Source organism: Pseudoxanthomonas sp. (assembly GCF_036845285.1).
Lineage (GTDB): Bacteria > Pseudomonadota > Gammaproteobacteria > Xanthomonadales > Xanthomonadaceae > Pseudoxanthomonas_A.
Genome location: NZ_DAIUEE010000014.1, coordinates 57,672 through 115,342, shown reverse-complemented (window position 1 = coordinate 115,342; position 57,671 = coordinate 57,672). Strand labels below are relative to the sequence as shown.

Genomic DNA, 57,671 nt, shown 5'->3' with positions numbered 1-57,671 from the left:
CGTTCGCCAGCGGCTCCGCCAAGCTGTCCGCGCGGGGGGCATCCAGCGCAAGCGCGCTGGCGGCCTACCTGCAGGCGAATCCCAAGGCTCGCGCCCGCATCGAGGGCTTCGGTGACGGCCAGACGCCGGGGCAGCGCCGTGCCGATGCGTTGCGGGATGCGCTGACGGCGGCAGGCATCGCGAAATCACGCCTGCAGGGCGCCGCCAAGGGTGCGGGCACCAAGGCGCGTGCGCTTGAAGTCGTCATCACGCATTGATTTCCCCATGTAAATCAGTCCTTTGGACGAAGCAAGGCGGCTTTCGGGCAAGTTGTCTGAATACTGCCTTTTCCGTGTAATTCTTTGTAAATCAATTGCTTGACTCAGGCCTTGCCGGGCTGGAAGTCGAGGAGTAGGGTCGTATATCCAAGCGGCTCCCGTCGCTTGGCTCACCGGAGAATCGACCCGATGACGCCAGTACCCATCCCGCAGGAAACCGCCGCCGGCAAGCAGGCCGCAGCGGGCATTCCGGTGGGAAGTGCCCGCGCCACCGACCCGATGCTCCGCTCCCAAGCCAACGCCCCGAGCCTGTGAAGGCCGGGGCGTTCGTATTTCCGCTGAAGGAGGTAACGATCATGTTCGAAGGTCAACCGCAGTCCGACATCGATGCGCTCATCAAGGCTGATCCGGAGTTCAAGCAGCTGTACCAGCGCCACCGCGAGCTGGACAAGAAGGTCACCGACGCCGAACTCGGCGTACTGCCGATCGACGACACCCTGCTCGGCCAGATGAAGCGCGAGAAGCTGCACGCCAAGGAGCGCCTGCTCCGGATCTACGACGCCAAGCCCCACTGACGCCTCCCCCCGAGTTTTCTCGTCGCGGGCGGCGACGGCCTCCTCGTCGGCCGTCGCCGTCCGCGTCACCCAAGTGCGATAATCCCGGCCCGTACCGCACCGGATGCACGGCCGCATGGCGATCCACTCTTCCGTACTCGACCTGATCGGCAACACGCCGATCGTCCAGGCCAGACGCCTCGACACCGGGCTCTGCACCCTCTATCTGAAGCTGGAAAGCGCCAATCCGGGCGGGTCCATCAAGGACCGCATCGGCATGTCGATGATCGAGGCGGCCGAGAAGCGCGGTGACCTGTCGCCGGGTGCGACCCTGGTGGAGGGCACGGCTGGCAACACAGGCATTGGCCTGGCCCTGGTGGCCCAGCAGAAGGGCTACAAGCTGATGCTGGTCGTCCCGGACAAGATGAGCCGGGAAAAGATCTTCAACCTGAAGGCCATGGGCGCGGAGGTCATCCTGACCCGCTCCGACGTGGCCAAAGGCCACCCTGAGTACTACCAGGACTTGGCCGAGCGCATCGCCCGCGAGACGCCTGGCGCCTACTTCATCAACCAGTTCGGCAACCCGGACAACCCGGCGGCGCACGAGTTCGGCACCGGCCCGGAAATCCTGCGCCAGATGGACGGGCAACTGGATGCCATCGTGTTCGGTTGCGGCAGCTCCGGCACCATGACCGGCCTGTCCCGCTGCTTCACCGAGCATTCGCCGCAGACCGAGATGGTGCTGGCCGATCCGGTCGGCTCCATCCTGACCCAGTACATCAACGAAGGCGTCCTCAGCACCAAGTCCGGCAGCTGGCTGGTGGAAGGGATCGGCGAGGACTTCCTGCCGCAGATTTCGGATTTCAGCCGGGTCAAGAAGGCGTATGCGATCAGCGATGGCGAGAGCTTCCATACCGCGCGCGACCTGCTGGCGAAGGAAGGCATCCTGGGGGGGTCGTCCACGGGCACCCTGCTGGCCGCTGCCCTGAAGTACTGCCGCGAACAGACCACGCCCAAGAAGGTGCTGGTGTTCGTGTGCGACACGGGCAACAAGTACCTGTCCAAGATGTACAACGATTACTGGATGCTGGACAACGGCTTCCTCAACCGTCCCCAATACGGCGATCTGCGCGACCTGATCCTGCGTCCCTACAGCCAGCGCGACACCGTGGTGGTCAGCCCGACGGACCTGCTCACCACCGCCTACCAGCGGATGAAGCTGTACGACGTCTCGCAGCTGCCGGTGATGGAAGGCGACCGCCTGGCCGGCATCGTGGACGAGAGTGACGTGCTGCTGCATGTCTATGGCGACGAGGCCCGTTTCCGCGACCCGGTCTCCACCGCCATGGTCAGCAAGCTGGACCGGCTGGACGTCCGCTCGCCGATCGAGGCATTGCTGCCGGTGTTCGACCGCGGACAGGTAGCCATCATCACGGATGGTGATGCCTTCCTCGGCCTGATCACCCGCATCGACCTGCTCAACTACCTGCGGCGCCGCGCACAGTAGGAATTCAGCGCCGTGCCCCGGCACGGGCCGAGCGGCGTGGCATGGACAGTACGTTAAGACCCGGCTGGTAGAATGCGCGGCTGCTTCAAGGACCTAGAACATGGCGCAACATCCTTCCCTCGCCAGCGGAGAAGCCGGCGATCTCGCACTGGGCACGCTGGCCATCCACGGCGGACAGTCGCCCGACCCGAGCACCGGCGCCGTCATGCCGCCGATCTACGCGACGTCCACCTATGCGCAGAGCAGCCCGGGCGTCCATCAGGGCTTCGAGTACTCGCGTACCCACAATCCCACCCGGTTCGCCTACGAACGCTGCGTGGCCGCGTTGGAGGGAGGCTCCCGCGGCTTCGCTTTCGCCTCCGGCATGGCGGCGACCTCGACGGTACTGGAACTGCTGGACAGCGGTAGCCACGTCATCGCGATGGATGACCTCTACGGCGGCAGTTACCGGCTGTTCGAGCGCGTGCGCAAGCGGACCGCCGCACTGGACTTCAGCTTCGTCGATCTGACCGACCTGGCGGCCTTCGAGTCCGCCATCCGGCCGGAAACGCGAATGGTGTGGGTGGAAACGCCCACCAACCCCATGCTGAAGATCGTCGACATCGCCGCCATCTGCGAAATCGCGCACAAGCACGGCCTGCGCGTGGTGGTCGACAACACCTTCGCCTCCCCGATCCTGCAGCGCCCGCTGCAACTGGGCGCGGATATCGTCATGCATTCCGCCACCAAGTACCTCAACGGCCACTCCGACATGGTCGGCGGCATGGTGGTGGTCGGCGACGACGCGGAACTCACCGAACAGATGGCGTTCCTGCAGAACTCCATCGGCGCCGTACAGGGGCCGTTCGACAGTTTCCTCGCCTTGCGCGGCCTGAAGACCCTGCACCTGCGGATGAAGGCACACTGCGAAAACGCACTGGCCTTGGCGCAGTGGCTGGAGACGCATCCCGCGATCGAGAAGGTCATCTATCCAGGATTGGCATCGCACCCGCAACATGCATTGGCGACGTGCCAGATGCAGGGTTATGGCGGCATCATTTCGATCGTGCTGAAAGGCGGCTTCGAGGCTGCAAGAAAGTTCTGCGAGAACACCAGGTTGTTCACACTCGCGGAATCGCTGGGCGGTGTTGAAAGCCTGGTGAATCACCCCGCAGTGATGACGCATGCATCCGTGCCGGTGGAGCGGCGGGAGAAGCTTGGGATCAGTGATGGGTTGGTGCGGTTGAGTGTGGGTGTGGAGGCGATCGAAGACCTGCTTGGGGACATGCGCAGGGGACTTGCGCTTGAATAATATGCGGATGATCGCGGGCCCTTGTCCGCGTGCAGGCAACCGTACGAGAGGCGATTGATGAAAGAGTTTTCAATCAGTCCCGCATCGATGCCTGCCACGCTTATCAAGCATCGTTCGCTGATTTGGGCCCTCGTAAAACGGGAGGTACTCGGGCGCTACCGGGGTTCCATGCTCGGCATTCTTTGGTCTTTCTTCAACCCGCTGATGATGCTGGTCATTTACACCTTCGTATTCAGCGTTGTCTTCAAGGCGCGCTGGAGTGGGGGTTCAGACTCCAAGGTTGAGTTCGCGATGATCCTGTTCTCGGGACTCTTGGTGTTCAACATACTGTCCGAGTGCCTCAATCGGGCACCGACGTTGGTGTTGATGAACGTCAATTACGTCAAGAAGGTTGTCTTTCCATTGGAGATACTGCCCGTGGTTTCATTGGGTTGCTCCCTTTTCCACGGTGCGGTCAGCCTGCTGGTATGGGTGCTCTTCTATCTCGTCTTTTTCGGTGTGCCCCCGGCCACTGCATGGCTTTTCCCAGTCGTGATACTCCCGATGCTCTTCCTGACTCTTGGGCTGAGCTGGTTGCTCGCATCCCTGGGGGTTTACCTGCGCGACGTCAGCCAAGTGATACTTCTGATGACCACGGCGCTGCTGTTCTTGTCGCCAATCTTCTATCCGGTGTCAGCGCTGCCTGCGGAGATACAGCAGGTCATGCACTTCAATCCCCTGACATCGACTATCGAGGATGTGCGGGGCGTTCTGGTCGAAGGGAGATTTTCAAACGGCAGCACCTATCTCCTTCGCATCACAGTGGCCATCGTGGTCTCGTGGGCCGGATTCGCTTGGTTCCAGAAGACCCGGAAGGGGTTTGCGGATGTCCTCTGAGGTCGCCATTTCGGTCGAGAATGTCAGCAAGTCATTCGCGATCTATGAAACTCCTCGTGATCGGCTGAAGCAGTTTCTGCTGCCGCGTCTGCGGCGACTGTTCGGTCTTGCCACGAAGAACTACTACCGAGAGTTCAAGGCGCTCTCTGGCGTCTCCTTCAAGATGATGAAAGGGGAGACCATTGGCATCATCGGCCGGAACGGCGCAGGAAAATCAACCCTCCTCCAGATTATCTGCGGGACCCTTGCAGCTTCCGAGGGTAGCGTGGATGTAAAGGGGCGTATCGCAGCGTTGCTCGAACTGGGCGCAGGTTTCAATCCTGAATTCACTGGCCGCGAGAACGTCATCCTGAACGGTGAACTGCTCGGTTTGTCACGCCGCGAAATGGAGCTGCGCCTGCCCGGAATCGAGGAGTTCGCTGGCATCGGCGAATTCATTGACCAGCCGATCAAGACCTACTCGAGCGGCATGTACGTAAGGCTGGCCTTCGCGGTCCAGGCCTGCGTGGACCCTGAGATACTGATCGTGGACGAGGCCCTTTCCGTTGGTGACATAGGCTTCCAGTACAAATGCTTCAGGAGAATGGAAGAGTTGCGCAGGAGGGGCGTGACCATTCTGATGGTTACGCATTCGACCGGCAGTATCCTCGAGTACGCTGATCGGTGCATCGTGATGGAGGGCGGCGGCGTACAGATCGACACGAACGATGTGTTGGCGGCGGTGCTTACTTACGAGAAAGGAATGCTCGCGGCCAAGCCCAAGCAGGTCTCCGACAACCATCCGGAGCACACGGAAGTGACGGCCGAGGACTTGGCCGCGGCCCAGCGCCGGAGCGTGAATGATGATATTTCCGAAAAGCGATTTGGAACCGCGCGCGCGATCATCGAAAGGATGGACATTACTCGGCGCGATGGCAGCAGTTTCGATCAAAGCCCAGTTGTCAGGTCCGGTGAGGAACTGACCTTCAGGTTCACGATCGCATCGTCCGAAGTGCTCGATGACATTGCCCTTGGTGTCTCGATAACCAAGACGCAAGGGGGAGATATCTGGGGGGACAATAACATCCGTGCTGGCTTCCCCATCATTCTCGAACGTGGCCGGCAAGTTGTCGAGTTCTCGGCGAAACTGCCTATCAGCGCTGGCGAGTACCTAATCCACTGCGGACTCGCGCGTATTGCAAATGGGGTACGCGAAGAGCTGGATCAGCGACGTCCTATTCAGTCCATTAAGTTCTGGTCTCCTCGCGAGCAGGTCGGCGTAGTGTTCGCGCCAGTATCCGCGAAGGCTGGCACGCTGTGATCGCGGCATTCTTGTCGCCATACGCGTTCCGAGGAGTGAGCGCGCCTTACTTATGGGTCTTTTACAAGCTACTGTCGTCCATTGATGAGCCTATGGCGTTCCTGCTTTCGGCCGATTACCTGGAGCCGTGCGATAGCGCCGCGATGAAAGGTAGGACCGAGCTCGGGCAGCATCGCCAGATTGAGCATGGTTATGCTCTTCCGGATGCGGCGATTCTGGAACTGCATCGTTTCTCGCTGCTTGATCCAGAGCTGATGACGCGGCTGCTGCCACGTTTCGGTGGAAATCCTTTGGCTTTCTTCAAAGCTTTCTTGAGTGAAGATGTTCCAGAGATAAGGCAAGCGCTCGAGACTGGCTTGTCTTCGCTTCCAGATGACATTGAGGTAATTCTGAGCTGGAGTAACTGTCCATCTCTAAGCGCAGTTGCCGCGGCACGCGGAATCCCGATAGTTCATCTGGAAGTGGGCCCCCTTCGCGAGCCTCAGTACCGGCCGACGGCTTATTTCGATTTTTCCGGTGTGAACGGGAACACGGAAGCCGCACGGCGCTACGAGAATGATCCGGGCGTCTGGGCGCAAGAGTTCGATGTTCCTGAGCTTCATCGCGCATTCTCATCGACGGAGTGCGAGGAGCGCAGTCCCGGAAATCGCTTGGGCGTGGTACTTCAGGTTGAGGATGATTCGAACCTGATTTCTTTCAGTAATGGCTTCGACAATGCAAGTCTGATTGCGAAGGCGTTGCTGGAGAACCCGCACGAGTTGCCGCTCATACGAAGTCATCCTGGCAGTAGATTTCAAGTCAGGCAGGGGGTGGCGGAGCACGACTCTTCGGCTACCGTCCTGGACTTCCTCGCGCAGTGCAAGAAGGTCGTTTGTGTGAACTCCAGCGTTGGCCTCGAAGCACTTATGTTGGAGCTCGAAGTCGATGTCGAGGGGGATGCGTCCTACGGATTCGTCGTCCGTGAAAAGGATCCCCGACAGCGTGGGCGCAAGTTGGCCTACTTTCTATTGGGCTATCTGGTCCCCTACTCGCAGGTATTCTCCGCCGATTACATCCGCTTCCGTTTGGGTAGACCAGCGGAGGCGGAGATCGCTGCCATGCACCTCCGGGGTCATGGGCTGGAGCAGGATTCGGGCAGTGCTAAGGTCGATGTGCGTCAAGCGCTTCGCCATATGGCGAAGCTGCGCATCGAGAGTACGCGGGCGGACGCCGGGGCAGAAGAGGCCGAAGGTCCCCAAGATGGATGGCTGCTTAGCTATCGGACACGAACCGATGATGGGTATGCAGATGACCTATCGGTTCGGCCCTCCAGCTTGGTGAGTGACGGCGCGGCCAGTGTTGTGAGATTCGTATTGCCATCCGGAGCTCGCCCCGAAGTCGTGCGCGTCAGTGCGCCAGCACTCGCTGGTTGCAACACTCTGCGCGCGATGCGCTGGGGCTGGGGTAGTGAGGCGCGCGGGGAGTTGTCCCCACTCTTCGATACACATCTTCGCCTGATCTCCGCGAGTTGCGCACATTTCCGTGACGGCGAAGCGATGTCACTCCTCAACGATGGCGGTGAGGTCTACTTCGAGTTCTCGGTTGACGATCTGTGGTCTTCCGCCGCCGCCCGCGCTAGCCCAGGACACGGCGTCCTGGAGTTCGTTCTCTCTTATCAGAGCGCGGATTCCGCGATCGCACATGAGCTTTTCAGAATAAGGGAGGGCATCCTTGGCCAAGGCCGCCAAGTGGGCGAGGCCTCTATGCGCGATGAGATCCATCGGGACATCGATGAGCTCTCGTCACGAATGCAGCATCGCTCGAGCCAGCTAGCGCAGATCCGGGCCGAGTTTCTCGAAAGCATCCATGGCCAGTCAGTCCGTCTGAACGATCTGTCAGCTACGGTAGAGAAGATGTGTCGTTCTTTTGAGTCCCTGGCAGAAGTCCAAGCGAGCCAGTCCGATAGGCTGGCCGACATGGCGGCTAGGATCGAGGGGAGGTTGGGGTTGTTGCTTGAGGCCCAGGACCTTCTGAAGAAGGAGTTGGGGGATCAAGCGGAAGCGTTAGGGAAGGCGAACGCAAACATAGATGAAATGAAGCGCATCTCGGAAATGACCTGGAGGCAGAAGTACTTGGCCAAGTGGACCAAGAAGGGCCAGGCATGATCATCGATCGCCTCAAGAGAAGCCGGTTCCGCAACGTGCTCCGTGGCTTGGCGTTGAGTAACCCTTGGCGCGTGCTGCCTGACGCTTTGAAGATTCGCCTCATTGCCTCCAGCCCGCTGCTGGACCCCGAGTGGGTTGGCCAAGTAGCGGGATTTCAAGGAGGGCGACGGGAACTTGCGGAGGCCTTGGTTGGTGATTCGCTGTCACTGGCGTCGCCATTGCTGGGTTTGGATTGGTACAGGTCACGCTATGGCCTGGATGCCACGGCAGGTGAGGCACTCCTTCACTACTGGCTTGTTGGAGACTACATCGGACTCAGGCCCCATCCATGGTTCGATCCAGTGGCTGCGCGCCTTTCAAGCGCGAGGCGGCGGCCAACCCTCAAAGCCGTCCTGGTGCAATACCTGTCCAACTGGAGGGAATTCAATGCTCCACATGCACTTTTCGATCAGGCGTTCTATCTGGCGCATAACGGTGACGTGAGGGAGAGTGGATTCAATCCGCTCATTCATTTCGTGCTTTACGGTGAACAGGAAGGTCGCCGACCGAACGAGTATTTTGATCCAGCGTGGTACAAATCCGCCAATCCCGATGTGGCGAGTTCCGGCGTGGCGCCATCGCTGCACTTCGGCCTTTACGGAGCTGCTGAGGGCCGTAGCCCGGGACCGGATTTCGACGCCTTCGGGTATGTCGTCGACTTGGGGCGTTCATCGCTTGGCGGGTGGGATCCTCTCTCCCATTATCTGGTCGTCGGAAGACCAGCGGGCATCCGGCATCTGAAGCGAGACTTAAGCGTGGCCCGGTTGACAAGCCAGGTAGATAGCGTTGCGAAACGACGACCGAACGCGCCGGTTGATGTCATCGTTCCCGTCTATCGCGGGCTGGAAGAGACACGAGCCTGCATAGAATCGGTGCTGGAAAACATGCCCAAGAACAGGCTTCGCCTGCATCTCTACAACGATGCATCGCCTGAGCCTGAGATCACGGAATTCTTGCGTGCGTTGGCGGCCGAGAATGACCGACTAATCTATGTAGAAAATGATGAGAACCTCGGTTTCGTAAGGACAGTCAACAAGGCGATGAGGTCCGCATTGCTTTTCCCGGATTTTGACAGTGTCATCTTGCTGAACAGCGACACGGAAGTTTCAGGTGACTGGGTTGCGAGACTTCGGGGCCATGTGGACGCGAACAGCGATGTCGCCACCGTGACAGCCATGTCAAACAACGCAACCATCTGCAGCTATCCGCAGCTGGGCGCCAATGCCGTTCCCGAGGGGGAGACGGTGGGAAGTATCGATTCGCTGGCGGCGGTCACCAATGCCGGGCTCAGTGTTGAGCTGCCGACGGGCGTTGGATTCTGCATGTTGATCACGGCTGAGGCGTTGCGCAAGATCGGCTTGTTCGATGAGGAGGCGTTCGGCAAGGGCTACGGTGAGGAAGTCGACTTCTGCCAGCGTGCGATGCGCAGTGGCATGAAGAACTTGCTTGCGCTCGATGTATACGTCAAACATGCCGGGGAAGTCAGCTTCACCACCTCAAGCAAGCCGAGCAAGCTGATTGGTGAGGAGATCATTCGCGGGCGCTATCCCGAGTATGCAGGCGATGTGACCAATTTCGTGCGCGGTGACCCCGGCCTGCATGCGCGGATCAGGCTGACGTTTGCTCGATGGCGCACCTCGGCCATTAATGTACGCATCCTGTTCACTCATGCCTTGGGTGGGGGGACCGAGCGCCATGTGCAGGACGTGGCGCGCGCGACTCCATCCGGCAACAGGACGATCGTGATCCGCCCCGTGCAAGGTTATGCCCAGAGAGTGAGGGTCGAGTGCCCTCATGCGACGGACGGATTCGCTGTAGAGGTGGATGTGAAGAACGCCCACGAGCTCTCCGGCTTGCTGCTGGCGATGGGAGCCGGACGCATCCAGATCCACCATGTACTTGGGTTCACCGAGGTGCTACGCAAGGCGATCGCGATCTCGCGCCTTCCGTTTGACTTCGTGGCCCATGATTACTTTGCTGTTTGCCCGCAGGTAACGTTGACCGATGCGTCGGGAAATTACTGTGGCGAGCCTGCACTCAAAGGTTGCGACGAGTGCATAAGCATGCGGCCCAGCCATGGTTCGAGCGACATCCGGAACTGGCGGATCCACAATGAGTGGCTGGTGCTCGGTGCGAGTGCTCTCGCAGCACCAAGTGGAGATTGCGCGTCGCGGATGCAACGCTATTTCCAGCGCGCCTTCCAGGCCGTGCCGCACGAAGACCTGAGGTCGCTTGGTACCTTTGACGTACCTGCCGGTGGGAGGACGAAGCGTCGAGTCGTGCTGCTCGGCGCCCTCGCACCCCACAAGGGTAGGAAGCTGGTACTCGAATTGGCCGAAGAGGTGCTGAGAAGATCATTGCCGCTTGAAATCCACCTCATCGGCGACCCTCAAGGCGAGGTTCCGAAAAGACTGTCGCCGGTGTTCTCGAGTTCCGGCAGGTACGATGATTCGAAGCTTGATGAGCTCGTTGTCGAGGCACAGCCTGACATCATCCTTTTTGCGTCGCAGGCGCCGGAGACCTATTCATATACCTTGACGACGGCGCTTCGCTCCGGCGTCCCGATCGTTGCAACCCATCTGGGTGCGTTCATAGAACGATTGGCGGGGAACGGCCTCCACAGGACAGTTCCTCCGACGATCTCGGCTGGATCGCTTGCTGATCTCCTGCTGTCGATCCCACGGGGGCGACGATCATGATCATGCGGATAGCCGTCATCCCCGAGCGGCTGGGAGGCGTTCTGTCGCCCTGTGGAACGATTCGACTGTCAACGTTCTTCGATGCGATTCGCGATGCGACCCATGGTCGTTGGGAGGTCCGTTACCTCGTTGCAGAGGAAGTCGAGGCATTCCAACCCCATGTCATCGTGTGGCAGCGTGTGGCGCTGCCCACTTCGGATGATGTCGCTGCGGTTGTGAAGGTCGCGAAGGCAGTCGGTGCGACCATGATCTACGATCTGGACGACAACCTGTTCGAGCTGGATGATCAGTTCGAGAGGCGCATGTACGCCGAGAAGCTCGAAGCAGTCCGAGCGTCGTTGCAGGCTGCGGACCAGGTTTGGTGCTCTACACCCAACTTGGCTGGAAATTCGGCTGCCATTTCCAGATCGCCTCCACTGTTGATGACGAATGCGTTGGATCCAGGCCTGTGGGTAACGGACTGTGGCCCGGTCTTGGCAAGTGGTCCGATGTCGAGGCTGCTCTACATGGGTACTCGTACACACGCTGCCGATCTCGACCTACTCAACGAAGCCATGGCCCTGCTTGAGCGGCGCGCGCCGGGCAGGTACAAGTTAGATGTCGTCGGTGTGTCCTCGCACTATGTTGAATTCCCATGGCTCGAGGTGCTAGCCATCCCCTCGCACGTAGGTGCGTCCTACCCGGCTTTCGTGTATTGGCTTTGCCGGCAAGGCGCTCGAAGGCTGGGGGTAGCTCCTTTGCTGCGTTCGCGATTCAATGACAGCAAGAGCAACATCAAGGTGTTGGACTACGCCGCGCTTGGCATGCCCGCCTTGGTTTCGGACGTGCCGGCGTACTCGTCGCTTCGCGCCGACATGGATTGCATGAAGTCAGACAATAGCGCCTTGGCGTGGGCGACCAGCATCGAGCGAGCCTGCGCGGACGAGGCTTTGACCTCCAGAGTCTTGTCGAGCGCGACGAGCCTGATTGGAGAGCAAGTGTTTGGCGATGCCGTAAGGTTGCGTATGGACGCCATTGATCGAGGATTGAGCAGAGTATGAGTCATCTACGAAAGGAAGCCGGACGGACGCTGCCCTTCATCCTTGGGGTGATCGTGCTGACAGGTATCGTCGCCAGGTTCTACTCTTGGCCAGGATTCGCGACGCATGACTCGCTATTCATAACCCGAGAGGCTCTCGAGGGTGAGTACACGACTTATCATCCTCTCCTGAACGCGTTGCTCGTCAGGTTTCTGGCGGTTCCGCTGGATTCCTACTGGCTCTACACCAGCTTGCAGATTGCCTGGTGCTGCATGCTGCTGTACCAGTCCTTACGTCACTCTCTCCATCGCCAAGGCGCCCGGCTTCTTGGGTGCGTCGCCGTGGTTGCTTGGGCTGCGTCACTTCATACGCTGCTCTACCTCGGCGTCGTCTGGAAAGATGTGCCTATCGCATATGGCTTGGTGTTCATGGCTGCACTCGCTTACAGGATGAGGGCCGAGCCAGGGTATCGGGCAACCTGGATGGATGGCCTCTTGTTGGGCCTTTCGCTGTTCTTCTGTCTTGGCATGCGCCACGGAATGATCTTCAACGCGGTATTGTTGCCTCTCTTGCTCGGCTGGCGCAGTGTCCTTGCGCAACGCAGGCTCTGGTTGCCGATTGCGCTCGCGATAGTTGGCTTTGCCGGGCTTCAGGCGATTGGCGCGAGCAAGTTTGTGAGCAATGACAACGCACACATGCTGCGATTGAAGGTCTCTGCCGTTTCGCAACCATTCTTGGCCATAGTTACGAACAAGAATGGCTACAATTCGGACGATCATGAGTACGATCGTCGACTCGCAGTACAGGCGTTCGGTACCGACTACGCGAAAGAGTTCTCTCCAGACTACTTTCGGAACAATCCAGCGCCCATCTCGGAGGGCGAGCTCGATCACGTCTACCGGGCCATCCTAAAACGCACCCCCAGGCTATGCGCTAACAATTTCTCGCTATGCGTCTCATCGAGAGTTCAGATGTTCCTGGGCACACTCCAGCCGTCGACTTCGTTCGGTGGCATGACGTTCTACGATCTGGGAACGTTCCAGGACTGCGGTCAAGTTTTCGGGATGATTGAGGCGCAATGCAAAGTCCTCGACCGATTTGAGACTTCCGAGAAGCCCGCCTGGGCGTTGGATGTCCAGCGGAAAGTTCAGTCGGGTTTGGTGGAGACACGAGATCCACTGGTTCGCGCCGTTTTCTGGAATCTTCTGCCAGCCCTATTCCTGCTGGCCGCCATGCTCGCGTTTGGACGGGCGTTCTCCCCCCTCTGGCTGGTGGCGGTATTCTTCATCGCACAGCTCGCGCTCCCGTTCATGACGGCGATGGCCAATGATTTCCGCTATTACTACTTCTTGTTCCCCTTCGCTGTCGTCTTTGCGCCACCAGCGCTCCACTTGGCAGCGAAGGTGCTGGCCCGCGAGTCCGAGGCGAGGATGGAGCCATGAATGAACCTGCCGTTCCGGATGCACTTGAGATCCAGTCGGGGACTTCTTGCATCGCCGTCGTCATCCCGTGCTACCGGGTCACGCGGCACATCATGGGCGTCCTTTCCAAGATTGCGCCAGAGGTGGATCTGATCTACTGCGTCGATGATGCATGCCCGGACGGTAGCGCGGACTTCATAGAGCGGCATTGCGTCGACCGGCGTCTACGCATCCTCAGGCACGCAGAAAACCAGGGCGTCGGAGGCGCGGTCCTGACAGGGTATGACCAGGCGGTGGCCGACGGCGCTTCCGTAATAGTCAAGATCGATGGCGATGGGCAAATGGATCCGCGACTACTGATGGCGTTCGTCAACCCCATCCTGCGTGGTGAGGCAGACTACACCAAGGGCAATCGCTTCTTCGACCTCAAGCGCATCCACGAGATGCCAAAGGTCCGGATCTTCGGCAATGCGATCCTCTCCCTGTTTACTAAACTCTCGACCGGGTACTGGGATCTTTTCGATCCGACCAACGGATACACGGCGATCCATGCGAATGCGGCGAGGTTCGTGCCACGGGAGAAGATCAGCAAGCGCTACTTCTTCGAGACCGACATGCTTTTTAGGCTGAGCATATTGCGCGCCGTGGTGGTGGACGTCCCGATGGATGCGAGTTATGGCGATGAAGAAAGCGGCTTGAAGATCAAGCGGATCGTTGGCGAATTTGCGGCCAAGCACGCGCGAAATCTCTTCAAGCGGATCGCGTACAACTACATATTGCGGGACTTGCCCCTCGCTTCGCTCCAGTTGTTCGTGGGGTTGGGCCTCCTGGCATTCGGCCTGATCTTCGGGTGCTGGCATTGGTGGATATCAGCGTCCACAAATGTGGGTGCTACCACCGGGACTGTGATGATTCCCACGATGTCCCTGTTGGTGGGCATACAATTGGTCTTGGCGTTCCTTTCGTACGATATCGCGAACGTGCCCAGGCGCGTCATGCACACCCTTTTGGAGCAACGTTTGGCAGCGCTCGCGGTGAGGTCTTCGAATGAATGACCCGATTCGAATAGGGTGGGGGACCGCGCTTTTGCTCGCGGCGACGCTCCTGCTGCTCAGCCTAGGGCAGATCCTATTTAAGTGGGCATCGAAGGGCGTCTCGTTCGGAGATCCCCGCAGCCTGTTGTCCCCGAGCCTGTTGTCCGGCCTGTTCGTTTACGGCTTGGCCACGATAATGTGGATTCTGGTACTCAAGAGGCTACCTTTGTCGCTCGCCTTTCCGTTCTACGGGCTGACGTTCTTGTTGGTGCCATTACTCGCACACTCCCTTATCGGCGAGAAGATCGGCTACCAGACCTTGCTTGGAGGTGGCATCATCATGCTCGGGGTTTTCGTAACGAGTTGGGGAAAGATCGCATGAGTGAGTGTCCGGCATGTGGGGCAACGCTCACCCCGGGAGTTGCGCCCTGGCATCTCAAGTGCACCGACTGCTCCTACGAAGGGAGCAGTCTGGAGCCGAGGATTCTCGATCAGAAGGCCGGCAACGACTTGGACGAGCATGCGCGCGAGGATGCGCTGCGAACGCTACGCATCGCCAATTTCGACCTCCTCGCGAAGCGCGTCGCCCTGTTGCTCCCGGCCGGTTCTCAAGGACCTCGGCGCTTGCTGGATGTCGGTTGCGCGCACGGTTGGTTCCTCCAGCGCATGAGCGGCGAGTATGATGTCGCGGGGATCGAACCGGATCCGTTGATTGCCGACGTCGCACGTGGCCGTGGCTTCGATGTGAAGAGTGGTTTCTTCCCGGACGTGGTAGGGGCGGAAACGTATGACCTCATTGCCTTCAACGACGTACTGGAGCACATCCCCGACGTCGCTGGCACCTTGGCCGCGTGCCATGCGCACCTCAATGCCGGCGGGCACGTCATCGTCAATGCGCCCGACCGCACGGGATTCCTCTATCGCCTGTCGAAGGCGATGGCTCGTGTCGGCTTAAGTAGGTCGTTCGACCGCATGTGGCAGGTTGGTTTCCCATCGCCGCACCTGCACTACTTCGATACTCCGAACATGCAGCGTTTGGCACGCAACGCAGGATTTTCCGTGGCCGACACGTTCGCCCTTCCCACCGTGAGCCATGATGGGCTTTATTCGCGTGTCAGGTATGACAAGTCGGTGTCGGCAGCGAAAGCAGGATTGCTCACTGCCGTCCTTGGCGCTCTCATACCGGCACTAGCGATACTGCCGGCTGACATCCGGGTCTGGATTCTGCGCAAGGACTGAGTCGCAGATGCGAGGCTACCGGCGCAGCATGCGCGCCGGCGGACCGTTGGATGCTCTATTGCTCGACGATCATCATGAGTGGACTCGCGCATGAAACTTGTACGCCGGCCTCATCGTGGAGAATTGACACTTTATATTCACCTGCCGGTACCTGCAGCGTAGGTAGCTCCAACTTGAAGCCTGCATTGGTTAGTGCCTCAGCTTTGTATGCGGTTGCAACGTCATCCCGTTTGATGCCTGCAGGGCCGGAGATTGAGAAAGCGTTTCCAGGCTTGGAAATAACAACGGTCACGTTGCCAGGATTCGTGAGGCTTGTGGTGGCTGCCCACCCTTCGAATGCGACCGCGCCCGCGCTGGACACCTTGAACACGCCTTCCTGTGGCGAGTTGCCATTAATTGCATCCAGCGCGCAAAGCTCAACTTTCCCAAGCGATTCGAGATCGGCCGTAAACTCTGAGAACTGAGTCGTAGGCGGCTGGGCCTGTTCAGTCGAGGTGTCTGCAGGTACCGCCGGGGTGACAGCCGCAGGTTCCTGGTACTCAGATATTTTGTCGTTACAACCGCTGAGAGCGATCGCGATAAGCGTGACGGCGGGAATTAGTTTTCGACTCATGAGTGAGGTGTCCTCGTTAAGTTGAACCACGACGGGGCTGGCGAAGCTCGTAGCGGTTGAGTTCAGAGTTGGGACTCAAGTTCAGGCAACAGGGTAAACAAATTCCCCACCAACCCAATATCCGCAATCTCGAAGATCGGCGCTTCGCCGTCCTTGTTGATCGCCACGATGGTGCCGGCGTCCTTGATGCCGGTCAGGTGCTGGATGGCGCCGGAGATGCCGACGGCGACGTACAGCTCGGGGGCGATGATCTTGCCGGTCTGGCCCACCTGCAGTTCGTTCGGTACGTAGCCGGCATCGACGGCGGCACGCGAGGCGCCCACGGCGGCGCCCAGCTTGTCAGCGAGGGCGTAGATGACCTTGAAGTTGTCGGCGGAACCGACACCACGGCCGCCTGAGACGACGCGCTTGGCGCTCTGCAGGTCGGGGCGGTCGGACTTGCCGGCGGCGAGGCTGATGTAGCGGGTGTGCGTCGGCAGGGCGACGTCCACGCTGGCGGCTTCGACGGTCGCGCTGCCGCCCTTGGCGGCTTCCGGCCAGGAGGCGGTACGCACGGTGGCGACGACCGTCTGGTCGGCGGGAACGTCAACCGTGATGATCGCGTTGCCAGCGTAGATCGGGCGCTTGAAGGTGTGTGGTCCTTCCACGGCCATCAGGTCGGAGACCTGGTTGACGCCGAGCAGGGCGGCGACGCAGGGCAGCAGATCCTTGCCGAAAGTGGTGGACGGCGCGAACACATGCGTATAGCCCGCGGCGAGCTTGGCGATCTGCGGGGCCAGCACCTGGGCGATGGCATTCGCGTTGGCGGCATTGGCGACGGTCAGCACCCTGGCGACGCCGGCGATCTGCGCGGCTTCGGCGGCGATCGCGGTCGGGTCGGCGGCCAGCACGGCCACGTCGATGGCGTCGGCCTTCACGGCGGTGGCGGCGCTGACGGTCTTGGCGGTGGAGGCGTTGAGCTTGCCGTCCAGGTGTTCGGCGATGACGAGAACCTTGGCCATTACAGCAACCCCTTCTGTTTGAGTGCGGCGACCAGTTCGGCCGCATCCTTCACCATGACGCCCTTGCTGCGCTTGGCAGGCGGGGCGTAGTGCGTGGTCTTGTGCGTGTCGGCGGCGTCGACGCCCAGGTCGGCCAGCTGCAGCGTCTCCAGCGGCTTGCTCTTGGCCTTCATGATGTCGGGCAGCTTGATGAAGCGCGGCTCGTTGAGGCGCAGGTCGGTGGTGACGACGGCCGGTAGATCGACTTCGAGCGTTTCCAGGCCCGCATCGACTTCGCGGACCACGGTGGCCTTGCCGTCGGCGATGTCGAGCTTGCCGGCGAACGTCGCCTGCGGGCGGCCCCACAGCGTGGCCAGCATCTGGCCGGTCTGATTGGCGTCATCGTCGATGGCCTGCTTGCCGAGGATCACCAGGTCCGGCGATTCCTTTTCGACCAGCTTGAGCAGGGTGCGGGCGGCGGTCAGCGGCTGGATGGGCTGGTCGGTCACCACGTGGATGGCACGGTTGGCGCCCATCGCCAGGCCGTTGCGCAGGTGGGCCTGGGCGTCGGCGGGTGCGATGGTGGCAACCACCACTTCGGTGGCGATGCCCTTGTCGCGCAGGCGCAGGGCTTCTTCCAGCGCGATTTCGTCGAAGGGATTGGGGGACAGCTTGACGCCTTCGGTGACTACGCCGGACCCGTCCGGCTTGACCTGGATGCGGACGTTGTAGTCCACCACGCGCTTGTAGGCGACGAGAATCTTCATCCTGCGGGAATTCCTGTATTCGACGGTGAGGCCCGGCCGCGGCGGCTGACCGAGGGCAGACGTGGGATTTTAGCCCTCAGGCGCGGGCCATGCGAGTCCGTACGGTTGCGTCCGCACATCGAGAAGCCAGACTGGCCGCGAAGCGCGCGGCACTGCCGGGGGCCTGCGCGAAAAAGAGCGATGGCTCCGTCAGCTCCAGTTCCAGCAGGCAAGGTTCACCCTCGGTGCCGCCCAACAGATCGATACGGGCGTACGCGAGGGGCGATTCCAGCTGCCTGAGCCGCGCGGTCGCGGCGAGCACCTGTTCCGCCAGGGCCAACTCGGACGCGCTGGCGCTGCCTGCAGCGATCTCGCCCAGCGCCATCGGTGCCTGCCGTGCCCCCTCGCCGGGAGCGAGTTGCGCGGCCTTGCGGATGGCATGGCTGAACTGTCCATCGAAATACAGCAGGGCGGTTTCGCCCCGGCGATCGACCGACGCGAGATACGGTTGCAGCATCACGCCGCGCTCCTGGTCGAGCAGCCGGGCGACATGATTGCCGGCGGCGAACTGCTGGTCGCGTCCGTAACGTTGGGTATCGCGGGCACCGGCACTGACGGTGGGTTTGACCACGAATTCGGCCGTATCGAACGTGGCGAGGAACGTGGCCAGCGCCTCCATCGGTTCTGCGTCCGGTTCGACGAAGTGCGTGGGCACCACCGGGATGCCGACGGTGTCCAGATCCGCCAGATAGTGCTTGTCCGTGTTCCAGCGGACTACATTGAGCGGGTTGAGGAGTTCCGTCACCTGGTCGACCTGCGCGCACCAGGCGAGGAACTCCGGCAACCGCTCGGTGTAGTCCCAAGGCGAACGCAGCACGGCCGCATCGAATCGCGCCCAGCTGACCGTCGGGTCGTCCCACGCCACGGCGCGGGCATGCAGGCCGACCTCGGCACAGGCATCGAGCAGCGGCGCGAGATCGTCATCGTGGCCGCAGGCGGCCACGGCCGTGACGAGGGCAAGGGTCTTCATGCCGGGAAGTGTACGCGCACGCCATGTGCGGGATTCCCATTGCCCGAAAGTACCTGTGTCGGCCGGGGAGCGCTGGGTAGAATGCAGGCTTTCCTCATCGAATGGATCGTGCCATGGCGGGTAATCCCGGCTCCGGAGGCAATCAGAAGCTTTATCCCAGTGCGGCGGCGGCGCTGGCGGGTGTCGTGGCGGACGGACAGACCCTCGCGGTGGGTGGCTTCGGGCTATGCGGCATCCCGGAGGCGCTCATTGGTGCGCTCCGCGACAGTGGCGCAAAGGCCCTGACCGCCATTTCCAACAATGCCGGGGTGGATGGCTTCGGCCTTGGTTTGCTGCTGGAAACCCGGCAGATCAAGAAGATGATTTCGTCCTACGTGGGCGAGAACAAGGAGTTCGAGCGGCAGTTCCTGTCCGGCGAGCTGGAGCTGGAGTTCAATCCCCAGGGCACGCTGGCCGAGCGCCTGCGCGCGGGCGGCGCGGGCATCCCGGCCTTCTTCACCCGTACCGGCTACGGCACGGTGGTAGCCGAGGGCAAGGAGACCCGCCAGTTCGGCGAGCACTGGTATGTGATGGAAACCGCCCTGATCGCAGACGTATCCCTGGTCAAGGCCTGGAAGGCCGACAAGGCCGGCAACCTGGTCTTCCGCAAGACGGCCCGGAATTTCAATCCGGCATGTGCCATGGCGGGCAAGGTCTGCATCGCCGAGGTCGAAGAGGTGGTGGAGATCGGTGCGATCGACCCTGACCACGTCCACCTGCCCGGCATCTACGTGGACCGCATCGTCCACAACCCGAACCCCGAAAAGCGCATCGAGCAGCGGACTGTCCGCCAAGGAGACAAGTGATGCCCTGGACCCGCGATGAAATGGCGCAGCGCGCCGCCCGCGAACTGACCGATGGCGCCTACGTCAACCTGGGCATAGGCTTGCCGACCCTGGTCGCGAATCACATCCCGGCCGGTGTGGATGTCTGGCTGCAATCGGAAAACGGCCTGCTCGGCATCGGTCCGTTCCCGACCGAGGACGAGGTCGACGCCGACCTCATCAACGCCGGCAAGCAGACCGTGACCGCCCGCGCAGGTGCCAGCTACTTCGGCAGCCATGACTCCTTCGCCATGATCCGCGGTGGCCACATCGACCTGGCCGTGCTGGGCGCCATGCAGGTGACCGACAAGGGCGACCTGGCCAACTGGATGGTCCCCGGCAAGATGGTCAAGGGCATGGGCGGGGCCATGGATCTGGTGGCCGGCGTCAAGCGCATCGTGGTGCTCATGGAGCACGTGGCCAAGGATGGAAGCCACAAGATCCTGCCCAAGTGCGACCTGCCGCTGACGGGCGTGGGCGTCGTTGACAGGATCATCACGGACCTGGCGGTGTTCGATGTCACCCCCGAAGGCCTGGTCCTGGTTGAAATGGCCGATGGCGTAACCGAAGCGGAACTGGTCGCTGGTACCGGGGTCCCCTTCCGTCCCCGCTCCTGAGTCACGTAAAGCCGTGACGCAGGTCCGGTTGCTCTGCGTGATTGTGCACGTATGACTTTCAGCTGTACGTTTTCCGGCCGATAACACGGAGAGGCGAACCTGTTGGCTATTTGCGGCCCGACGGGTGGGCTATAGTGTTAGTTCAGGGGCTTTATCCGTTTTTTTCCAGAGGCGTATGTATGAAACTCCGGGTCGGCGCTTGCGCCTTGATGTTGGTTTTGGCCGGGTGCAGTGGAGAAAGCCCCGAATCGGGCATGGCAGGGATGCGTGGTGTTGCGGCGAGCAAGCCGACCGGCGGATTGCCGACCGCGCTCCCGCTTGCGCGTGCGATCGGCGCGTCGATCGCGAATGCACCTGACCGTGGTGCGCTGCTGTCTTATCCGAACAAGGCAACGCCCACCAAGCAGGAGGGTGCATACACCTGGTTCCCGACCGCCATCAGTGAAGCGCACGCCTTCAAGGGCATCGCCACTGGTGAAATGACCGTGCCGTCGCCCGATGGCAGCCAGGTCAAACTGCGATACGAGCGCCATGTCGAGGAGATCGACGGCAACTGGACTTGGATCGGCCGCGTAATCGGCGGCGATCCGATGCAGGAAGCCATCATCACCTTCGGCGAGAAGGCGGTATTCGGTTCGATCCCCCAAGCCAACGGCAAGCCGGCGCTGAGCCTGCAGACCCGTAATGGCGCCGTGTTCGCAGTCCAGACCGACCCTTCCAAGGTGGTGTCGGCGACGAAGGGACATGTGGATGTGATGATTCCCGAGGCCGCCACGCTACGTTCGTCGATGGCCGCGGCCGTGAGCCAGTCGGCCCAAGTTAGCCAGGGCGCCACCGCAATTGCACAGGCCGCGCCGCCGACCTCTGCTAACACGATCGATGTAGCGATTGGCTACACCTCAGAGTTTGCCTCAGCGAATAACGGCGCATCTGGTGCAGCTACACGCTTGGTGTACTTGATTCAAGTTGGCAATCAGGCTTTCTCAAACAGCGATATCAACGGTTACCTGCGAATCGTTAACGCGGTGCAGGTCAACTATACCGATACCACTACTAATCAATCGGCCCTTCAAGAGCTGACGGGAAGTACTGGCAATTCCCCTGTCACCGTTCCGGCATCCCTTGCACCGCTACGCACCGCACGCGACCAATACGGCGCCGATATCGCAGTGCTGGTGCGTAAGTTCAATACGCCGGAAAATGAAGGATGCGGTATCGCTTGGTTGAACGGCGCAAACCAAACAGCTATTAGCTCAGCAGATGCGGCTTGGGGCTATGCGGTCATCAGCGATGGCTACGACACGGGCACAGATGGGAAAACGTATTATTGCGCGGACGAAACGCTGGTGCACGAAGCAGCACATCTGATGGGTTCTGCACATGATCGTGCGAATTCAACAGCGGCGAACGGTACACTTCAATATGGGCGCTACCCATATTCATTTGGCTACAAGACTGGTGCGGCGACGGGTAACTTCTACACCGTGATGGCTTATGGTGACACAGGCCAGATTGCTCATCGTATTTTCTCTACCCCGCTAAAGAGTACGTGCGGTGCGGCGGGGAACTTGGTCTGTGGTCTTGCAAACAGTGAGGACAATGCGCGTAGTCTGAACCAGACGATTCCCGTCGTGGCAACCTTCCGGGCTACGGTCGTGCCATTTGTCGGAAAGAGTCGCAACGATTTCAATAATGATGGAGTCTCAGACATCCTCTGGCGCTCTGAGTCGCGCCAGATTGAAACGTGGACTATGAATGGTGCAACTCTGTCATCCGCCAAGGGCTTTCAGCTCCCTCTGGGTTACCGGGTTATGACCTCTGGTGATTTCAACGGCGATGGCTTCAACGATCTGCTGCTCACAAGTGCTGCACGCGATTTGGTCCTGTGGATGGGTAATGGAACGACATTTACCTCGCAGTCTTTGAATCGTACTTATGGAGTTGAATGGTCAGCTGTCGGCCAAATCGACTTCGATGGTGATGGCAAATCTGATTTGCTCTGGAAGAATAACGTTACAGGCGCTATTGAGGCCTGGGTGATGAATGGGGCAACGCTCACCCGTGCCGCCGGTTTCAATTTACCCGCCGGTTACTCGGTGCTGACTACCGGTGACTTCAACGGTGACGGCTTTGGTGACTTGTTGCTGGGTGGCCCATCTCGTGAACTGGTGATGTGGTTCGGTACGGGAACTTCTTTCAATGGTCAGAGCTTAGGTAAGGTTTATGGGCTCGGGTGGACGGTCACGGGCGCAGTGGACGTCAACGCCGACGGCAAGTCGGATTTGCTCTGGCGTAACGACAGTACCGGACAGTTCGAAACCTGGGTCATGGATGGCTACGCGTTATCCGCTGCGACCGGCTACTCGTTGCCTGCTGGCTACGAAATTTTTGGCTCCGGTGACTACAACGGGGACGGTAAGCTAGATCTACTGCTGTCCAATAGTCAGCGCGAATTATTCATGTGGTTTGGCACTGGTACCTCATTCAACGGTCAGGCGCTCAATCGTATTTATGGCGCTGGATGGGTAGCTGACCTGGATGTGCGTCCCTTCTTTGCACAGAAGGTTACGACGGACTTCAATGCCAGTGGCGCTTCCGATATCTTGTGGAAAAGTGATGCTGCGGGTCAGTTCGAGACTTGGATGATGGGTGGCGCCACGTTGCAGAGGGCGAGTGGTTTCGCGTTGCCCACTGGCTATCGAATCATGACGACTGGTGATTTCAACGGTGACGGCTATGCGGACCTGCTGTTGACGAGCTCGGCACGCGACACAGTGATGTGGTTCGGTAACGGAATTGGTTTCCGTGGTCAATCACTTGCGCGTGTCTATGGTTCCGGTTGGAGCGCCACCGGCAACTTTGAAGTTAATGGGGACGGAAGATCTGATCTACTCTGGTCGAATAGCTCAAATGGTCAGTTTGAAACTTGGGTAATGAATGGTGCCGCGCTTGTTCAGGCCCGAGGTTATAGTTTGCCGGCTGGTTATACGATTCTCACGACAGGCGATTTCAACGGCGATGGTTTTAGTGATCTTTTGATCGGCAACACGTCGCGCGATCTGGTTATGTGGTTTGGCACCGGTAACGGCGGTTTCAATGGGCAAGCACTAAATAGGCGATACGGTGCAGGCTGGGTCGCCATTGGCCAAGTGGACATAAACGGCGATGGAAAATCGGATCTCATTTGGCGTGATACCGTTTCCGGGCAGTTTGAGACCTGGCAGATGAACGGTGCGGAATTGACACGTGCGACTGGATATGTGCTGCCTGCAGGCTATGGCATTCTGGGCACAGGTGACTTTAATGGCGACGGAAACGCGGATTTGTTGATTGGCAATGCGTCTCGCCAAATCGCCATGTGGTTTAGTACGGGCACGTCTTTCAACGGTCAAAGTTTAAACAGGGCATATGGTGCAGGCTGGAATGTGCTCTCAAGCTTTTGATCGCGATTGATGTTGTTAGATGTAAAAGGGTCCGCTCACGCGGACCCTTTTTTTAGCTGCGTTGTTCCCCGTTGCGCTTGGCGTACCGATATGAACTCATACGACCGGGCATAGATTGACCCATGATGTGTGCAGCGGTAGTCCACTTCCAGCCTTCCGAAGCGACGCACGGAGCGATGAGGCGTTCGATCGCATGTGCCATAGTGCCGTCGACTTGAGATTTTTCCTGTTCAAAATCTGAGCGTGTCAGACCGATTTCGAGCAGCGGCCGGATCGCTTGTAGGCGAACCCAGAACATGCTGCCAGACACGAACTCGGACTCACTGACGCCCGTAAGTGATAGGCCCAAACGACTCGCCAGCTGCAACACGGCAGGTGCATTAGCGCCCCAGTAATAGTTCATGGGTTGGACATGTCCCTCAGGCGCCACAAGCCCCATTTTCGGATCCTGAGAGAACGCATCAAGTATCTTTTGAGCACGGAATCCCGACACAAGATTGGAAACGAGCTCGCGCCTCCACTCGTCTCCATCGCTTCTGTGTGGGGACCGTTTAGTATGGAGCTTAAGAATCAATTGCTCCCTTTCTCGCACTAGCAGCGAAGTGATCTCGAGAAACGGCAGAATGTCCCGACCTCTGTTACTGATAACGTGTAAACGATGCTGAAGGTCACATTGTCTCAGTATGTCTACGGCAGCTTGAGCCTTCTCGGGCGTGGTGGAGACTTCCAGTTGCCAAGGAACCTTGCACTTGTGGAGTTGATCCAAAATCTCCTCTAAAACATCCAAGTGCCATGCATGGAGCACGACAATTGGCCTGATCGGGAGTGGCCCTTGCTTGGAAAGCGCTAGACGTGTGCTCGATAGGTGTGCATATCCAGATCGGGCTTCGGGTTCCAGTAAGGCGCCTTCTGCCCATTCGTTCCAAGCGTTGATGAAGATCGGTGTTTCGTCCTGCTGTGCCGTTGCCCACTCTACGCTGCGACGGAGCCAGCGCTCGTAACGGAAAGGTGCAGAACATGCATACGTTGTACCGCGCCCCGGACGGCGCGGCTCATTGTCCCAACCAGTATTGATCCCGGGAAACAGCCTGTAGCCCGTGGACGAGCTTAGAGACTCCTCGAAGTCCCTGTTAAGTTGGCGCCAATCGTGGATCCTACCTGCGTAGTCTGGATTGACTAGATGAATGCCATCACCAAACGGCTTAGCAGACGACATATTTGGAGGGAACTGAATTGCACTATCTAAGCCGAACGAAGCCGGGGGCTGACGCTCGAAGCTTTGGACGTACGCAAGATGAATCTCGCCCACACCATTCTCACGGCAGGAACGACGCCAGCGACCTGCAGTTGCGATGGCGTCAGGAAGTGAGCCTGGACGATAAATAAGAAGCACCGGCTTCCCATCGATCCGCAGATACCGCGGATCCCGCATGTACTCCGCGACATGCTCGATAAACGCAATGTCGTCCTCGGGCGAATGCTTCTGGTCGATCAGGATCTCATCGCCGCGGCCATCCCAGGTACGCGTCCATTTCTCGTTCGCCCAGCAGAGGCAGAACTGAAGGTCGATGGTCTTGTCGTTGAGCCAATTGCGCAGTGGTGTCTCGAGTAGGGTCTTGCCGCCGAACCAGTAGAAGTAGAAGCAGAACGCGCTGATGCCGTACTCGCGGGCGAGGCGCGCCTGTTCATGCATGACCTCGACATTGCGTAGATCGTAGAAGCCAAGGTCGCCCGGCAGTTTGGGCTGATAGTGGCCTTCGAACTGCGGCAGGGCACGGGTGACGTTGCGCCACTCGGTGAAGCCCTTGCCCCACCACTCATCGTTCTCGGGGATGGTGTGGAACTGCGGCAGGTAGAACGCAACCAGCGTGGCGGGCAGCGGATCAGGCAGCTCACCCTTTTCGTAGGGCACGTAACCGATGGCGCGTTCGTCGGAGCGCACGTAAGGACGGCGGGGTAGCTCGCCCGTCGGGGCCTGCCCTTTCGGACCCTCCGGCACCCAGTGTCCCTTCGTGTCCAGGAAACGTTCGCGCAACCGGTCGCGTGTGCCCTGCGGCATGGGCGTCAGGCGGAACGCGGTCCGCAGCGCGTAGAACAGCGTGGTGCGGAGGCGGCGGGACAGGGGATTCGGCACGGAGTTCCTACAGGTTCTGGTAGTTCGGTCCCGACCCGCCTTCCGGCGTCACCCAGTCGATGATCTGGTAGGGGTCCTTGATGTCGCAGGTCTTGCAGTGCACGCAGTTGGCGGCGTTGATCTGCAGGCGCTTGCCGGTGCCGTCGTCGACGATCTCGTAGACGCCGGCGGGGCAGAAGCGCGTGCAGGGATTGTCGTATTCGTCGGCGCAGCGGGTGACGCAGACGGAGGTGTCGTGCACGCGCAGGTGCACGGGTTGGTCTTCGTCGTGTTCGGTGGCGGCGAAGTAGACGCCCTGCAGGCGGTCGCGCGGGGCCAGCGTGCGGTCCACGTAGTCGCGCTTGGGTTCTTCGTGGTCGCCGACCTTGTCGAGCGATGACCAGTCGGGCTTCACCTTCAGCGTCCACGGGGAGAGGCCGCCGGTAGCGGTTTCCCATGCGGCGTTGGCCATGCCGAACCACAGGCCCTTCTTGAAACCCGGCTTGATGTTGCGAACGGACTTCAGCTCGGCCATCGCATCGGACGCGCGCAGCTTCGCATCGAAGCCTTCGGGCGCGAGCTGCGAGGCGATCAGGTGCTCGGCGGCCAGCATGCCGCTGCGGATCGCCTGGTGCGTGCCCTTGATCTTGGGCACGTTGAGCAGGCCGGCGGTGTCGCCGATCAACAGTGCACCTGGCATCTCGACTTTCGGCAGCGACTGCCAGCCGCCGGTGACGATGGCGCGTGCGCCGGCGGACAGGATGCTGCCGCCTTCCAGGAGTGGCTTGATCAGCGGGTGGTTCTTCCATTGCTGGAAGGCTTCCCACGGCTTGTATTCCGGGTCCTTGTAGTCCAGGCCGCTGACGTAGCCCAGCGCGATCTGGTGGTTGTCCAGGTGGTACAGGAAGCTGCCGCCATAGATGTCGTTGCTGGCCGGCCAGCCGAGTGTGTGCACGATCTTGCCGGGCGTGACGCGACCTTCCGGCACCTGCCACAGTTCCTTGATGCCGATCGAATACGCCTGCGGGTCACTGTCCTTGTCCAGGGCGAAGCGCTTCACCAGTCGCTTGGTCAGGTGGCCGCGCGCGCCCTCGGCCAGCACGGTGACCTTTGCGCGGATGTCGATGCCCTGCGTGTAGCCTGGTTTGTGGCTGCCGTCCTTCGCGATGCCCATGTCGCCGATGCGCACGCCGACGACCTTGCCATCATCGTCGTGCAGCGTCTCGGCGGCGGCGAAGCCCGGATAGATCTCCACGCCCAGCGCTTCGGCCTGCGGTGCCAGCCACGCGCACATCGCGCCGAGCGACACGATGAAGTTGCCGTGGTTGCGCATGCCCGGCGGCACCATCGGGAACTTGCGGCCGCCGTCCTTGCTGAAGTACCAGAATTCGTCGTCCGTCGCGGGCACGCAGATCGGTGGCGGAGTGTCGCGCCAGCCGGGCAGCAGCGCGTCGAGCGGCTGCGGTTCGATGACGGCGCCGGACAGGATATGCGCGCCGATGGTGCTGGCCTTCTCGATCACGCAGACCGAGATGTCGGGGTTCAGCTGCTTGAGCCGGATGGCGAAGGCGAGACCCGCCGGCCCCGCGCCGACGGTGACGACGTCGTACTCCATCACATCGCGTTCGACATCGGACATCGGATTCGGCTCCAGCATGGCGTTAGGCTCCCGGCATTTTCGGCGTTTGCGCCGGACGGGGCAAATCCGCGAGCATCGTCGCCATGACCATACCCCTGCCGCTCCCTGCGGATGGATGCAATGAAGCACTGCCGGGCGCACGCCTCGCCTACCGGCCCGCATGGCTGTCCGCAGTGGAGGCCGACGGCCTGTTCGATGTGCTGTACCGGTCGCTACCGTGGAGCGTGCACCGCATACGCCTGTTCGGACGCGCCGTCGATTCGCCGAGGTTGAGCGCGTGGATCGGCGATGCGGATGCCGTCTACCGGTATTCCGGCACCGATTTCGAGCCGCATCCGTGGATTCCTGCCTTGACCGGCCTGCGGGAACGCCTGCAGGACGAACTGGATACCCCGTTCAACAGCGTATTGGCCAACCTCTACCGGGACGGCCGCGATGCGATGGGCTGGCACAGCGATGACGAGCCGGAACTCGGGCCGCGGCCCGTGATCGCGTCCGTCAGCCTGGGCGGCGTGCGCCGGTTCCTGCTCAGGCATCGCGACGATCCCGCGCTCCGGTCGGCGATCGCGCTGCCGCACGGCAGCCTGCTGGTGATGTCGGGCGACACGCAACACCACTACCGGCATGCATTGCCGCGTACGGCGAAACCGGTGGCGCCGCGCATCAACCTGACGTTCCGCTGGATCGATCCGGCGCGCCGTCGCTGACGCGCCGCAGGGTCAGCGCGCAGCGTTCGGGTCGCCGTTGCCGGACACCAGCACCCAGCCGACGATGTCGGCGGTCGCCGCTTCCAGCGCTTGGTCGAATGCCGTCATTACCTGGGCGACGTCCACGCTGGCTGACGGCTTCTGCTGCAGGAACGTGCGCGAGGCGACGACACGCTGGTCGCGGTTGTTGACCAGCTTGGCGCTCACCTCGACCACGGCCGAGGGCTGCGCGCCGCCGGCGTAATCGGCCTCGAACCGCCGCAGATCCATCACCAGCTTGTAATCGCCGAGGATGCCGGCGTCCGCGCTGGCCACGGCGGGAATCCGTCCGGAGTCCTCCAGCGTGCGCTGCACTGCATCCTGCAGGATGTCGGTCGCCGGTTGCGCCCACGAGACGCCCCGGTAGACCTGCAATTCGCCGGGCGTCGGGCGAACGGAGATGCGAGGACTGTCGATCACGCGCGCCGCGGTGGGCTTGGCGATCACCAGCGTCCAGGCGACGGCGGGCCACTCCGCGCGTGCGGGAACGCGGACGTCGGGGGCATAGATGGTGACGGGATCGCGCTGTTCGCTGCCGAGGATGGAGCAGCCGGCCAGCGCGAGGACGACCGGGAGGGCGAAGGAAAGACGCAGCGGCTTCATTTCGGGTCGAACTCCTTGGGTGCGTCGCGGCCGAGCAGGTAGCGCGCGGGATTGCCTTCGAGACGGTCGCTGACCCGGCGCAGGTCGCGCACCAGCCCGCGCAGCTCGGTCAGGGTGGGGCCGAGCTGGCCGAGGCCGTCGTTGGCGAAACTGCTGATCGCGGCACGGTTCTCGCCGAGGATCGCGTCGGCGTTGCCGGCGGCGGAATCCAGTTTCGCCAACGTCTTGTCCAGCTTGTCGAGGATGCCGGGCAATTCGCGCACCAGGTTCTGGTCCAGGCGTTCGATGGTGCCGTTGGTGGTCGTGAGCGTCTTGTCCAGGTTCTGCGCGGCATCGCGGGCGCTGGTGATCAGCGACTCCAGTCCGTCTTCGCGGCTGGTCAGCGAATTGCTCATCGACTCCAGGTTTTCCAGCGTGGCGGTAATGCTGGCGACGTTCTTGTCGCTCAGCGCCTGGTCCAGGCGCTCGACGATGCGGTTGGCGGTATCGGTGATGTTCTGCAGCGCCGACGGCGCGGTCTGGATCACCGGGGCCTCGCGCGTGTCCACGCTGGTCAGCGTCGGTGCCTGCGGGGTGCCGCCGCTGAGCTGGATGATGGTCGGGCCGGTCAGGCTGGTGATCGCCAGCTTGGCGCGGGTGTCGGTCTTCACCGGGGTATACGACTCCACCCGGATGCGCGCGATAACCTGGCGCGGATCGTTCGGTGCCAGCGACAGTTTGGTGATCGAGCCGACCGCGATGCCGTTGTACTGCACCGGGCTGCCGACCGTCAGGCCGGTCACGGCTTCGCGGAACACCACCTGGTATTCCTGCCAGGTGCGTTCGGAGGAGTATTTCGCCGCCCACAGGCCGAACAGCAGCAAGGCCGCGGCGATGATGAGCGTGAAGGCTCCGATGAGGACGTAGTTGGCGCGTGTTTCCATGGATCAGACCGCCGTTTGCGTGTGGAGAGGCCCGTGGGCCTGCCGTCCGTCGCGCGCGGCGCGCGCGCGGGGACCGTGGAAGTATTCCTGTACCCAGGGATGGTCGAAACGCTCGACCTCCGCCAGTGGTGCCACCGTGATGATCCGCTGGTCGGCGATGACCGCGACGCGGTCGCAGATGGCGTACAGCGTGTCGAGGTCGTGCGTGATCAGGAAGACGGTCAAACCGAGGGCTTCCTGCAGCGTCTTGATCAGGCGGTCGAATGCGGCGGCGCCGATCGGATCCAGGCCCGCCGTGGGTTCGTCGAGGAAGAGCAGCGGAGGATCCAGCGCCAGCGCACGCGCCAGGCCGGCGCGCTTGCGCATGCCACCGGACAGCTGTGAAGGGAGCTTGTTGATCGCGTCGGCCGGCAGGCCGGCGAGCTTGACCTTCAGCAGCGCCAGTTCGTAGCGCCAGCGGTCGGGCAACTCGGCATGATGTTCCTTCAACGGCACCTGCACGTTCTCGCCCACCGTCAGCGACGAGAACAGCGCGCCATCCTGGAACAGCACGCCGGTGTTGCGCTCGATATGCTGCCGCGCGGCGGGGTCCTCCGAGCGCGCATCTTCGCCCAGCACGCTGATCCGCCCTTCGTTCGGCTGGCGCAGGCCCAGGATGGAACGCATCAGCACCGACTTGCCGGTACCCGAACCGCCGACCACGCCGATGATCTCGCCGCGCCGCACGTCCAGGTCCAGCCCTTCGTGCACGGTTTGTTCGCCGAAGCGGTTGACCAGGCCGCGCACCTGGATGATGGGAGTGTCCTCGTCCATGCGCCGTCACCAGTCCATGTGCATGAACCACAACGCGGCCAGCGCGTCGAGGATGATGACCAGCGAGATGGTCTGCACCACGCTGGAGGTCGTGCGCTCGCCTACGGACTGCGCCGTGCCTTCCACCTGAAGGCCTTGCAGGCAACCGATCAGGCCGATCACCAGCGCGAATATCGGCGCTTTCGACATGCCGACCAGGAAGTGCGTCACCTCGATGGTGTCGTGCATGCGCGCGATGTACATCTGCGGCGGGATGCCGAGATCGAAGGCGCCGACGGTGACGCCGCCGGCCAGGCCCGCCATCATCGAGATGAAGGTCAGCAGCGGCAACATCACCAGTAGCGCGATCAGGCGCGGGATGACCAGCAGGTCGATCGGGTCCAGGCCCAGCGTGCGGATCGCATCGATCTCCTCGCGGCTCTTCATCGCGCCGATCTGCGCGGTGAACGCCGACGCGGTACGGCCGGCCAGCACGATGGCGGTCATCAACACCGCGAACTCGCGCAGGAAAGCGATGCTGACCAGTTCCACCACGTAGATCTCGGCGCCGAAATCGCGCAGCACGGTGGAGCCGAGGAAGGCGATCACCGCGCCCACCATGTACGACAGCAGGATCACCAGCGGCACCGCGTCCAGGCCGACCGCTTCCATGTGCGCCACGGTGGCGGTGGGGCGGAAGCGCTTCGGTTCCTTCACCATGCGCGCCAGCTTCACCAGGTTCTCGCCGGTGAAGCTCAACAGCGCCACGATTTCCTGGCCGTTCTCGTGAACGCGATAACCCAGGCGCGAAAGGGCCGCGAGGAAGCCGTAGTCGCGCTTGCGCGGCGGACGGTCGTCGGCGACGTCCTCGATGGTGCTGACCAGCGCCTGGTGGTCGGTACGGAATTCGATGTCCGACAGCTCCATGCCCCGGCGCTTGGCGAAGCGCAGCAACTGCAGCACGCCTGCGGAATCGATACGGTTGATCGACGTCGCATCCAGCCGGTTGACGGCATCGGGCAACGTCTTCAACTGGTCGGCGACGCTCAGCGCGCTGGCCAACGTCCAATCGCCGGCCAGCCGCACGCGCTGCGGGTCGGAGGGGTCGGCTTCGTACTGCGGGCGGGCAAGGGTGGGGGTCATGGCGTCGCTCGGCCAAGGAGCATACAGGCTATCCCGCTGAACGTGAGGAGCACGCCTACGACGGCGCGACGGCCCAGCGGCTCCCGCAGCCACACGGCGGCCAGCAGGACCAGGAAGACCGACGCGCACTCGTTGAGGATCGCAGCCACCGAGGCGCTGGTGTACTTGTAGCCACCCAGCCACAGCACCATCGACAGTCCCTGGCCGATCACTGCCGCCAGCACCAGGCGGTGCCATGGCACGTCGCTGGCGACGAAGCGCATGCGCCTTCGCATGGCCGGCAGGGTCGCCACCAGCAGCAGGCCGGCGACGGCGCCCAGCAGGCGCAGCAGCGTCACCCACAGCAGCGGCTGGGTCTCCAGCGTGCGCTTCACCATCACGATGGCCACGGCCATGAGGGCGATCGCGAGCAAGCCGAGCAGCACGCCGCGTGCCGTGTGCTGCGGATGCGTCCGCCATTCCCCCGGCGGGCGGCTGACCAGCAGCACGCCCATCGCCACCAGGCCGAAGCCCAGCCATTGCGCGATGCCCAGGCGCTCGTCGAGGAAGACGAATCCCAGCAGCAGCACCAGCGGGCTGTAGAGGTTGCCGATGATGCCCATGCGGCCCGCGCCCAGCTCGTTGAGCGCACGGAAGTACAGCGTGTCCGCCAGTGCGATGCCGATGACGCCGCTGGCCAGCACGACGGCCACGTCGCGCGCCGGCAGTGCGGGCCAGTCGCCGGCATGCACGAGCAGTGCCACCGGCGCAAGTACGGCGAGTACCAGTCCGTTCTTCAGCAGGTTCAGGGCCAGTGGCGGCAGATGCGCACCGAGCTGGCGCGCCAGGATCACGCCGACCGCCCACGCGGCCGCGCTGCCCAGCGCCATGGCTTCGCCGATCCCCACCCAGCCCCCTGCATGTCCCTTCCGCGCAAAGTGTAAGCGGCCGCGCATGAAGCCATCGTGCGCTGCCTTGGGCGATACTGTGCCGATGGCCGACGACATGCTCATTTCAGCGACCTACGCCCAGCGCATCGCCTTCGTCTGCGAGATCGCCGGGCGCCTGCACAGCTATGGCACCACCGCGCAGCGGCTCGAAGGCACGGTGGTGGGCCTGTCCCAGCGCCTGGGCCTGGACTGCGAACCCTGGTCGAACCCGACCGGCCTGATCCTGAGCTTCAGCGACCCTTCGCGGCCGCTGGGTGCGAGCGACAGCACGCGTGTCATCCGCCTCGCGCCGGGTGAAACCGACCTGCACAAGTTGAGCGAAGCGGACCGTATCGCCGACGCGGTGTCGTCGGGCGAGATGAGCATCGCCCAGGGCCATACCGCACTGCGTGCGCTGGACCGTGCGCCCAGCGTGCGCTGGCGCGTCATGCAGGTCTTCGCGTCCGGCCTGGCCGCGGCCGCCGTCGCCGGCCTGTGGCGGCTGCCCTGGCTGGACATGGCCACGGCGGGACTGATCGGCGTGATCATCGGCGTGCTGGGCGAACTGATCGCGCGGCGACCGAAGATGAAGGAGGCCAGCGATGCGATCTCGGCGCTGGTGGCCGGTTTCGTGGCGATCCTGGTCGCGAACTTCATCGCGCCGCTGAACCTCAACACGGTGATCATCGCCTCGCTCATCGTGCTGCTGCCCGGCATGGCGCTGACCAATTCGGTGAACGAACTCACCAGCCAGCACCTGGTGTCCGGCGTGGCGCGCTTCGCCGGTGCGATGGCGACGGTGCTGAAGCTGACCGTGGGCAGCATGATCGCGGTGACGCTGGCGCAGTTGCTGGGGCTGTACCCGGATGTGCGTGCGTCGCGGCCGCAGCCGGAATGGGTGGAGTGGACCGCGATGGTGTTCGCCGCCTACGCGTTCGCCGTGCTGTTCAAGGCGCACAAGCGCGACTACTTCTGGGTGATGGCGGCGGCGATCGCCGGCTACAGCATTTCGCGGTACGCGGGGCAGGCGTGGGGCAGTCCGGTCGGGATCTTCCTGTCGGCGCTGACGCTGACCGCGGCGGGCAACGCCTTCGCGCGCTGGGCCAACCGGCCAGGCGCCCTGATCCGCGTGCCGGGCATCCTGATGCTGGTGCCCGGAAGCACCAGCCTGCGCGGCCTGCTGACGCTGGTGCAGCAGCAGGACGTGGGCGTGGGGCAATCGGCGCTGCTGGCGGTGACCAACGTGGTGATGGCGCTGGTCGCAGGCCTGCTGTTCGGCAACCTGCTGATCTCCTCGCGCAAGAATCTCTGACGCCGGCATGCATCGCAAAAGAAAACGGGAGGCCTGGCCTCCCGTTTTCGTGTCGCCGGTTGGCGATTACTTCTTCTTGATCAGGAAGTCTTCGGCTTTCTTGCCCTTGGCGACCAGTGCGGCCATCCAGCGCGGGTGCTTGCCGCGGCCCGTCCAGGTTTCCTTCGGATTGGCCGGATTGCGGTACTTCGGCGCCACCTTGCCCAGCTTCTTGCCGGCGCGTGGGCCGGGGGTCTTCGCCGCCGGCTTGGTGCTGCGCGTGCCGGGCGTGCCGAACAGCTCGTCCAGCGTGTAGCCCTCGGCCTTGGCGAACTTGGTGATCTTGCCGCGCACCGTGGCGATGGGCGTGCGCTTGGCCAGCTTGGTCTGCTGTTCCTTGGCCTTGGCAATCAGGGCGCCAAGTTCCTTGGCGGACAGGTTACGCAGGTCGATCGACATCAACTATCTCCAGTCAGGAAGGGAAAGGCCCGTCCTTGGCAGAGGCCCGATGATAATGACGACTTAATCGCGGCACAAACCGCAAGGATGCGCGGACGCACGCCTGCGTCCGCGCGGCAGCGCGCCGGATCAGCCCCGGAGGCGCGCCAGCAGTTCGTCGCGGCCGATGTTCTCGGCGTCGGTGGCGCGCCGCGCACGATACTCGAACGTGCCGGCCGACAAACCGCGCTCGGAGACCACCACGCGGTGCGGGATGCCGATGAGTTCGATGTCGGCGAACATCGCGCCGGGGCGCAGGCCGCGATCGTCGAGCACGGCTTCGATGCCGGCGGACTGCAGGTCGCCGATCAACTGCTCGGCAGCGGCATTCACGGCGGCGTCGTTCTTCGGGTTGATCATGCACACCGCGACCGCCCATGGCGCCATCGGCACGGGCCAGATGATGCCGTTGGCGTCATGGTTCTGTTCGATGGCCGCGGCGACGATGCGCGACACGCCGATGCCGTAGCAGCCCATCGCCGGCGCGGTGGCCTTGCCGGTGTCGTCCAGTACGGTGAACTTCATCGCCTCGCTGTACTTGCGGCCGAGCTGGAACACATGACCCACCTCGATGCCGCGCACCAGGCGGATCTCGCCGCCGTCGGCGGCCTTGTCGCCTTCGACCACGTTGCGGATGTCGGCCACGGTTTCCGGTTCGGGCAGGTCGCGGCCCCAGTTGACGCCAGCGAGGTGGAAGCCGGCCTCGTTGGCACCGACCACGAAATCCGCCATCGCCGCCACGTCGCGGTCGGCGATCACGCGGATCGCCTGCTTCGCGCCGACCGGGCCGAGGAAGCCCGGCTCGCTGCCGAGGTGGGCGAGGATTTCCGCTTCCGTCGCCAGCCGGTAGTCGGCCATGCCGTCGACCTTGCCCAGCTTGATCTCGTTGACCGTGTGGTCGCCGCGCACAAGCGCCAGCACGAAGTCCTGCTCGTTGGTCAGTAACGCGTCACCAGTCATTACCGCGACCGACTTCACCGTCCGCTGCAGCGGGATGCCGAGCAGCGCCGCGACGTCCTCGCAGGTCTTCTGCGTGGGTGTGGCGACCTTGTTCATCGTTTCCGATGCCGACGGACGCGGGGCGGGTTCGGCGGCCTGCGCCTTCTCGACGTTGGCGGCGTAGTCCGAGCCGGTGGAAAAGGCGATGGAGTCTTCGCCCGAGTCGGCCAGCACATGGAATTCCTGCGACGCGTCGCCGCCTATGGCACCGCTGTCGGCCTGCACGGCGCGGAAGTCCAGGCCCAGGCGGGTGAAGATGCGCGTGTAGGCCGCATGCATGTTGCGGTACTCGCGGCCCAGGTCTTCGTCCGTGATGTGGAAGGAGTAGGCGTCCTTCATCACGAACTCGCGCGCGCGCATCACGCCGAAGCGCGGCCGGATCTCGTCGCGGAACTTGGTCTGGATCTGGTAGAAGTTGACCGGTAGCTGCTTGTAGCTGGCCAACTCCTGGCGCGCGAAGTCGGTCACGGCTTCTTCGGCGGTGGGGCTGTAGCAGAACTGCTGTTCCTTGCGGTCGGCGATCTTCAGCAACTGGCCGCCGAATTTCTCCCAGCGTCCGGTCTCCTCCCACAACTCGCGCGGCTGGATGGTCGGCATGAGCATCTCGATCGCGCCGGCGCGGTCCATTTCTTCGCGGACCACCGTTTCCACCTTGCGCAGCACGCGCAGGCCCAGCGGCGACCAGGTGTACAGGCCGGCGGCCAGCTTGCGGATCATGCCGGCGCGCAGCATCAGCTGGTGGCTGACCAGTTCGGCGTCGGCCGGGGTTTCCTTGGTGGTGCGGAGGTGGAACTGCGACAGGCGCATCGGCAGGGGAGTCCGGGAGTGGCGAATCGCGTATTTTGCCAGCCTTGGCCGCAGGCTGGGCGGTGACGGGTCAATCCGCGTCGGCTGCCACGTCACCGCTCACGCGGATACCGGTCGCGGCATCGCGCTCGATGCGCTCGTAGCGGCGGCCTTTCGGCGGTGCGTCGGTGATCTGCAGTACGCCGGCATCGTCGCGCCAGCGATAGAGCGAGGGGCGTGCATCACGGGCCTGCGCGGCGGCGGCCTGTCCGGCACGTGCCTGCTTCCGGGCCGCGACCTCGGGCGATTCGCGGGCCAGCCACCAGGCGACGCCGCACCCCAGCGCGATGCCCGCCACGATGGCCAGCCATGCGCGCATCCGGGCGGATCAGGTCCCGGAGGCAGGCGTGCAGTACGCTTTCACCGCGGCGTCGGCCAGGTTGCGCTGGTTCTCGCGGCCGGCATCGTCGAGGGTGGTGTCCGGTTTGCCGTCGCCATCGGTGTCCTGCTGGATGGGGCCTTTGGTGGTCGCCAGCATCTGGAGGTTGGCGCGCGCGGTCGCGCACTGCGGGTTTTCGACCGCCTTCCCTGCGGGCTGGGCGACCTCCGCCGTGGCGGCGCCGTACTGGTTGATGCGGCGGTTCTGCACGGTCTGGTTGGGCGGCGGGCTGTCGGAATAGTGGGTGACGCCACTCTTGTCCTTCCACTGGTAGACCTGCTGGGCCTGCACGGTGGAAGCGGTCGCCAGGCAGAGCGCCAGCACGGACAGGCAGGGCAGGAGGCGCATGGGAAGCTCCGGATCGCGGGAGGCCTGATTGCAGCACCCCCGGGCCGGACAGGCAAGCCGGGTGGGGGAGCGCTGGGCTAAACTGCGACCCATGAACGAAATCAAGCCGTCCCCGCGCTCGCGGGGGATCTACCTGCTGCCAAACCTGTTCACCACGGCCGGCCTGTTCGCGGGGTTCTTCGCGATCATCGCCGCCGCCAACGGCCAGTTCGTCAACGCGGCCATCGCGGTGTTCGTCGCAGGCCTGATGGACGGCATCGACGGCCGCGTGGCCCGCCTGACCGGTACCAGCAGCGAATTCGGCGTGCAGTACGACTCGCTGGCCGACCTGGTCAGCTTCGGCCTCGCCCCGTCGCTGGTGATGTACCACTGGTCGCTGTCGGCGCTGAAGTTCGATGGCACCGTGATGGGGCGGGTCGGCTGGGTGGTCGCGTTCCTGTACGCCGCGTGCGCGGCGCTGCGGCTGGCGCGCTTCAACACCCAGGTGGGCACGGTCGACAAGCGCTGGTTCGTCGGCCTGGCCAGTCCGGCGGCGGCGGGCCTGATGATGTCCTTCGTCTGGGCGTTCGCCGACGGCGAGCTGGGATGGTCCGGTGAGGAACTGCGCTACGTGGCGTTGATGGTCACGCTGGTCGCGGCCCTGCTGATGGTCAGCCGCATCCGCTTCTGGAGCTTCAAGGGCACCGGCGAGGGTGGCGCGAAGGCGGATCGCATTCCGTTCGTGGCGCTGGCGCTGGTGCCGCTGGTGCTGGCGATCCTCTTCATTGATCTGCCGCGCACGCTGTTTGCGGTGGGCGTGGTGTATGCCTTGTCGGGGCCTGGCTACTGGCTGTGGCAACGGATGCGTCGGCAGAAGGACGCCGCGTGACCCTGGCGGCAGACCGTCTGTGGTCGGCCGAGCAGCAGGGTTGGCTGCGTGCGCTGGGCCATGCGGTGTACCTGCCGGCGGACTGGCCGACCGAGGCCGGTGCGCCGGTAGTAGCGGACGTGCCTGTCGTACGTGAAGAGACGCCGGCGCCTGCTCCCGTTGCACCGCGCGCCCGTCCGCCTGCCCGCGACGCCATCGACACGGCGCCGCCCGCGCGGCGAGCAGCGCCCGCGCCGCGGACCGGCGGCGCGAAGCTGCCGGATCGCCTGCATTTCGCGCTGATCCGCGCCTCCGGCTGCAACCCCAATGCGCCGGGTGCGGCGGACGTGTTCGCGCAATGGCCATCGTCGAGCGAGTTGCGCGGTAATCCGGCCGCCAAACGTGCGCTATGGCCCACGCTCCGCCGGCTGCGTCGCAGCACGCCGTCATGAGCGCGCTGGGCGTCGAGGCCTCACCGCTGTCCACGTCCAGCCTGCGGCCGATGCGCGAGGGCGACCTCGACGCGGTGATGGCCATCGAGCAGCGCGCGTATCCGTTCCCGTGGACCCGCGGCATCTTCAAGGACTGCCTGAAGGCCGGTTACCCGTCCTGGGTGATGACCGAGCACGGCCTGGTGATCGGCTACGGGCTGCTGAGCATCGCCGCCGACGAAGCGCATGTGCTGAACATCTGCATCGCGCCCGAGCGGCAGGGGCGCGGCCTGGGTCGCCATCTGCTGCGCGCACTGGTGAAGATCGCCCGCGACCTGCGCGTGCAGCGCGTGTTCCTGGAAGTGCGTCCGTCCAACCCGGGCGCGATCACGCTGTACCACAGCGAAGGCTTCAACGAGATCGGCCGGCGCCCCCGCTACTACCCGGCCCGCGACGGCCGCGAGGATGCGCTGGTGATGGCGATCGAACTGGTCGCCGACGACATCACCGCGATGCCGCCGCTGTAGGGCGAGCGCTGGCGCGCCATCACGATGCCACCGCAAACTTTCCACCCGTCATCCCGGCGAAAGCCGGGACCCAGTGCCTTGGCTTTGCAGCAGTGAAGTCGCTGGGTCCCGGCTTTCGCCGGGATGACGGCAGTGGTCGGCGACGTTCTCCGTGCATCAAAGCCAGCGACGGACGCGTGCGCGGTACGCGTCGTACGCAGCCCCGAACATCGCCGAAAGCGCCCGCTCTTCCGGCAGGATCTGGTATCGGGTGACATACGCCATGTACAACGGCGCCCCCACCAGCGCGGCGGGATGTCGCAGCCAGCACGCCCATGCCGCCAGCAGCAACGTGTGGCCCAGGTACATCGGGTTGCGTGATACGCCGTGCAGTCCGGCGGTCACCAACGTGCGTGACGACGCCGGACGAAGCGGATTCACCGTCGTGCCGGCGCGGCCGAAGGCGAGCTTCGGCCACAGGTTGAGCAGCACGCCGCATAAAGCAAGCGTCGCGACCAGCGCAAGACGCAGCGACGACGGCACGTCGATGAGTGCGGCAGGCCACGCCTGTGCGACGCCCCAGGCGATGGCGCCACTCAGCACCATCACCACCGGCGGTGGAACGCGGGTCTCCAGCCGGTTCAGAGCTTCGCGCGCTGGCCGTGCAGGGCGGCGAGCTGGTTGCTCCAGTCGATCAGGCGCTGGCGCTCCTGCTCGACCACCGCCGGCGGCACCTTGTCGGTGAACTTCGCCAGCTTGGCTTCGCTCTTGTCCTTCTCGCCGGCCACGCGCGCGATCTCCTTGTCCAGGCGCGTGCGCTCGGCGTCCAGATCGACCAGGCCTTCCAGCGGCACCAGCAGCTTCAGTTCGCCGACCACCGCGGCCGCAGAGGCGGGCGCATCGGCGCCGGCGTCCAGCCACGTGAAGTCCTCCAGCTTCAGCAGGAACGACAGCGACGACGCGAAGCGCGCGATGCGGGCGCGGTCGTTGTCGTGGCCGTCCTGCAGCAGCAGGTGGATGGTCTTACCCGGCGAGACGTTGAGTTCGCTGCGGACGCGGCGCAGCGTGGAGACCATGGTCTTCAGCCATTCGACGTCGGCATCGGCCTGCGCATAGTCCTGGTCGGCGAAATCGCCCGCGACGGGGTAGGCGCGCAGCGACACGGTGCCGCCATCGATGCCGAGCTTCGGCGCGACCTGCTGCCACAGTTCCTCGGTGACGAACGGCGTCAGCGGGTGCAGCAGGCGCAGCAGAGATTCCAGCACGTACAGCAGTGTGTGGCGGGTGCTGTCGGCCGCGTCCTTGTCGTCGCCGTTGAGCGCGGGCTTGGCGAGTTCGACGAACCAGTCGCAGAACTCGTTCCAGGCGAATTCGTACAGCGCCTGCGACAGCAGGTCGAAGCGGTAGGCGGCGAACTGCGTTTCGGCCTCGGCGGTGACCTTGGCCAGGCGCGACAGGATCCAGCGCTCGGCGTCCGTGACCGGATTCGGCATCGTGCTGCCCCCATCCGCCCTTCGGGCACCCCGTATCGAGTACGGGGCAGGCTCTTCCCCCGCTTGCAGGGGAAGGGAGAAACCGTCGGTGTTCATCAGCACGAAGCGGGTGGCGTTCCACAGCTTGTTGCAGAAATTCTTGTAGCCCTCGGCGCGGCCCATGTCGAACTTGATGTCACGGCCGTGCGTTGCCAGTGCGGCGATGGTGAAGCGCAGCGCGTCGGCGCCGTGCGGCACGATGCCGTCCGGGAATTCCTTGCGCGTGGCCTTCTCGATCTTCTCCGCCATCTTCGGCTGCATCAGGCCGCCGGTGCGCTTGGCCACCAGGTCCTCCAGCGAGATGCCGTCGATGATGTCGAGCGGGTCCAGCACGTTGCCCTTCGACTTGGACATCTTCTGGCCGTCCTTGTCGCGGATCAGGCCGGTCATGTAGACGTCGCGGAACGGCACCTGGCCGACGAAGCTGTCGGTGGCCATGACCATGCGCGCCACCCAGAAGAAGATGATGTCGAAGCCGGTGATCAGCACCGACGACGGCAGGTAGCGGTCGAAGCCGCGATCCTTCATCGCCTCCGCATCCGGCCAGCCCATCGTGCTGAACGGCCACAGCTGCGAGGAGAACCAGGTTTCCAGCACGTCGCTGTCCTGCGTCAGCGCGACGTCGGCGGACAGGCCGGCCTTGGCGCGCGCTTCGGCTTCGTCGCGGCCGACGTAGCAGGTGCCCGCGTCGTCGAACCATGCCGGAATGCGGTGGCCCCACCAGAGCTGGCGGCTGATGCACCAGTCCTGGATGTTCTCCATCCAGTGGCGGTAGGTATTGATCCAGTTCGGCGGGACGAATTTCACCTCGCCGGACTCGACGAGTTCGAGTCCACGCTTGGCCAGGCCGTCCATCTTCACGAACCACTGGTCGGTCAGGTAAGGCTCGATCACCTGGTTGGTGCGGTCGCCGCGCGGCACCTGCAGCTTGTGCGGCTTGGTCTCCACCAGCAGGCCGAGGTCTTCCAGATCCGCGAGTACGACCTTGCGCGCCTCATAGCGGTCCAGGCCGCGGTACTTTTCAGGTGCGTTCTCGTTGATCGCCGCGGTCGGCGTCAGCAGGTTGATCAGCGGCAGGTCGTGGCGCAAGCCGACCTGGTAATCGTTGAAATCGTGCGCGGGCGTGACCTTCACCACGCCGGTGCCGAATTCGCGGTCGACGTAGTCGTCGGCGATCACCGGGATCTCGCGCTCGGTCAGCGGCAGCTTCACCGTCTTGCCGATCAGGTGCGCATAGCGCTCGTCGTCCGGATGCACCATCACCGCGGTGTCGCCGAGCATCGTCTCAGGGCGCGTCGTCGCCACGACCAGCGAGCCAGTGCCGTCGGCCAGCGGATATTCGATCGACCACAGGAAGCCTTCTTCCTCGACGTTCTCCACTTCCAGGTCGGAGATCGCGGTCTTCAGCACCGGGTCCCAGTTGACCAGGCGCTGGCCGCGGTAGATCAGGCCCTGCTCGTGCCAGCGCACGAACGCCTCGATGACCGCCTTCGACGCGTCCTCGTCCATGGTGAACGTGCTGCGCGACCAGTCGCCGGACGCGCCCATGCGACGCATCTGCCGCTCGATGATGTCGCCGGACTCCGCCTTCCAGTCCCACACCTTGGCGATGAAGCCGTCGCGGCCCAGCGAATCGCGGGTCTCGCCCTTGCCTTCCAGCGCCAGGTTGCGGCTGACCACCATTTCCGTCGCGATGCCGGCATGGTCGGTGCCCATCTGCCACAGCGTGTCGTAGCCGCGCATGCGGTGGTAGCGCACCAGCGCGTCCATCAGCGTGTGCTGGAACGCGTGGCCCATGTGCAGCGTGCCGGTGACGTTCGGCGGCGGCAGCAGCACGGTGTACGGCTCACCCTGGCCGCTGGGCGTGAAGTAGCCGGCGGCTTCCCACTGCGCGTACAGGCGGGATTCGAAGGATTTCGGGTCGTAGCTGGAGGCGAGGTCGGTCATGGGGTTCCAGAATTCCTGAGGTCGTCATCCCGGCGAACGCCGGGATCCATCTTGATCTTGTGCTTGCGTGCATCCGGCAACGGCCGGAAAGGCTCCAAGTCAGAATGGATTCCAGCCTGCGCTGGAATGACGGGTGCTACATGTCGTGCTTGTTCACTTCAAAGCCGCGCGCCTTGTACTGCTTCCAGCGCTCGCGCAGCGGCTCGCGTGCGGACGGATCGGCGGGCACCACTTCCAGCACGCGTTCGCAGGCGCCGGTGAAGGCGTCGTCGCGCAGGTTGATCACCAGCGCGCGGGCGGGCACGTCGACGTCGGGCGTGGCGATCAGCACGGGCGTCAACTCGTCCTCTTCGTCACCGGCGATCTGGTGCGGGATGTAGGCGTCCGGATCGAACTCCCACAACAACTCGTCCAGTTCTTCGGCCTGCGCCGCGTCGCGCGCCAGCACCAGCGTCCACTGGTTGCCATCGTAGGCCTTGCGGGCCAGCTCGCAGACCAGCTTCAGCGGCTCCTCGAGGAAGCGCGGCTTGGCGATCAGATAGAAGTCAGCGCGCATGACGGCCGTGATTGGCGATTCGTGATTCGTGATGGCAAGGCATGGCGTTGGGGATTCCCGAGATGGCTGCGTTCTTGCGAATCACCAATCACCGGATCACGAATCACGCCGCGCCTCCGGCGCGGTCCAGCAGCCACTGGCTCAGCAGGCCGACCGGGCGACCGGTGGCCATGCCGCGCTTGCCTTCGTCGTTGGCGACGCCGGCGATGTCCAGGTGCGCCCAGCGCTGGCCTTCGGCAAAGCGGGCCAGGAAGCAGCCGGCGGTGATCGCGCCGGCCCAGCGGCCGCCGATGTTGTAGACGTCGGCGAAGCTGGATTCCAGCTGCGTCTGGTACTCGTCCCACAGCGGCAGGCGCCACGCGCGGTCGAACGCGGTTTCGCCCGCGCCCAGCAATTCGTTGCTGAGGTCGTCGTGCTTGCTCATCAGGCCGCTGGCGTAGCGGCCCAGCGCCACGATGCACGCGCCGGTCAGCGTGGCGACGTCGACCAGCGCGGCCGGCTTGAAGCGCTCGGCGTAGGTCAGCGCGTCGCACAGGATCAGGCGGCCCTCGGCATCGGTGTTGCCGACCTCGATGGTCTTGCCGGACATGCTGGTGATGACGTCGGACGGGCGATAGGCGTTGCCGTCGATGGCGTTTTCCACCGCCGGCACGATCACCACCAGGTTCAGCGGCAGCTTCATCTTCACGGCGGCCACAAAGGTGCCGATGACGCTGCCGGCGCCCAGCATGTCGTACTTCATTTCCTCGATGCCGCCCTGCGTCTTCAGATTCACGCCGCCGGTGTCGAAGGTGATGCCCTTGCCGACCAGCACGTACGGCTTGGCGTCGGCGTCGGTCGCCCCGTTCCACTTCAGCACGATCAGGTGCGGTCGGTTGACCGAGCCGCGGGCCACGGCCAGCAGCGAACCCATGCCGAGCGCTTCCATCTGGGTTTCGTCGAGGATCTCGGCCTCGGCTCCATTTTCCACCGCGAACGCCTGAGCCTGTTCGGCCAGGTAGGCCGGGTTGCAGATGTTGGGTGGCAGGTTGCCGAGTTCGCGGGTCACCTGCACGCCGGCGGCGATCGCGATGCCCTGCGCCAGCGCCTGCTCGTCGTCGCCGCTGACGGCGAAGGACGTCAGGCCCGGGTCGTCGTTCTTCTTCTTGCCCAGCGTGGCGGTGTAGCGGTAGCAGGCGTGGTCGGCGGCGATCACGGCTTGGCGGATCTTCCACGCGGCATCGCGGTCCTTGACCGCCACGTCGGACAGGGTGAACAGCGCGCTGCGCACCGGACCCAGCTTGAGCGTGCGGGCGGCGTCGCCGATGGCCTTCAGGTACTGGGCCACGCCGAACTTGGCGGTTTCGCCCAGGCCTACCACCAGCACGCGCGGCGCGGTCACGCCGGGCAGGTCGTGCAACAGGGTGGTCTTGCCGGTCTTGCCGCCGATGTCGCCCCGCTGCAGCAGTGCCGACAGCTTGCCGCCGCTGGCCGCATCCACCGCCTGGCCGGCCGCGGTCAGGCTCTTGTCGGCGTAGGCGCCTACCACGATGCAATCGACGCCGGCCTGGGCGGGGGCTTCGTGGTTCAGGGTGAATTCCAGCGTCATTGATCAGATTCCCGGTTCAGTTACGTACAATCGCGGGCCGGATGAAGATGGCTGACGCCATCCCGGACCGCAGAGACCGCCGCCGCAGGCGCGGCGCACAAGCCCGAGATTGTAAATCAAGCCCTCCTGATGCCGAAGCTGGACCGCTATCTCTTCCGGGAATTCACCCAGAGCTTCCTGGCCACCCTGATCGTCCTGCTGATGGTCAGCGTGGGCGGCGTGATGGCGGACCTGCTGGGCGACGTGGCCGATGGCAAGGTGCCGGCACGCCTGCTGCTGTCCCAGCTGGGACTGCAATTCCTCAACTACATGCCCTACATCATCCCGCTGGCGCTGATGCTGGGCCTGCTGCTGGCGTTCTCGCGGCTGTACCGGGATTCGGAAATGGCCGTGCTGACGGCGGCGGGCGTCGGTCCGCGCCGCCTGCTGCGTCCGCTGCTGATGCTGGTGGTGCCGGTGGTGATCGTGGTCGGCATGTGCTCGCTGTGGCTGGGTCCGTGGGCACTGCGCACCGCGCAGAACATGCTCGAGCATGCGAACCGCAGCCTGGTGGTGTCGGGACTGGACGCCGGCAAGTTCACCGTGCTGTCCAGCGGCGCGGTGGTCTATGTCAGCGCGCTGTCGGCCGATGGCACCGGCCTGAGCAAGGTCTTCATGCATCGCGCCAATGAAGGCCGCATCGACGTGGTGACGGCCAAGTCCGGGCAGATGTTCTTCGAAGGCGAGCGCAACCGCTACCTGCGGCTGGACGACGGCTTCCGGGTGGAAGGTCCCGATGGCGCCGGGCTGGATTACCGCCTGATCCGCTACAAGTCCAACGAGGTCGCGCTGCCGGACCGCGCCGATACGCTGGACAAGGACGATCCCGAACTGCTGTCGACGCCGCAGCTGCTGTCGGATCCACGCCCTGATGCGAATGCGCAGGTGCACGCGCGCCTGACGCCGCCGCTGCTGGCGCTGGCGTTCGCGCTGCTGACCCTGCCGCTGTCGCGCAGCTCGCCGCGGCAGACCCGCTACGGGCGGGTGATGCTGGGCTTCCTGGCCTACCTGGTCGGCATCAGCCTGATGTTCAACGGCACCCAGTTGCTGGCCGACGGCAAGCTGCCCGGCATGGTGGGCCTGTGGTGGCTGACCCTGCCGCTGCTCGTGGCGGCCCTGTGGTTCTACCTGCGCGATGGCCAGCTGACGCGGCCGCGGAGGCGTGCATGAGGCTGTTGCCGCGCCTGCACGACACCTACGTGGGCCAGGTCGTGCTGGTCACCGTGCTGCTGACCTGGGCGGTGCTGGTGGGACTGGACGTGGTGATGGCGCTGTCCGGCGAAATCGGCGACCTGGGAACCGGCAACTACACCTTCGGCCACGCGGTCGCCTGGGTGCTGTACACCGTGCCGCGCCGCGCCTACACGATGTTCCCGACCGCGGCCGTGATCGGATCGCTGATGGGGCTGGGCCAACTGGCCGCCAGTTCCGAACTGACCGCGCTGCGCGCACTGGGATTGTCACGCCTGCGCCTGAGCGTGTCGGTCGCGGCGGCGCTGGCCATCCTGACCGGCCTGATGGTCCTCAGCGGCGAGACCGTGGGGCCGTGGGGCCAGCGCCAGGCCGATGTGCTGAAGATGAGCGCGCGCACCGGCAACGTGGCGATGGACCGGTATTCTGGCCTGTGGGCGCGTGAAGGCAATACCTTCCTCTACGCCCAGAGCGGCGAGGAGAAGGACCAGGGCGGCGGCAAGATCGCCCTGCAGCTGCGCGACGTGCGCCTGTACGAACTGGCCGAGGATGGCCGCCTGGCGTCGATCGCGCATGCCGCCGTCGCCGAGCACCTGGACGGCTACTGGCTGTTGAAGAACGTGCGCCGGACCACGTTCAAGGAGCGCTCCGCCGTGCAGACGACCGTGCTGGGCGAGCGCTGGGAATCCGAACTGGACGCCGCGGTGCTGTCGTCCAGCCTGGTGCGCGCGCGCAACATGCCCAGCCACGAGCTGAGCCAGAACATCGACTACCGCAAGCGCAACGGGCTGGACGCGCGCGACTACGAAGACCAGTACTGGGCGCGCTGGTTCTATCCGCTCAACGTATTGGCGCTGTGCCTGGCCGCCATCCCGTTCGCCTTCGGCAGCCTGCGCAGCGGCGGCATGGGCAAGCGGCTGTTCCTCGGCATCGTGTTCGCGGTCGGCTTCTGGGTGCTGCAGACGATGTTCGTGCGGCTGGCCGGCGCATTCCGGCTGGATTACCGCATCGCCTACGCGATTCCGCCGTTCGCCCTGCTGGGTATTTCCTGGCTGATGTTCAGGCGCAGGAGCCGCTGACGCGCCATCAGGTGCGCTTCGGTAGCCGCACCATGCGCGTGCCGCTGAAACGGTCGTGGAAGGTCAGGCGCTCGCGGTCCAGCCACGCCCACCAGAAACCCAGTCCGGCGGCCAGCGTCGAGACGGTCGCCAGCGCATAGCGGCGCCACAGCGCTGCGCGCGTCGGCGCGCTGCCGTCGGCCGTGATCACTTTCAATCGCCACGGCCGCATCCCCAGGGTCTGTCCGCCGCGCCGCCAGCTCCAGGTGGCGTACAGGCCGGCGACGGCCCAGCAGCAGGCCCACAGCAGCCACCACATCGGGCTGAAGGGTTCGATGTTGTGGCGTACGTTGCCGCTGATCGCCACGTCGATGAGGACGAACGGGACCGCGATGGCGATCCACATCGCCAGTACCGGCCAGATGTCGTAGAGCAGGGCGAGCAGGCGCCAGCCGATCAGGGCGCGGGGTTTTTCCGGAGTAAGAGCGGGTTCCGTCATTGCGACAGGATACCGGCTAACCCCAGCCAACCTCCCTTGGTGTTGTGGGAGCGACGTCAGTCGCGATGGCCGATCCGACGGGGCCTCCTTTCGCGACTGACGTCGCTCCCACAAGGAGCCGGTGCACCCAGGCAGCGAGTGCATCGCCTAAGCTGGCGGCATGTCTTCCCGCACGCCCGCCGATCGCCGCCAGCAGGCGAGTGCCCTGCCGCCTGTTCCGGACGCCGATGCCGCCGACATCGCGGCGTTCCTCGATGCGATCTGGGCCGAAAGCGGCCTCGCCCGGCCGTCACTCGACAGCTATCGGCGCGACCTGGAGGGCTTCGCGCGCTGGCGCAACGGCCGCGAGGGGGGACTGGCTGCGGCCGATCGCGCCGCGCTGTTCGACTACCTGGCCTGGCGCACCCGCGAAGGCTATTCGCCGCGCAGCAACGCGCGCCTGCTGTCCGCGTTGCGCGCGTTCTTCGCCCATCGACTGCGCCGCGGCGAGCGCCGCGACGATCCCACCGCACTGCTCGATCCGCCGCACCTGCCACGATCGCTGCCCAAGGCGCTGGCGGAAACCGAGATCGATGCGTTGCTGGCCGCGCCGGACATCGCCACGCCACTGGGCCTGCGCGACCGCGCCATGCTGGAACTGATGTACGCGGCCGGCCTGCGCGTCAGCGAACTGGTCACGCTGCCGGCGACGGCCGTCAATCTGCGGCAGGGCGTGCTGCGCGTCACCGGCAAGGGCAGCAAGGACCGGCTGGTGCCGCTGGGCGAGGAATCGCAGCACTGGCTGGAGACCTACCTCGCGCAATCGCGGCCGGCGCTGGCCGGCAAGCGCAGCGTGCCGTTCCTGTTCGTCGGGGCCACCGCCGAGCCGCCGAGCCGGCAGCAGTTCTGGGGACTGGTGAAGCGCTACGCCGCCGCTGCGGGGATCGACCCGGTCCGGATCAGCCCGCACGGGTTGCGGCACAGTTTCGCCACCCACCTGCTCAACCATGGCGCTGACCTGCGCGCGCTGCAGCTGCTGCTGGGGCACAGCTCGCTGTCGACCACCCAGATCTACACGCTGGTCGCGCGCGAGCACCTGAAACAGCTGCATGGCCGCCATCATCCGCGCGCCTGAACCGCCGCGATGGCGGACGGTTAAGCCGCCCGCCCGCCGCCCTGTGCCAGAATCCACGCCTGTTCCTGCCAGCCTGCCGCCCTGCGGCCTATCCCGGATGCCCTTGATGCCCCGCCTGATCACCGCCGCCCTGCTGGGCGCCCTGAGCCTGACCGCCTGCGCCCAGGCGCCCGAGCCGCCGGCCAAGGAGGCCGCCGCCGCTGCGCCGGCCCCGGCACCCCAGCTCAAGCCGGGCCAGGGCGCCACCGCCGACGAGCGTGCCCGTTCCGCAGTGGCGCAGCTCAACGCACGGGTCAAGGTCGACTACGTGGGTGCCGCGCCGCTGCCGGGCTTCCGTGAGGTGATCGCCGGCGGGCAGCTGCTGTACATCAGCGACGATGGCCGCTACCTGCTGCAGGGTTCGGTCATCGATCTGCAGCAGCAGGAAGACGTGATGCAGAACAGCGCGGCGCTGGCCCAGCACCGCAGCAAGCTGATCGCCACGATCCCGCACAGCGAGAAGATCGTCTTCGCACCGCCGAATGCGAAGTACACGGTCACCGTCTTCACCGACATCGAGTGCGGCTACTGCCGCAAGCTGCACGAGGAAATCGCCGAGATCAACCGCCAGGGCATCGCGGTGGAGTACCTCGCATTCCCGCGCATGGGCCTGGGCAGCCAGGACCACAAGGACATGATCTCGGTCTGGTGCGCGCCCGACCGCAAGCGCGCGCTGACCGACGCCAAGGCTGGCAAGTCGATCGCCTCGCGCGACTGCAAGAACCCGGTGACCATGGAGTTCGACGTCGGCCAGCGCGTCGGCGTGAGCGGCACCCCGGCGATCTTCTCGGCCGACGGTATCCAGCTGGGCGGCTACCTGCCGCCGGCCGCGCTGCGGGCCAAACTGGACGAACTGGCCGCGAAAAAGGCCCCGGCCGCCGCCGCAGGCGCCGCTCCCTGACCCGAACGAAGCCGGCCCCGTGCCGGCTTCGCTACAATAGCGGGCCCCGTCCTGACGGCACGCCCCCACGGTTCCGGACATGATCGTCCTCGAAGGCCAACCGGCCTTGTCGCACTTCCGCCGCGCGCGGCTCGAATCCAGGCTCCAGTCCATCGCTCCCCAGGTCCGCGTCCTTGGTGCCTGGCACGTCTATTTCGTCGAAGCCGAGACCGGCGCCACGCCGGATGCCGCCACGCTGCGCCGCATCCTGCAGGCCGGCGATGACGCCGCCGCACTGGCCGACGGCGCGGTCTCGCGCTTCGTCACCCCGCGCCTCGGCACACTGTCGCCATGGGCGAGCAAGGCCACCGAACTGCTGCGCGGTGCCGGCCAGCCGGTGAAGCGCGTCGAGCGCGGCCTGCGCATCGATCTGGAAGGCTGGGACGACGCGCAACAGGCGCTGGCGAAGGCGCTGCACGATCCGATGACGCAGTCGCTGCTCGCCACGCGCGAGCAGGCGTCGGCGCTGTTCGCCGCCCCGGCGCGCGGTCAACTGGAACGCATACCACTGGCACAGTTGGAAGCCGCCAACGCGCGGCTGGGCCTGGCGCTGGCCGAGGACGAGATCGATTACCTGCGCGCGCGCTACGGCGAACTCGGCCGCGATCCGTCGGACGTCGAACTGATGATGTTCGCGCAGGCGAACTCCGAGCACTGCCGGCACAAGATCTTCAACGCCAGTTGGACCATCGACGGCAAGGACCAGGACCGCTCGCTGTTCCGCATGATCAAGCACACGCATGCGCAGACGCCGGAGCACACGCTCAGCGCTTACAGCGACAACGCGGCGGTGGTAGAAGGCTATCCGGCGGCGCGCTTCCGTCCAGGCGGCGATGGCCAGTACCGCCTCGAGGCGACGCTGGACTCCGCGTTCTGCATCAAGGTGGAAACGCACAACCACCCGACCGCGATCGCGCCGTTTCCCGGCGCCAGCACCGGTGCCGGCGGCGAGATCCGCGACGAGGGCGCGACCGGCCGCGGCGGCAAGCCGAAGGCCGGCCTGACCGGCTTCTCGGTCTCGCACCTGCGCATCCCCACGCTGCCGCAGCCGTGGGAGGCGTCGCGCGCACTGAACCCGCGCATGGCGCCGGCGCTGGAGATCATGCTCGACGGCCCGCTTGGCGGCGCCGCGTTCAACAACGAGTTCGGCCGGCCCAACCTGCTGGGCTACTTCCGCAGCTTCGAGCTGCCGGAAGGCGAGGGCCTTACCCGCGCCTACGACAAGCCGATCATGCTGGCCGGCGGCCTAGGCGCGATCGACCGCATCCAGGTGGAGAAGAAGACGCTGTCCGCTGGCGACGCGGTGATCGTGCTCGGCGGCCCGGCGATGCTGATCGGCCTGGGCGGTGGTGCCGCCAGCTCGGTGGCGTCCGGCGAAAGCGCCGAGGAACTCGACTTCGCCAGCGTGCAGCGTGACAACCCCGAGATGGAGCGTCGCTGCCAGGAGGTCATCGATCGCTGCGTGGCGATGGGCGAAAACAATCCGATCCTGTGGTTCCACGACGTCGGCGCGGGTGGTCTGTCCAACGCGATCCCCGAACTGCTGCACGACTCCGGCGTGGGTGGCGTGATCGACCTGGGCAAGGTGCCTAGCGACGATCCTTCGCTGTCGCCGATGCAGTTGTGGTGCAACGAATCGCAGGAACGCTACGTGCTCGGCGTGCCGCAGGCGCGGTTGACCGAATTCGCCGCGATCTGCGAACGCGAGCGTTGCCCGTTCGCGGCTGTGGGCGTGGCAACCGCCGAGGAGCGCTTGGTGGTCGGTTACGGCGCCGCCGTCGATACCCTTCCTCCGCCTGCTGGGGAGGGGGCTGACAGCTACCCAATCGACCTGCCGATGGACGTGCTGTTCGGCAAGGCGCCGAAGATGCATCGCGACACGGGATACCCGGAGGCACCGAAGTGGCCGGCGTTGCAGACCTCCGCGTTGGACCTGCGCGAGGCCGGCCTGCGCGTGCTGGCGCATCCGACCGTGGCATCGAAGCAGTTCCTGATCACCATCGGCGACCGCAGCGTTGGCGGCCTGACCGCGCGTGACCAGCTGGTCGGCCCGTGGCAGATGCCGGTCGCCGACTGCGCGATCACCCTGAGCGACTACGAAGGCTTCGTAGGCGAGGCGATGGCCATCGGCGAACGCACGCCACTGGCGCTGCTGGATGCCGCCGCGGCCGCCCGCATGGCGGTGGGTGAAGCCATCACCAACCTGTGCGCCGCACCGGTCGAATCGCTGCATCGCGTAAAGCTGTCGGCCAACTGGATGGCCGCTGCCGGCCATCCGGGTGAAGACGCGCTGCTGTTCGATGCGGTGAAGGCCGTCGGCATGGAGCTGTGCCCGGACCTGGACATCAGCATCCCGGTCGGCAAGGACTCGCTGTCGATGCAGGCGCAGTGGCACAGCGATGGTCAGGCGCAGAAATCGGTGTCGCCGGTGTCGCTGATCATCAGCGCCTTCGCGCCGGTCACCGACGTGCGCCAGCAGCTGACCCCGCTGCTGTCGCGCGACGACGACAGCGACCTGTGGCTGATCGGCCTGGGCGCCGGCAAGCAGCGCCTCGGCGGTTCGGTGCTGGCTCAGGTGTATCCGCAGTCCGGCGGCGACGGTGCATGGCCGGCGTTCGCTGGCGGCGACCGCGACGAAAGCGTGCCGGACCTCGACGATCCGCAGCGCCTGCGCGACTTCTTCCACCTGATCGCCGATGCGCGCGAAGCCGGCCTGCTGCTGGCCTACCATGACCGCAGCGATGGCGGCGCGTTCGCCGCGCTGTGCGAAATGGCCTTCGCCTCGCATCGCGGGCTGGACATCAATCTGGACGGCTGGGGTGACGACGCGTTCCGCACGTTGTTTGCCGAGGAACTCGGTGCGGTGGTGCAGGTGGCCGATGAAGACCGCGCCGCGTTCGCCGACCTGGTCGAGCGCCATGCCCTGACCGAATGCGCGCAGCGCATCGCGCGCCCGACCACCGCATCGGTCGTGCGCGTGCAGCAGGAAGGCGACGTGCTGGCCGAATGGCGCTGGGAAGAACTGTTCGACGCCTGGTGGTCCGTCACGCACGCCATGCAGAAGCTGCGCGACAACCCCGACGCCGCCGACCAGGAGCGCGACACCGCGCGCCAGTTCGGTCGCACCGGCCTGAAGCCGAAGCTCTCGTTCGACGCCGCCGAGGACGTCGCCGCCCCGTTCATCGCCACCGGCAAGCGCCCAAAGGTGGCGATCCTGCGCGAGCAGGGCGTCAATGGGCAGATCGAGATGGCATCGGCGTTCGCCCGCGCCGGTTTCGATGCGTTCGACGTGCACATGAGCGACCTGATCAGCAGTCGCGTGGCGCTGGACGGTTTCAGCGGCCTGGCCGCGTGCGGCGGCTTCAGCTACGGCGATGTGCTGGGCGCGGGCCGCGGCTGGGCGACCTCGATCCTCGAGCGTGCCGCCCTGCGCGACGCCTTCGCCGCGTTCTTCGCGCGGCAGGACACGTTCTCGCTGGGCGTCTGCAACGGCTGCCAGATGATGAGCCAACTGAAGGACATCATTCCCGGCGCGCAGCACTGGCCGCAGTTCCTGCGCAACCAGAGCGAGCAGTTCGAAGCGCGCGTGGCGCTGCTGGAAGTACAGGAGTCGCCGTCGGTGTTCTTCCGCGGCATGGCCGGTTCGCGCATTCCGGTGGCGGTGGCGCATGGCGAAGGCCGCGCGTCGTTCGCCGGCGCGGTCGACCAGGCGGCCGCGCGCGTGGCGCTGCGCTATGTCGACGGCGACGGCAACATCGCCGCGCTGTATCCGCAGAATCCGAACGGTTCGCCCGACGGCATCACCGGCCTGACCAGCGACGACGGCCGCGCGACGATCCTGATGCCGCACCCGGAGCGCACCCCGCGCAGCGCCAACCACAGCTGGGCTCCGGCGGGCTGGCCCGACGACTCGCCGTGGCTGCGCATGTTCCGCAACGCGCGGGTGTGGATGGGATGAACCTGCGCGCCCGCCGGTGATGGCGGGCGACGCCGGGGCAATGCGGCACCTGATAAAGTCCGGGGCGTTAACAGGGCCTGGGAGGCCTTCCGTGGACGCAGCCGCGCTCGACAATCCGCTTTCCGACGACGAGCGCATCGTCGCGGCCCTGCTGGCCCGCGGACGGCTGAAAGAGGCCGACCTCGCGCGCGCACGGCGGTTGAAGGAAGAGACGGGTGGCGATCTGTTGGCGCTGCTGTCGCGCCTGGGCCTGGTGTCCGAACGCGATCATGCGGAGACCGCCGCCGAGGTGCTCGGGCTGCCGCTGGTGGTGGCCAAGGACGCGCCCGACGCGCCGCCGGAATCGGTCGCGTTGTCGCAGCGTTTTCTCAAGCAATTCCATGTCTGCCCGGTAGGCGAAGACGAAACCCACATCGACCTGCTGATGGCCGATCCGCAGGACCGGTATGCGCTGGATGCGGTGCGGCTGGCCACCGGTCGTGCCATCCGGCCGCAGGTCGCGTTGCGGTCGGAGATCAGCGACCTGATCGAGCGCTACTACGGACAGGGTCGCAGCGCGATGGGCGCGATCGTCGAGAATGCGGATGGCGAGACCACCGCCGACCTCGACGACGTCGAGCACCTGCGCGACCTGGCATCGGAAGCGCCGGTCATCCGCCTGGTCAACCTGGTGATCCAGCGTGCGGTCGAACTGCGCGCGTCCGACATCCACATCGAGCCGTTCGAGAACCGGTTGAAGGTGCGCTACCGCATCGACGGCGTGCTGGAGGAGGGCGAAAGCCCGCCGGCCAACCTCACCGCTGCGGTGATCAGCCGCGTCAAGATCATGGCCAAGCTCAACATCGCCGAGCGCCGCCTGCCGCAGGATGGCCGCATCATGCTGCGCGTGCAGGGCAAGGAACTCGACCTGCGCGTGTCCACCGTGCCGACCGCGCACGGCGAGAGCGTGGTGATGCGCCTGCTCGACCGCGAGACGGTGGTGTTCGATTTCAAGAAGCTCGGCTTCACCGATGCGTTCCTGCCGCAGTTCCAGAAAGTGCTGGAGCAGCCGCATGGCATCCTGCTGGTCACGGGTCCGACCGGTTCGGGCAAGACCACCACGCTGTATACCGCGCTGAGCAAGCTCAACACGCCGGACGTCAAGATCATCACGGTCGAGGATCCGGTCGAGTACCAGATCGAAGGCATCAACCAGATCCAGGCCAAGCCGCAGATCGGGCTGGACTTCGCGCATGCGCTGCGCAGCATCGTCCGCCAGGACCCGGACATCATCATGATCGGCGAAATGCGCGACCTCGAGACCGCGCGCATCGCCATCCAGTCCGCGCTGACCGGCCATCTGGTGCTGTCCACGCTGCACACCAACAACGCGGCCGGCGGCATCACCCGCATGCTCGACATGGGGGTGGAGGATTACCTGATGACCTCCACCATCAACGGCATCCTCGCCCAGCGCCTGGTGCGCCGGCTGGAGCCGACGCATGCGGAGAAGTACGCCGCGTCGCCGGAGGAGATCGAGAAGTTCGGCCTGCGCCGGTTCCAGCCGCAGGGCGAGATCTTCCTGTACCGCCCGCGCGGGTCGGCCATTGCGCCGACCGGCTATCTCGGCCGCACCACCATCGTCGAATTCCTGGTGATGAACGACGCGATCCGCCGCGCGATCATGCGCCACGCCGGCATGGGCGAGATCGAGCAGCTCGCGCGCGAGAACGGCATGCGGACCATGTACGAGGACGGCATCGTCAAGGCGATGTCCGGCGAAACCACCATCGAGGAAGTGCTGCGCGTTACCGAGGAGGGGTGAAGCGATGAAGCGGATGCTGCTCGGATACGTCGTGATCGCGCTGTGCGCGATGCCGGTGATCGCATCGGCGGCCAAGCCCGCACCGAAGACGCTGTCGCGCAGCGAACTGCCTGCCGGCTTCGCGATCGGAACGGCCTCGCCGTCGCTGGCGCTGCAGGTCGAGGTGGTGGACGGCAAGGTCATCGCCTCGGCGCCCGCCGGCGACGGACCGGGCAACCTGCGTGCCGCGCGCAGTGGCGACGCCGCGCAGACCACGCTGATGGTCAGCAGTGCGCTGGTCGAGGCGGTGAAGTTCGACCTGTACGTCTCGCTGGATGGCGAGCGGTTCACCTACGCCAGCAGTTGCGGCGTCACCCCCGGCGTCTCTTCGTTCGAGATGTGGGAGCAGCCGGTGAAGCTGTTCGCACTCGGCAATCCGCGCGTGCTGCCGAAGGGGCGCATGGCCTGCGACTGAGCCGTCGCCTCGCGTCATCGGCGCGGGCTTTCGTCGTTCTTCCGCTGACGTTCGCTGCGGCGCGACTTTCCCCTCGCGCGGTGCTCGTGAATACTCCGGTGTAATCGTTTCCATCGATGGGTGGCGTGGATAGCATCGGACCTGCGCGCGCGGCATTGCTGGCCGCGCTGACACTGACGGGAACGGCGGAGGCGGCGGAAGCGCGGAAGACCTACGCCAATCCCCTCGACATCGACTACCGCTACAACTTCGAGCAGGAAAGCCGGGGCATTTCGTACCGCACCGGCGCCGACCCGGTGATCGTGCGCCACGGCGATGCCTATTACCTGTTCCAGACCCTGGCTGATGGTTACTGGCGCTCGACCGATCTGGTGGACTGGACGTTCATCGCGCCGAGCCGCTGGCCGTTCGACAGCATGGTCGCGCCGGCGGTGATCTCCGACGGCGATCGCCTGGTGGTGATGCGCTCGCTGTTCTCGCCCGGCGCGGTGCTGGAGTCGCGCGATCCCGCCAGTGGCCGTTTCGATTTCCTGACGCGCATGCTGCCGGAACTGCCGAACGCGGTGCCGCCCGGTCGCGATGTCGGCCTGCCCGGCTGGCGCAACGGCGATCCGCAGCCGGACAGGATTCCACCCGGGCCGTGGGATCCCGCGTTCTTCAAGGACGACGACGGCCGCTGGTACCTGTACTGGGGCTCGTCGGATACGTTTCCGCTGTACGGCATCGCGCTCGACATGTCGAAGGGCATGCGCTACGTCGGCACACCGCGTGCGTTGCTTGCGCTGGATCCCGAGCGGCACGGCTGGGAGCGCTTCGGCCAGGACCATCGTGGCGCCGTGTTCCCCGACGGCACGCCGGTCGGCAACTACATGGAAGGTGCGTGGATGACGAAGGTGCGGGGCAGGTACTACCTGCAGTACGGCGCGCCGGGTACCGAGCACAACGCTTACGCCACCGGCACCTATGTCGGCGACAGCCCGCTGGGTCCGTTCGCATACGCGCCTTACAACCCGGTGGGCTACAAACCCGGCGGTTTCGTGCAGGGTGCGGGCCACGGCTCCACGTTCCAGGACGCGTACGGCAACTGGTGGAACACCGGCACGCCGTGGCTCGGCTACAACTGGACCTTCGAGCGTCGCATCGCGATGTTTCCGGCGGCGTTCAGCGCGGACGGGCAGATGTCGGTCAGCACCCGCTTCGGCGATTTTCCGCATTACGTGCCGGATGAACCGAATGCCGATCCGGAAGACCTGTTCACCGGCTGGATGCTGCTGTCGTGGCGAAAGGCGGTGACCGCATCGACGACGCTGCTGGGCCATGCCGCGGCCAACGTGACGGACGAGAATCCGCGCACGTTCTGGGTGGCGGGCAGGAATGAAGCGGGGCAGACGCTGACGCTGGACCTCGGCGCATCAAAGACGCTGCGTGCGGTGCAGGTGAACTTCGCCGATTACCAGTCCGGGCGCTACGGCGATGCGGACGACATCTACACGGAGTTCGCGCTGGAGCATTCGACGGACGGACGTCGGTGGCAGCCGCTGGCAGCCACCGGCACGCCGCGTCGTGACCGCCCCAACGCCTACTTCCAGCTGCCGGCGCCGGTCAGTGCGCGCTACGTGCGCTATGTGCACGGGCATGTCGGCGCTGCGCACCTGGCGATCAGCGACCTGCGCGTGTTCGGTGATGCGGGTGGCCGTGCACCGGCCGCGCCGCGCAAGGTTACCGCTCGCCGCGACGCCGATCCGCGCCAGGCCTTTGTCCGTTGGCAGCCCGTGCGTGGCGCGGTCGGCTACAACGTGCGCTGGGGCATCGCGCCGGACCGCTTGAACCTGGGCTACCAGGTGTTCGCCGACCGGCCGACGACGCTGGAACTGCGCGCGCTCAGTCGCGATGTCGGCTACCACGTGGCGGTGGAAGCGTTCGACGAGAACGGCGTATCGCCGTTGAGTACGACGGTCGCGATGCCCTGAACGCAAAAAGAAAGGCCCGGCAATGCCGGGCCCTTCTTCGTTGCCTTGCTCCGGGTTACAGGTCGATACCGAAACCCACGCCGGCCGACTTCTCGTCGCCACTGAACGCGCCACCGATGCTGAAGGACGCGCGCTCGCCGATCGGCTTGGAGTAGCCCACCGACAAGGCGTTCTCGCCGTTCTGCCAACCCGCACCCACCGCCACTCGCCCGCGCGGACTGCGGCTGCCGGCGGCGTTGATCGCCATGTTCAACATCGCCGAACTCATCGCGCCCATCTTGTCCAGGCGGCGGTCCTG

General features: G+C 64.5%; 50 protein-coding genes and 1 pseudogene (2 of these 51 cut by a window edge). 30 read left to right on the top strand and 21 right to left on the bottom strand.

Going from position 1 to position 57,671, the window contains the following annotated elements; genetic code table 11:
* The 14 genes from V7060_RS15780 to V7060_RS15715 all read left to right on the top strand — a co-directional run.
* Positions 1-257: the 3' end of an OmpA family protein gene (locus tag V7060_RS15780; RefSeq protein WP_334180208.1), read on the top strand. The gene continues 625 nt to the left of window position 1, outside the view; the window shows 257 of its 882 coding nt (coding positions 626-882); its start codon lies beyond the left edge, outside the window; the stop codon is at positions 255-257.
* Positions 258-446: 189 nt separating this feature from the next.
* Positions 447-572, top strand: coding sequence for a hypothetical protein (locus V7060_RS15775; RefSeq protein ID WP_334180197.1), 126 nt, complete (start codon positions 447-449; stop codon positions 570-572).
* A 41-nt stretch (positions 573-613) separates the two neighbouring features.
* Positions 614-832 (top strand): YdcH family protein, encoded by a 219-nt coding sequence (locus tag V7060_RS15770; protein WP_192270526.1) that lies wholly within the window; start codon positions 614-616, stop codon positions 830-832.
* A gap of 115 nt (positions 833-947) precedes the next feature.
* Entirely contained in the window at positions 948-2,318 is a 1,371-nt protein-coding gene (locus V7060_RS15765; RefSeq protein WP_334180196.1) for a pyridoxal-phosphate dependent enzyme, read from the top strand.
* A 100-nt stretch (positions 2,319-2,418) separates the two neighbouring features.
* The gene (locus V7060_RS15760; protein ID WP_334180195.1) at positions 2,419-3,609 is read left to right on the top strand and encodes a cystathionine gamma-synthase; all 1,191 of its coding nucleotides are present in this window, start codon (positions 2,419-2,421) and stop codon (positions 3,607-3,609) included.
* A gap of 57 nt (positions 3,610-3,666) precedes the next feature.
* Positions 3,667-4,485, top strand: coding sequence for an ABC transporter permease (locus V7060_RS15755; protein WP_334180194.1), 819 nt, complete (start codon positions 3,667-3,669; stop codon positions 4,483-4,485).
* Positions 4,475-5,785: an ABC transporter ATP-binding protein gene (locus V7060_RS15750; RefSeq protein WP_334180193.1), complete on the top strand. Its 1,311-nt coding sequence runs from the start codon at positions 4,475-4,477 to the stop codon at positions 5,783-5,785. The genes V7060_RS15755 and V7060_RS15750 overlap by 11 nt, the downstream gene beginning before the upstream one ends.
* Before the next feature lie 92 nt (positions 5,786-5,877).
* A complete protein-coding gene (locus V7060_RS15745; RefSeq protein WP_334180192.1) occupies positions 5,878-7,929 on the top strand; it encodes a hypothetical protein in 2,052 nt (683 codons plus the stop codon).
* On the top strand, positions 7,926-10,667 hold the full coding sequence (locus V7060_RS15740; RefSeq protein WP_334180191.1) for a glycosyltransferase: 2,742 nt from the start codon (positions 7,926-7,928) through the stop codon (positions 10,665-10,667). The genes V7060_RS15745 and V7060_RS15740 overlap by 4 nt, the downstream gene beginning before the upstream one ends.
* 2 nt (positions 10,668-10,669) lie before the next feature.
* Positions 10,670-11,707 (top strand): hypothetical protein, encoded by a 1,038-nt coding sequence (locus V7060_RS15735; RefSeq protein ID WP_334180190.1) that lies wholly within the window; start codon positions 10,670-10,672, stop codon positions 11,705-11,707.
* A complete protein-coding gene (locus V7060_RS15730; protein WP_334180189.1) occupies positions 11,704-13,128 on the top strand; it encodes a hypothetical protein in 1,425 nt (474 codons plus the stop codon). The genes V7060_RS15735 and V7060_RS15730 overlap by 4 nt, the downstream gene beginning before the upstream one ends.
* Positions 13,125-14,162, top strand: a complete 1,038-nt coding sequence (locus tag V7060_RS15725) for a glycosyltransferase family 2 protein (protein WP_334180188.1) — start codon at positions 13,125-13,127, stop codon at positions 14,160-14,162. Before V7060_RS15730 ends, V7060_RS15725 begins: the two co-directional genes overlap by 4 nt.
* Positions 14,155-14,523, top strand: a complete 369-nt coding sequence (locus V7060_RS15720; RefSeq protein WP_334180187.1) for an EamA family transporter — start codon at positions 14,155-14,157, stop codon at positions 14,521-14,523. Before V7060_RS15725 ends, V7060_RS15720 begins: the two co-directional genes overlap by 8 nt.
* Positions 14,520-15,380 carry a class I SAM-dependent methyltransferase gene (locus V7060_RS15715; RefSeq protein ID WP_334180186.1) on the top strand — a complete coding sequence of 287 codons (861 nt, stop codon included), beginning with the start codon at positions 14,520-14,522 and terminating at the stop codon, positions 15,378-15,380. The genes V7060_RS15720 and V7060_RS15715 overlap by 4 nt, the downstream gene beginning before the upstream one ends.
* Positions 15,381-15,435: 55 nt before the next feature.
* Here V7060_RS15715 and V7060_RS15710 read toward each other — a convergent pair whose 3' ends face one another.
* From V7060_RS15710 to V7060_RS15695, 4 genes are all read right to left on the bottom strand, one after another.
* Entirely contained in the window at positions 15,436-15,993 is a 558-nt protein-coding gene (locus V7060_RS15710) for a hypothetical protein (protein WP_334180185.1), read from the bottom strand.
* A gap of 62 nt (positions 15,994-16,055) precedes the next feature.
* On the bottom strand, positions 16,056-16,994 hold the full coding sequence (locus tag V7060_RS15705; protein ID WP_334180184.1) for an electron transfer flavoprotein subunit alpha/FixB family protein: 939 nt from the start codon (positions 16,992-16,994) through the stop codon (positions 16,056-16,058).
* Entirely contained in the window at positions 16,994-17,740 is a 747-nt protein-coding gene (locus V7060_RS15700; RefSeq protein ID WP_334180183.1) for an electron transfer flavoprotein subunit beta/FixA family protein, read from the bottom strand. Before V7060_RS15700 ends, V7060_RS15705 begins: the two co-directional genes overlap by 1 nt.
* A 76-nt stretch (positions 17,741-17,816) precedes the next feature.
* Positions 17,817-18,749 (bottom strand): hypothetical protein, encoded by a 933-nt coding sequence (locus tag V7060_RS15695; protein WP_334180182.1) that lies wholly within the window; start codon positions 18,747-18,749, stop codon positions 17,817-17,819.
* A gap of 113 nt (positions 18,750-18,862) precedes the next feature.
* On the opposite strand from V7060_RS15695, the gene V7060_RS15690 reads away from it, so the two are divergent.
* The 3 genes from V7060_RS15690 to V7060_RS15680 all read left to right on the top strand — a co-directional run bounded on the left by V7060_RS15690 (position 18,863) and on the right by V7060_RS15680 (position 23,672).
* A complete protein-coding gene (locus V7060_RS15690) occupies positions 18,863-19,594 on the top strand; it encodes a CoA transferase subunit A (protein WP_334180181.1) in 732 nt (243 codons plus the stop codon).
* Positions 19,594-20,229 (top strand): CoA transferase subunit B, encoded by a 636-nt coding sequence (locus V7060_RS15685; RefSeq protein ID WP_334180180.1) that lies wholly within the window; start codon positions 19,594-19,596, stop codon positions 20,227-20,229. The genes V7060_RS15690 and V7060_RS15685 overlap by 1 nt, the downstream gene beginning before the upstream one ends.
* 179 nt (positions 20,230-20,408) lie before the next feature.
* Positions 20,409-23,672, top strand: a complete 3,264-nt coding sequence (locus V7060_RS15680; RefSeq protein WP_334180179.1) for an FG-GAP-like repeat-containing protein — start codon at positions 20,409-20,411, stop codon at positions 23,670-23,672.
* Positions 23,673-23,724: 52 nt separating this feature from the next.
* Here the strand turns inward: V7060_RS15680 and V7060_RS15675 are convergent, their stop codons facing one another.
* Both V7060_RS15675 and V7060_RS15670 read right to left on the bottom strand, forming a co-directional pair.
* Positions 23,725-25,806, bottom strand: a complete 2,082-nt coding sequence (locus V7060_RS15675) for a glycoside hydrolase family 99-like domain-containing protein (RefSeq protein ID WP_334180178.1) — start codon at positions 25,804-25,806, stop codon at positions 23,725-23,727.
* Between the two features lie 7 nt (positions 25,807-25,813).
* Positions 25,814-27,442 carry an electron transfer flavoprotein-ubiquinone oxidoreductase gene (locus V7060_RS15670; protein WP_334180177.1) on the bottom strand — a complete coding sequence of 543 codons (1,629 nt, stop codon included), beginning with the start codon at positions 27,440-27,442 and terminating at the stop codon, positions 25,814-25,816.
* A 65-nt stretch (positions 27,443-27,507) separates the two neighbouring features.
* Between V7060_RS15670 and V7060_RS15665 the strand changes: the two genes are divergently transcribed.
* On the top strand, positions 27,508-28,131 hold the full coding sequence (locus V7060_RS15665) for an alpha-ketoglutarate-dependent dioxygenase AlkB (RefSeq protein WP_334180176.1): 624 nt from the start codon (positions 27,508-27,510) through the stop codon (positions 28,129-28,131).
* A 12-nt stretch (positions 28,132-28,143) separates the two neighbouring features.
* On the opposite strand, the gene V7060_RS15660 is transcribed toward V7060_RS15665, so the two are convergent.
* From V7060_RS15660 to V7060_RS15640, 5 genes are read right to left on the bottom strand one after another with little or no spacing between them, the layout of a single operon-like run.
* On the bottom strand, positions 28,144-28,773 hold the full coding sequence (locus V7060_RS15660; RefSeq protein WP_334180175.1) for an ABC-type transport auxiliary lipoprotein family protein: 630 nt from the start codon (positions 28,771-28,773) through the stop codon (positions 28,144-28,146).
* Positions 28,770-29,696: an MlaD family protein gene (locus V7060_RS15655; RefSeq protein ID WP_334180174.1), complete on the bottom strand. Its 927-nt coding sequence runs from the start codon at positions 29,694-29,696 to the stop codon at positions 28,770-28,772. The genes V7060_RS15660 and V7060_RS15655 overlap by 4 nt, the downstream gene beginning before the upstream one ends.
* A gap of 3 nt (positions 29,697-29,699) precedes the next feature.
* Positions 29,700-30,509: an ABC transporter ATP-binding protein gene (locus tag V7060_RS15650; protein ID WP_334180173.1), complete on the bottom strand. Its 810-nt coding sequence runs from the start codon at positions 30,507-30,509 to the stop codon at positions 29,700-29,702.
* 6 nt (positions 30,510-30,515) lie between these two features.
* A complete protein-coding gene (locus tag V7060_RS15645; RefSeq protein ID WP_334180172.1) occupies positions 30,516-31,631 on the bottom strand; it encodes an MlaE family lipid ABC transporter permease subunit in 1,116 nt (371 codons plus the stop codon).
* Entirely contained in the window at positions 31,628-32,500 is an 873-nt protein-coding gene (locus tag V7060_RS15640; protein ID WP_334180171.1) for a DMT family transporter, read from the bottom strand. Before V7060_RS15640 ends, V7060_RS15645 begins: the two co-directional genes overlap by 4 nt.
* A 103-nt stretch (positions 32,501-32,603) precedes the next feature.
* Between V7060_RS15640 and V7060_RS15635 the strand changes: the two genes are divergently transcribed.
* Positions 32,604-33,851: a threonine/serine exporter family protein gene (locus V7060_RS15635; RefSeq protein ID WP_334180170.1), complete on the top strand. Its 1,248-nt coding sequence runs from the start codon at positions 32,604-32,606 to the stop codon at positions 33,849-33,851.
* Between the two features lie 72 nt (positions 33,852-33,923).
* Here the strand turns inward: V7060_RS15635 and V7060_RS15630 are convergent.
* The 4 genes and pseudogenes from V7060_RS15630 to V7060_RS15615 form a co-directional block, all read right to left on the bottom strand.
* Positions 33,924-34,289: pseudogene (locus V7060_RS15630) on the bottom strand (H-NS histone family protein); the annotation flags it as partial.
* Positions 34,290-34,418: 129 nt separating this feature from the next.
* Positions 34,419-36,134 carry a proline--tRNA ligase gene (locus V7060_RS15625; protein ID WP_334180169.1) on the bottom strand — a complete coding sequence of 572 codons (1,716 nt, stop codon included), beginning with the start codon at positions 36,132-36,134 and terminating at the stop codon, positions 34,419-34,421.
* 70 nt (positions 36,135-36,204) lie between these two features.
* Positions 36,205-36,492, bottom strand: a complete 288-nt coding sequence (locus V7060_RS15620; protein WP_334180168.1) for a DUF4124 domain-containing protein — start codon at positions 36,490-36,492, stop codon at positions 36,205-36,207.
* Positions 36,493-36,501: 9 nt separating this feature from the next.
* A complete protein-coding gene (locus tag V7060_RS15615) occupies positions 36,502-36,900 on the bottom strand; it encodes a DUF4124 domain-containing protein (protein WP_334180167.1) in 399 nt (132 codons plus the stop codon).
* Positions 36,901-36,991: 91 nt separating this feature from the next.
* Between V7060_RS15615 and pssA the strand changes: the two genes are divergently transcribed.
* The 3 genes from pssA to rimI are packed head-to-tail and all read left to right on the top strand — an operon-like array spanning position 36,992 to position 38,705.
* Entirely contained in the window at positions 36,992-37,768 is a 777-nt protein-coding gene (gene pssA / locus V7060_RS15610) for a CDP-diacylglycerol--serine O-phosphatidyltransferase (protein WP_334180166.1), read from the top strand.
* Positions 37,765-38,199 (top strand): alanine acetyltransferase, encoded by a 435-nt coding sequence (locus V7060_RS15605; RefSeq protein WP_334180165.1) that lies wholly within the window; start codon positions 37,765-37,767, stop codon positions 38,197-38,199. The genes pssA and V7060_RS15605 overlap by 4 nt, the downstream gene beginning before the upstream one ends.
* Positions 38,196-38,705 (top strand): ribosomal protein S18-alanine N-acetyltransferase, encoded by a 510-nt coding sequence (gene rimI / locus V7060_RS15600; protein WP_334180164.1) that lies wholly within the window; start codon positions 38,196-38,198, stop codon positions 38,703-38,705. Before V7060_RS15605 ends, rimI begins: the two co-directional genes overlap by 4 nt.
* Positions 38,706-38,861: 156 nt before the next feature.
* On the opposite strand, the gene V7060_RS15595 is transcribed toward rimI, so the two are convergent.
* The 4 genes from V7060_RS15595 to V7060_RS15580 all read right to left on the bottom strand — a co-directional run bounded on the left by V7060_RS15595 (position 38,862) and on the right by V7060_RS15580 (position 44,307).
* Entirely contained in the window at positions 38,862-39,290 is a 429-nt protein-coding gene (locus V7060_RS15595; RefSeq protein ID WP_334180163.1) for an isoprenylcysteine carboxylmethyltransferase family protein, read from the bottom strand.
* A gap of 35 nt (positions 39,291-39,325) precedes the next feature.
* Positions 39,326-42,163, bottom strand: coding sequence for a valine--tRNA ligase (locus tag V7060_RS15590; RefSeq protein WP_334180162.1), 2,838 nt, complete (start codon positions 42,161-42,163; stop codon positions 39,326-39,328).
* Between the two features lie 136 nt (positions 42,164-42,299).
* Entirely contained in the window at positions 42,300-42,719 is a 420-nt protein-coding gene (locus V7060_RS15585; RefSeq protein WP_334180161.1) for a DNA polymerase III subunit chi, read from the bottom strand.
* Between the two features lie 103 nt (positions 42,720-42,822).
* Complete coding sequence (locus V7060_RS15580; protein ID WP_334180160.1) at positions 42,823-44,307, bottom strand: leucyl aminopeptidase; 1,485 nt, start codon at positions 44,305-44,307, stop codon at positions 42,823-42,825.
* 129 nt (positions 44,308-44,436) lie between these two features.
* On the opposite strand from V7060_RS15580, the gene lptF reads away from it, so the two are divergent.
* Positions 44,437-45,516: an LPS export ABC transporter permease LptF gene (gene lptF, locus V7060_RS15575; RefSeq protein ID WP_334180159.1), complete on the top strand. Its 1,080-nt coding sequence runs from the start codon at positions 44,437-44,439 to the stop codon at positions 45,514-45,516.
* Positions 45,513-46,616, top strand: coding sequence for an LPS export ABC transporter permease LptG (lptG, locus tag V7060_RS15570; RefSeq protein ID WP_334180158.1), 1,104 nt, complete (start codon positions 45,513-45,515; stop codon positions 46,614-46,616). The genes lptF and lptG overlap by 4 nt, the downstream gene beginning before the upstream one ends.
* 7 nt (positions 46,617-46,623) lie before the next feature.
* Here the strand turns inward: lptG and V7060_RS15565 are convergent, their stop codons facing one another.
* Entirely contained in the window at positions 46,624-47,094 is a 471-nt protein-coding gene (locus V7060_RS15565; protein ID WP_334180157.1) for an RDD family protein, read from the bottom strand.
* 160 nt (positions 47,095-47,254) lie between these two features.
* Here V7060_RS15565 and xerD point away from each other — a divergent pair, with 160 nt between their 5' ends.
* The 6 genes from xerD (at position 47,255) to V7060_RS15535 (ending at position 57,373) form a co-directional block, all read left to right on the top strand.
* Positions 47,255-48,208, top strand: coding sequence for a site-specific tyrosine recombinase XerD (gene xerD / locus V7060_RS15560; RefSeq protein ID WP_334180156.1), 954 nt, complete (start codon positions 47,255-47,257; stop codon positions 48,206-48,208).
* 106 nt (positions 48,209-48,314) lie between these two features.
* Positions 48,315-49,148, top strand: coding sequence for a DsbC family protein (locus V7060_RS15555; protein ID WP_334180155.1), 834 nt, complete (start codon positions 48,315-48,317; stop codon positions 49,146-49,148).
* Positions 49,149-49,227: 79 nt separating this feature from the next.
* Entirely contained in the window at positions 49,228-53,145 is a 3,918-nt protein-coding gene (purL, locus tag V7060_RS15550; protein WP_334180154.1) for a phosphoribosylformylglycinamidine synthase, read from the top strand.
* 91 nt (positions 53,146-53,236) lie between these two features.
* Positions 53,237-54,949 (top strand): type II secretion system ATPase GspE, encoded by a 1,713-nt coding sequence (gene gspE / locus V7060_RS15545; protein ID WP_334180153.1) that lies wholly within the window; start codon positions 53,237-53,239, stop codon positions 54,947-54,949.
* Between the two features lie 4 nt (positions 54,950-54,953).
* Positions 54,954-55,403 carry a hypothetical protein gene (locus V7060_RS15540; protein WP_334180152.1) on the top strand — a complete coding sequence of 150 codons (450 nt, stop codon included), beginning with the start codon at positions 54,954-54,956 and terminating at the stop codon, positions 55,401-55,403.
* Between the two features lie 125 nt (positions 55,404-55,528).
* Positions 55,529-57,373, top strand: a complete 1,845-nt coding sequence (locus V7060_RS15535) for a family 43 glycosylhydrolase (protein ID WP_334180151.1) — start codon at positions 55,529-55,531, stop codon at positions 57,371-57,373.
* 55 nt (positions 57,374-57,428) lie between these two features.
* On the opposite strand, the gene V7060_RS15530 is transcribed toward V7060_RS15535, so the two are convergent.
* Positions 57,429-57,671, bottom strand: the 3' end of a protein-coding gene (locus V7060_RS15530) for an ESPR-type extended signal peptide-containing protein (RefSeq protein ID WP_334180150.1). 6,543 nt of this gene lie beyond the right edge of the window; 243 of the gene's 6,786 nt are visible here — the last part of the coding sequence; its start codon lies beyond the right edge, outside the window — the gene reads right to left on this strand; it ends in the stop codon at positions 57,429-57,431.

Bases quoted from the DNA above. Each gene is read 5' to 3' on its own strand.
- V7060_RS15775 (WP_334180197.1), top strand. From the start codon at position 447: ATGACGCCAGTACCCATCCCGCAGGAAACCGCCGCCGGCAAGCAGGCC.
- V7060_RS15770 (WP_192270526.1), top strand. From the start codon at position 614: ATGTTCGAAGGTCAACCGCAGTCCGACATCGATGCGCTCATCAAGGCT.
- V7060_RS15765 (WP_334180196.1), top strand. From the start codon at position 948: ATGGCGATCCACTCTTCCGTACTCGACCTGATCGGCAACACGCCGATC.
- V7060_RS15760 (WP_334180195.1), top strand. From the start codon at position 2,419: ATGGCGCAACATCCTTCCCTCGCCAGCGGAGAAGCCGGCGATCTCGCA.
- V7060_RS15755 (WP_334180194.1), top strand. From the start codon at position 3,667: ATGAAAGAGTTTTCAATCAGTCCCGCATCGATGCCTGCCACGCTTATC.
- V7060_RS15750 (WP_334180193.1), top strand. From the start codon at position 4,475: ATGTCCTCTGAGGTCGCCATTTCGGTCGAGAATGTCAGCAAGTCATTC.
- V7060_RS15745 (WP_334180192.1), top strand. From the start codon at position 5,878: ATGGCGTTCCTGCTTTCGGCCGATTACCTGGAGCCGTGCGATAGCGCC.
- V7060_RS15740 (WP_334180191.1), top strand. From the start codon at position 7,926: ATGATCATCGATCGCCTCAAGAGAAGCCGGTTCCGCAACGTGCTCCGT.
- V7060_RS15735 (WP_334180190.1), top strand. From the start codon at position 10,670: ATGCGGATAGCCGTCATCCCCGAGCGGCTGGGAGGCGTTCTGTCGCCC.
- V7060_RS15730 (WP_334180189.1), top strand. From the start codon at position 11,704: ATGAGTCATCTACGAAAGGAAGCCGGACGGACGCTGCCCTTCATCCTT.
- V7060_RS15725 (WP_334180188.1), top strand. From the start codon at position 13,125: ATGAATGAACCTGCCGTTCCGGATGCACTTGAGATCCAGTCGGGGACT.
- V7060_RS15720 (WP_334180187.1), top strand. From the start codon at position 14,155: ATGAATGACCCGATTCGAATAGGGTGGGGGACCGCGCTTTTGCTCGCG.
- V7060_RS15715 (WP_334180186.1), top strand. From the start codon at position 14,520: ATGAGTGAGTGTCCGGCATGTGGGGCAACGCTCACCCCGGGAGTTGCG.
- V7060_RS15710 (WP_334180185.1), bottom strand. From the start codon at position 15,993: ATGAGTCGAAAACTAATTCCCGCCGTCACGCTTATCGCGATCGCTCTC.
- V7060_RS15705 (WP_334180184.1), bottom strand. From the start codon at position 16,994: ATGGCCAAGGTTCTCGTCATCGCCGAACACCTGGACGGCAAGCTCAAC.
- V7060_RS15700 (WP_334180183.1), bottom strand. From the start codon at position 17,740: ATGAAGATTCTCGTCGCCTACAAGCGCGTGGTGGACTACAACGTCCGC.
- V7060_RS15695 (WP_334180182.1), bottom strand. From the start codon at position 18,749: ATGAAGACCCTTGCCCTCGTCACGGCCGTGGCCGCCTGCGGCCACGAT.
- V7060_RS15690 (WP_334180181.1), top strand. From the start codon at position 18,863: ATGGCGGGTAATCCCGGCTCCGGAGGCAATCAGAAGCTTTATCCCAGT.
- V7060_RS15685 (WP_334180180.1), top strand. From the start codon at position 19,594: ATGCCCTGGACCCGCGATGAAATGGCGCAGCGCGCCGCCCGCGAACTG.
- V7060_RS15680 (WP_334180179.1), top strand. From the start codon at position 20,409: ATGAAACTCCGGGTCGGCGCTTGCGCCTTGATGTTGGTTTTGGCCGGG.
- V7060_RS15670 (WP_334180177.1), bottom strand. From the start codon at position 27,442: ATGCTGGAGCCGAATCCGATGTCCGATGTCGAACGCGATGTGATGGAG.
- V7060_RS15665 (WP_334180176.1), top strand. From the start codon at position 27,508: ATGACCATACCCCTGCCGCTCCCTGCGGATGGATGCAATGAAGCACTG.
- V7060_RS15660 (WP_334180175.1), bottom strand. From the start codon at position 28,773: ATGAAGCCGCTGCGTCTTTCCTTCGCCCTCCCGGTCGTCCTCGCGCTG.
- V7060_RS15655 (WP_334180174.1), bottom strand. From the start codon at position 29,696: ATGGAAACACGCGCCAACTACGTCCTCATCGGAGCCTTCACGCTCATC.
- V7060_RS15650 (WP_334180173.1), bottom strand. From the start codon at position 30,509: ATGGACGAGGACACTCCCATCATCCAGGTGCGCGGCCTGGTCAACCGC.
- V7060_RS15645 (WP_334180172.1), bottom strand. From the start codon at position 31,631: ATGACCCCCACCCTTGCCCGCCCGCAGTACGAAGCCGACCCCTCCGAC.
- V7060_RS15640 (WP_334180171.1), bottom strand. From the start codon at position 32,500: ATGGCGCTGGGCAGCGCGGCCGCGTGGGCGGTCGGCGTGATCCTGGCG.
- V7060_RS15635 (WP_334180170.1), top strand. From the start codon at position 32,604: ATGGCCGACGACATGCTCATTTCAGCGACCTACGCCCAGCGCATCGCC.
- V7060_RS15625 (WP_334180169.1), bottom strand. From the start codon at position 36,134: ATGCGCCTGTCGCAGTTCCACCTCCGCACCACCAAGGAAACCCCGGCC.
- V7060_RS15620 (WP_334180168.1), bottom strand. From the start codon at position 36,492: ATGCGCGCATGGCTGGCCATCGTGGCGGGCATCGCGCTGGGGTGCGGC.
- V7060_RS15615 (WP_334180167.1), bottom strand. From the start codon at position 36,900: ATGCGCCTCCTGCCCTGCCTGTCCGTGCTGGCGCTCTGCCTGGCGACC.
- pssA (WP_334180166.1), top strand. From the start codon at position 36,992: ATGAACGAAATCAAGCCGTCCCCGCGCTCGCGGGGGATCTACCTGCTG.
- rimI (WP_334180164.1), top strand. From the start codon at position 38,196: ATGAGCGCGCTGGGCGTCGAGGCCTCACCGCTGTCCACGTCCAGCCTG.
- V7060_RS15595 (WP_334180163.1), bottom strand. From the start codon at position 39,290: ATGGTGCTGAGTGGCGCCATCGCCTGGGGCGTCGCACAGGCGTGGCCT.
- V7060_RS15590 (WP_334180162.1), bottom strand. From the start codon at position 42,163: ATGACCGACCTCGCCTCCAGCTACGACCCGAAATCCTTCGAATCCCGC.
- V7060_RS15585 (WP_334180161.1), bottom strand. From the start codon at position 42,719: ATGCGCGCTGACTTCTATCTGATCGCCAAGCCGCGCTTCCTCGAGGAG.
- V7060_RS15580 (WP_334180160.1), bottom strand. From the start codon at position 44,307: ATGACGCTGGAATTCACCCTGAACCACGAAGCCCCCGCCCAGGCCGGC.
- lptF (WP_334180159.1), top strand. From the start codon at position 44,437: ATGCCGAAGCTGGACCGCTATCTCTTCCGGGAATTCACCCAGAGCTTC.
- lptG (WP_334180158.1), top strand. From the start codon at position 45,513: ATGAGGCTGTTGCCGCGCCTGCACGACACCTACGTGGGCCAGGTCGTG.
- V7060_RS15565 (WP_334180157.1), bottom strand. From the start codon at position 47,094: ATGACGGAACCCGCTCTTACTCCGGAAAAACCCCGCGCCCTGATCGGC.
- xerD (WP_334180156.1), top strand. From the start codon at position 47,255: ATGTCTTCCCGCACGCCCGCCGATCGCCGCCAGCAGGCGAGTGCCCTG.
- V7060_RS15555 (WP_334180155.1), top strand. From the start codon at position 48,315: ATGCCCCGCCTGATCACCGCCGCCCTGCTGGGCGCCCTGAGCCTGACC.
- purL (WP_334180154.1), top strand. From the start codon at position 49,228: ATGATCGTCCTCGAAGGCCAACCGGCCTTGTCGCACTTCCGCCGCGCG.
- V7060_RS15540 (WP_334180152.1), top strand. From the start codon at position 54,954: ATGAAGCGGATGCTGCTCGGATACGTCGTGATCGCGCTGTGCGCGATG.